The organism is Ruegeria sp. (assembly GCF_028066395.1).
In the GTDB taxonomy this organism is placed as follows: domain Bacteria; phylum Pseudomonadota; class Alphaproteobacteria; order Rhodobacterales; family Rhodobacteraceae; genus Ruegeria.
The window spans coordinates 1-55,150 of the sequence record NZ_JALCBM010000003.1; the positions used below are offsets into that span (position 1 = coordinate 1).

Annotated in this window: 58 protein-coding genes and 1 tRNA gene (1 of these 59 cut by a window edge); 40 read left to right on the plus strand and 19 right to left on the minus strand. The window is 61.2% G+C overall.

Features of this window, described 5'->3' with window-relative positions:
• Positions 1–941 (plus strand): RNA polymerase sigma factor RpoD (gene rpoD, locus MPJ51_RS01410; protein ID WP_298381199.1); only part of this gene is annotated, 941 nt, incomplete at its 5' end.
• Positions 942–1,116: 175 nt separating this feature from the next.
• Here rpoD and MPJ51_RS01415 read toward each other — a convergent pair.
• Positions 1,117–2,133, minus strand: a complete 1,017-nt coding sequence (locus MPJ51_RS01415; RefSeq protein ID WP_298381200.1) for an AraC family transcriptional regulator — start codon at positions 2,131–2,133, stop codon at positions 1,117–1,119.
• Between the two features lie 327 nt (positions 2,134–2,460).
• Here MPJ51_RS01415 and MPJ51_RS01420 point away from each other — a divergent pair, with 327 nt between their 5' ends.
• The 6 genes from MPJ51_RS01420 (at position 2,461) to ribD (ending at position 6,031) form a co-directional block, all read left to right on the plus strand.
• On the plus strand, positions 2,461–2,883 hold the full coding sequence (locus MPJ51_RS01420) for a DCC1-like thiol-disulfide oxidoreductase family protein (protein ID WP_298381201.1): 423 nt from the start codon (positions 2,461–2,463) through the stop codon (positions 2,881–2,883).
• A 4-nt stretch (positions 2,884–2,887) separates the two neighbouring features.
• Positions 2,888–3,433, plus strand: a complete 546-nt coding sequence (locus tag MPJ51_RS01425) for a DUF4166 domain-containing protein (protein ID WP_298381202.1) — start codon at positions 2,888–2,890, stop codon at positions 3,431–3,433.
• A 78-nt stretch (positions 3,434–3,511) separates the two neighbouring features.
• A complete protein-coding gene (locus MPJ51_RS01430) occupies positions 3,512–3,910 on the plus strand; it encodes a hypothetical protein (RefSeq protein WP_298381203.1) in 399 nt (132 codons plus the stop codon).
• Positions 3,911–3,931: 21 nt separating this feature from the next.
• Entirely contained in the window at positions 3,932–4,342 is a 411-nt protein-coding gene (locus MPJ51_RS01435) for a secondary thiamine-phosphate synthase enzyme YjbQ (protein WP_298381204.1), read from the plus strand.
• Between the two features lie 121 nt (positions 4,343–4,463).
• Entirely contained in the window at positions 4,464–4,934 is a 471-nt protein-coding gene (gene nrdR / locus MPJ51_RS01440) for a transcriptional regulator NrdR (RefSeq protein WP_298381205.1), read from the plus strand.
• Positions 4,931–6,031, plus strand: coding sequence for a bifunctional diaminohydroxyphosphoribosylaminopyrimidine deaminase/5-amino-6-(5-phosphoribosylamino)uracil reductase RibD (gene ribD, locus MPJ51_RS01445; RefSeq protein WP_298381206.1), 1,101 nt, complete (start codon positions 4,931–4,933; stop codon positions 6,029–6,031). Before nrdR ends, ribD begins: the two co-directional genes overlap by 4 nt.
• Here ribD and MPJ51_RS01450 read toward each other — a convergent pair.
• The 3 genes from MPJ51_RS01450 to MPJ51_RS01460 form a co-directional block, all read right to left on the minus strand.
• Positions 6,028–8,028, minus strand: coding sequence for a capsular polysaccharide biosynthesis protein (locus MPJ51_RS01450; RefSeq protein ID WP_298381207.1), 2,001 nt, complete (start codon positions 8,026–8,028; stop codon positions 6,028–6,030). The genes ribD and MPJ51_RS01450 overlap by 4 nt on opposite strands.
• Positions 8,029–8,031: 3 nt before the next feature.
• A complete protein-coding gene (locus MPJ51_RS01455) occupies positions 8,032–9,165 on the minus strand; it encodes a polysaccharide biosynthesis/export family protein (RefSeq protein ID WP_298381208.1) in 1,134 nt (377 codons plus the stop codon).
• An 81-nt stretch (positions 9,166–9,246) separates the two neighbouring features.
• Positions 9,247–10,545, minus strand: coding sequence for a capsular biosynthesis protein (locus MPJ51_RS01460; protein ID WP_298381209.1), 1,299 nt, complete (start codon positions 10,543–10,545; stop codon positions 9,247–9,249).
• A 130-nt stretch (positions 10,546–10,675) separates the two neighbouring features.
• Between MPJ51_RS01460 and MPJ51_RS01465 the strand changes: the two genes are divergently transcribed.
• Entirely contained in the window at positions 10,676–11,263 is a 588-nt protein-coding gene (locus tag MPJ51_RS01465; protein ID WP_298381210.1) for a riboflavin synthase, read from the plus strand.
• A 4-nt stretch (positions 11,264–11,267) separates the two neighbouring features.
• Here the strand turns inward: MPJ51_RS01465 and MPJ51_RS01470 are convergent, their stop codons facing one another.
• Positions 11,268–12,323, minus strand: a complete 1,056-nt coding sequence (locus MPJ51_RS01470) for a phosphatase PAP2 family protein (RefSeq protein ID WP_298381211.1) — start codon at positions 12,321–12,323, stop codon at positions 11,268–11,270.
• A 338-nt stretch (positions 12,324–12,661) separates the two neighbouring features.
• On the opposite strand from MPJ51_RS01470, the gene ribB reads away from it, so the two are divergent.
• The 4 genes from ribB to MPJ51_RS01490 are packed head-to-tail and all read left to right on the plus strand — an operon-like array spanning position 12,662 to position 15,181.
• Positions 12,662–13,783: a 3,4-dihydroxy-2-butanone-4-phosphate synthase gene (ribB, locus tag MPJ51_RS01475; protein WP_298381212.1), complete on the plus strand. Its 1,122-nt coding sequence runs from the start codon at positions 12,662–12,664 to the stop codon at positions 13,781–13,783.
• 2 nt (positions 13,784–13,785) lie between these two features.
• Positions 13,786–14,337 carry a 6,7-dimethyl-8-ribityllumazine synthase gene (locus MPJ51_RS01480; protein WP_298381213.1) on the plus strand — a complete coding sequence of 184 codons (552 nt, stop codon included), beginning with the start codon at positions 13,786–13,788 and terminating at the stop codon, positions 14,335–14,337.
• The gene (gene nusB / locus MPJ51_RS01485; RefSeq protein WP_298381214.1) at positions 14,334–14,816 is read left to right on the plus strand and encodes a transcription antitermination factor NusB; all 483 of its coding nucleotides are present in this window, start codon (positions 14,334–14,336) and stop codon (positions 14,814–14,816) included. The genes MPJ51_RS01480 and nusB overlap by 4 nt, the downstream gene beginning before the upstream one ends.
• 59 nt (positions 14,817–14,875) lie before the next feature.
• Positions 14,876–15,181, plus strand: a complete 306-nt coding sequence (locus MPJ51_RS01490) for a hypothetical protein (protein WP_298381215.1) — start codon at positions 14,876–14,878, stop codon at positions 15,179–15,181.
• 225 nt (positions 15,182–15,406) lie between these two features.
• On the opposite strand, the gene MPJ51_RS01495 is transcribed toward MPJ51_RS01490, so the two are convergent.
• Positions 15,407–15,832 carry an SRPBCC domain-containing protein gene (locus tag MPJ51_RS01495; protein WP_298381216.1) on the minus strand — a complete coding sequence of 142 codons (426 nt, stop codon included), beginning with the start codon at positions 15,830–15,832 and terminating at the stop codon, positions 15,407–15,409.
• The gene (locus MPJ51_RS01500) at positions 15,825–16,148 is read right to left on the minus strand and encodes a metalloregulator ArsR/SmtB family transcription factor (protein WP_298381217.1); all 324 of its coding nucleotides are present in this window, start codon (positions 16,146–16,148) and stop codon (positions 15,825–15,827) included. Before MPJ51_RS01500 ends, MPJ51_RS01495 begins: the two co-directional genes overlap by 8 nt.
• Before the next feature lie 105 nt (positions 16,149–16,253).
• Here MPJ51_RS01500 and MPJ51_RS01505 point away from each other — a divergent pair, with 105 nt between their 5' ends.
• Positions 16,254–16,685 (plus strand): MmcB family DNA repair protein, encoded by a 432-nt coding sequence (locus MPJ51_RS01505; RefSeq protein WP_298381218.1) that lies wholly within the window; start codon positions 16,254–16,256, stop codon positions 16,683–16,685.
• Positions 16,686–16,687: 2 nt separating this feature from the next.
• On the opposite strand, the gene MPJ51_RS01510 is transcribed toward MPJ51_RS01505, so the two are convergent.
• Positions 16,688–16,876 (minus strand): DUF6324 family protein, encoded by a 189-nt coding sequence (locus MPJ51_RS01510; protein WP_170715342.1) that lies wholly within the window; start codon positions 16,874–16,876, stop codon positions 16,688–16,690.
• A 78-nt stretch (positions 16,877–16,954) separates the two neighbouring features.
• On the opposite strand from MPJ51_RS01510, the gene MPJ51_RS01515 reads away from it, so the two are divergent.
• The 7 genes from MPJ51_RS01515 (at position 16,955) to MPJ51_RS01545 (ending at position 21,602) form a co-directional block, all read left to right on the plus strand.
• A complete protein-coding gene (locus MPJ51_RS01515) occupies positions 16,955–17,437 on the plus strand; it encodes a GNAT family N-acetyltransferase (RefSeq protein ID WP_298381219.1) in 483 nt (160 codons plus the stop codon).
• 47 nt (positions 17,438–17,484) lie between these two features.
• A tRNA-His gene (locus MPJ51_RS01520) sits at positions 17,485–17,561 on the plus strand.
• An 86-nt stretch (positions 17,562–17,647) separates the two neighbouring features.
• Entirely contained in the window at positions 17,648–18,667 is a 1,020-nt protein-coding gene (dusA, locus tag MPJ51_RS01525) for a tRNA dihydrouridine(20/20a) synthase DusA (protein WP_298381220.1), read from the plus strand.
• 28 nt (positions 18,668–18,695) lie between these two features.
• Positions 18,696–19,520 (plus strand): sulfite exporter TauE/SafE family protein, encoded by an 825-nt coding sequence (locus tag MPJ51_RS01530; protein ID WP_298381221.1) that lies wholly within the window; start codon positions 18,696–18,698, stop codon positions 19,518–19,520.
• Positions 19,514–20,299, plus strand: a complete 786-nt coding sequence (locus MPJ51_RS01535) for a hypothetical protein (RefSeq protein ID WP_298381222.1) — start codon at positions 19,514–19,516, stop codon at positions 20,297–20,299. The genes MPJ51_RS01530 and MPJ51_RS01535 overlap by 7 nt, the downstream gene beginning before the upstream one ends.
• A 36-nt stretch (positions 20,300–20,335) precedes the next feature.
• Positions 20,336–21,064 (plus strand): STAS/SEC14 domain-containing protein, encoded by a 729-nt coding sequence (locus MPJ51_RS01540; protein WP_298381223.1) that lies wholly within the window; start codon positions 20,336–20,338, stop codon positions 21,062–21,064.
• Positions 21,065–21,476: 412 nt separating this feature from the next.
• Positions 21,477–21,602, plus strand: coding sequence for a hypothetical protein (locus MPJ51_RS01545; RefSeq protein ID WP_298381224.1), 126 nt, complete (start codon positions 21,477–21,479; stop codon positions 21,600–21,602).
• 12 nt (positions 21,603–21,614) lie between these two features.
• Here MPJ51_RS01545 and MPJ51_RS01550 read toward each other — a convergent pair whose 3' ends face one another.
• From MPJ51_RS01550 to ccmI, 3 genes are read right to left on the minus strand one after another with little or no spacing between them, the layout of a single operon-like run.
• Positions 21,615–21,848, minus strand: coding sequence for a DUF1289 domain-containing protein (locus MPJ51_RS01550; RefSeq protein ID WP_298381225.1), 234 nt, complete (start codon positions 21,846–21,848; stop codon positions 21,615–21,617).
• A 17-nt stretch (positions 21,849–21,865) separates the two neighbouring features.
• A complete protein-coding gene (gene ruvX, locus MPJ51_RS01555; RefSeq protein WP_298381226.1) occupies positions 21,866–22,330 on the minus strand; it encodes a Holliday junction resolvase RuvX in 465 nt (154 codons plus the stop codon).
• Positions 22,327–23,547, minus strand: coding sequence for a c-type cytochrome biogenesis protein CcmI (gene ccmI, locus MPJ51_RS01560; RefSeq protein WP_298381227.1), 1,221 nt, complete (start codon positions 23,545–23,547; stop codon positions 22,327–22,329). The genes ruvX and ccmI overlap by 4 nt, the downstream gene beginning before the upstream one ends.
• Positions 23,548–23,726: 179 nt before the next feature.
• Here ccmI and MPJ51_RS01565 point away from each other — a divergent pair, with 179 nt between their 5' ends.
• The 5 genes from MPJ51_RS01565 (at position 23,727) to MPJ51_RS01585 (ending at position 29,612) form a co-directional block, all read left to right on the plus strand.
• Entirely contained in the window at positions 23,727–24,971 is a 1,245-nt protein-coding gene (locus MPJ51_RS01565; RefSeq protein ID WP_298381228.1) for a sarcosine oxidase subunit beta family protein, read from the plus strand.
• A gap of 115 nt (positions 24,972–25,086) precedes the next feature.
• Positions 25,087–25,416 (plus strand): sarcosine oxidase subunit delta, encoded by a 330-nt coding sequence (locus MPJ51_RS01570; protein WP_298381229.1) that lies wholly within the window; start codon positions 25,087–25,089, stop codon positions 25,414–25,416.
• 67 nt (positions 25,417–25,483) lie between these two features.
• Positions 25,484–28,498, plus strand: coding sequence for a sarcosine oxidase subunit alpha family protein (locus MPJ51_RS01575; protein ID WP_298381230.1), 3,015 nt, complete (start codon positions 25,484–25,486; stop codon positions 28,496–28,498).
• On the plus strand, positions 28,491–29,057 hold the full coding sequence (locus MPJ51_RS01580) for a sarcosine oxidase subunit gamma family protein (RefSeq protein WP_298381231.1): 567 nt from the start codon (positions 28,491–28,493) through the stop codon (positions 29,055–29,057). The genes MPJ51_RS01575 and MPJ51_RS01580 overlap by 8 nt, the downstream gene beginning before the upstream one ends.
• Before the next feature lie 135 nt (positions 29,058–29,192).
• Complete coding sequence (locus MPJ51_RS01585) at positions 29,193–29,612, plus strand: hypothetical protein (RefSeq protein ID WP_298381232.1); 420 nt, start codon at positions 29,193–29,195, stop codon at positions 29,610–29,612.
• Between the two features lie 87 nt (positions 29,613–29,699).
• On the opposite strand, the gene MPJ51_RS01590 is transcribed toward MPJ51_RS01585, so the two are convergent.
• Together MPJ51_RS01590 and MPJ51_RS01595 are read right to left on the minus strand one after the other, a co-directional pair.
• Positions 29,700–30,098, minus strand: coding sequence for a hypothetical protein (locus tag MPJ51_RS01590; RefSeq protein WP_298381233.1), 399 nt, complete (start codon positions 30,096–30,098; stop codon positions 29,700–29,702).
• Between the two features lie 105 nt (positions 30,099–30,203).
• On the minus strand, positions 30,204–30,962 hold the full coding sequence (locus tag MPJ51_RS01595) for an FkbM family methyltransferase (RefSeq protein ID WP_298381234.1): 759 nt from the start codon (positions 30,960–30,962) through the stop codon (positions 30,204–30,206).
• Between the two features lie 99 nt (positions 30,963–31,061).
• Here MPJ51_RS01595 and MPJ51_RS01600 point away from each other — a divergent pair, with 99 nt between their 5' ends.
• Complete coding sequence (locus tag MPJ51_RS01600; RefSeq protein WP_298381235.1) at positions 31,062–31,661, plus strand: superoxide dismutase; 600 nt, start codon at positions 31,062–31,064, stop codon at positions 31,659–31,661.
• A 155-nt stretch (positions 31,662–31,816) separates the two neighbouring features.
• Here the strand turns inward: MPJ51_RS01600 and MPJ51_RS01605 are convergent, their stop codons facing one another.
• Entirely contained in the window at positions 31,817–32,464 is a 648-nt protein-coding gene (locus MPJ51_RS01605; protein WP_298381236.1) for an HAD-IA family hydrolase, read from the minus strand.
• 298 nt (positions 32,465–32,762) lie between these two features.
• Between MPJ51_RS01605 and MPJ51_RS01610 the strand changes: the two genes are divergently transcribed.
• Positions 32,763–33,215, plus strand: coding sequence for a host attachment family protein (locus tag MPJ51_RS01610; RefSeq protein ID WP_298381237.1), 453 nt, complete (start codon positions 32,763–32,765; stop codon positions 33,213–33,215).
• Positions 33,216–33,246: 31 nt separating this feature from the next.
• Here the strand turns inward: MPJ51_RS01610 and MPJ51_RS01615 are convergent, their stop codons facing one another.
• Positions 33,247–33,798: a TIGR00730 family Rossman fold protein gene (locus MPJ51_RS01615; RefSeq protein WP_298381238.1), complete on the minus strand. Its 552-nt coding sequence runs from the start codon at positions 33,796–33,798 to the stop codon at positions 33,247–33,249.
• A gap of 126 nt (positions 33,799–33,924) precedes the next feature.
• Between MPJ51_RS01615 and MPJ51_RS01620 the strand changes: the two genes are divergently transcribed.
• The 4 genes from MPJ51_RS01620 to MPJ51_RS01635 all read left to right on the plus strand — a co-directional run bounded on the left by MPJ51_RS01620 (position 33,925) and on the right by MPJ51_RS01635 (position 38,173).
• Entirely contained in the window at positions 33,925–35,247 is a 1,323-nt protein-coding gene (locus MPJ51_RS01620; protein WP_298381239.1) for a LysM peptidoglycan-binding domain-containing protein, read from the plus strand.
• A gap of 80 nt (positions 35,248–35,327) precedes the next feature.
• The gene (locus MPJ51_RS01625) at positions 35,328–37,133 is read left to right on the plus strand and encodes an ABC transporter ATP-binding protein/permease (RefSeq protein WP_298381240.1); all 1,806 of its coding nucleotides are present in this window, start codon (positions 35,328–35,330) and stop codon (positions 37,131–37,133) included.
• A 40-nt stretch (positions 37,134–37,173) separates the two neighbouring features.
• Positions 37,174–37,572, plus strand: a complete 399-nt coding sequence (locus MPJ51_RS01630) for a DUF2147 domain-containing protein (protein ID WP_298381241.1) — start codon at positions 37,174–37,176, stop codon at positions 37,570–37,572.
• Between the two features lie 277 nt (positions 37,573–37,849).
• A complete protein-coding gene (locus MPJ51_RS01635) occupies positions 37,850–38,173 on the plus strand; it encodes a hypothetical protein (protein ID WP_298381242.1) in 324 nt (107 codons plus the stop codon).
• 47 nt (positions 38,174–38,220) lie between these two features.
• Here the strand turns inward: MPJ51_RS01635 and MPJ51_RS01640 are convergent, their stop codons facing one another.
• Both MPJ51_RS01640 and MPJ51_RS01645 read right to left on the minus strand, forming a co-directional pair.
• The gene (locus MPJ51_RS01640; RefSeq protein ID WP_298381243.1) at positions 38,221–41,991 is read right to left on the minus strand and encodes an efflux RND transporter permease subunit; all 3,771 of its coding nucleotides are present in this window, start codon (positions 41,989–41,991) and stop codon (positions 38,221–38,223) included.
• Positions 41,988–43,226 carry an efflux RND transporter periplasmic adaptor subunit gene (locus tag MPJ51_RS01645; protein WP_298381244.1) on the minus strand — a complete coding sequence of 413 codons (1,239 nt, stop codon included), beginning with the start codon at positions 43,224–43,226 and terminating at the stop codon, positions 41,988–41,990. Before MPJ51_RS01645 ends, MPJ51_RS01640 begins: the two co-directional genes overlap by 4 nt.
• Positions 43,227–43,451: 225 nt before the next feature.
• Here MPJ51_RS01645 and MPJ51_RS01650 point away from each other — a divergent pair, with 225 nt between their 5' ends.
• From MPJ51_RS01650 to MPJ51_RS01670, 5 genes are all read left to right on the plus strand, one after another.
• Positions 43,452–44,123: a hypothetical protein gene (locus tag MPJ51_RS01650; protein ID WP_298381245.1), complete on the plus strand. Its 672-nt coding sequence runs from the start codon at positions 43,452–43,454 to the stop codon at positions 44,121–44,123.
• 59 nt (positions 44,124–44,182) lie between these two features.
• Entirely contained in the window at positions 44,183–45,505 is a 1,323-nt protein-coding gene (locus MPJ51_RS01655) for a PQQ-like beta-propeller repeat protein (RefSeq protein ID WP_298381246.1), read from the plus strand.
• A 49-nt stretch (positions 45,506–45,554) separates the two neighbouring features.
• Entirely contained in the window at positions 45,555–47,018 is a 1,464-nt protein-coding gene (der, locus tag MPJ51_RS01660) for a ribosome biogenesis GTPase Der (RefSeq protein WP_298381247.1), read from the plus strand.
• Between the two features lie 166 nt (positions 47,019–47,184).
• Positions 47,185–48,171, plus strand: a complete 987-nt coding sequence (locus tag MPJ51_RS01665) for a fatty acid desaturase (RefSeq protein ID WP_298381248.1) — start codon at positions 47,185–47,187, stop codon at positions 48,169–48,171.
• Positions 48,172–48,235: 64 nt separating this feature from the next.
• Positions 48,236–48,775, plus strand: coding sequence for a helix-hairpin-helix domain-containing protein (locus MPJ51_RS01670; protein WP_298381249.1), 540 nt, complete (start codon positions 48,236–48,238; stop codon positions 48,773–48,775).
• Positions 48,776–48,826: 51 nt separating this feature from the next.
• Here MPJ51_RS01670 and serS read toward each other — a convergent pair whose 3' ends face one another.
• Both serS and MPJ51_RS01680 read right to left on the minus strand, forming a co-directional pair.
• Positions 48,827–50,119, minus strand: a complete 1,293-nt coding sequence (gene serS / locus MPJ51_RS01675) for a serine--tRNA ligase (RefSeq protein ID WP_298381250.1) — start codon at positions 50,117–50,119, stop codon at positions 48,827–48,829.
• A gap of 84 nt (positions 50,120–50,203) precedes the next feature.
• Positions 50,204–51,865 carry a mechanosensitive ion channel domain-containing protein gene (locus MPJ51_RS01680; protein WP_298381251.1) on the minus strand — a complete coding sequence of 554 codons (1,662 nt, stop codon included), beginning with the start codon at positions 51,863–51,865 and terminating at the stop codon, positions 50,204–50,206.
• Positions 51,866–52,066: 201 nt separating this feature from the next.
• On the opposite strand from MPJ51_RS01680, the gene yajC reads away from it, so the two are divergent.
• The 4 genes in view from yajC to MPJ51_RS01700 are tightly spaced (at most 33 nt apart) and all read left to right on the plus strand, a layout consistent with a single transcriptional unit that may run on beyond the window.
• Positions 52,067–52,351 (plus strand): preprotein translocase subunit YajC, encoded by a 285-nt coding sequence (yajC, locus tag MPJ51_RS01685; protein ID WP_298381252.1) that lies wholly within the window; start codon positions 52,067–52,069, stop codon positions 52,349–52,351.
• A gap of 33 nt (positions 52,352–52,384) precedes the next feature.
• A complete protein-coding gene (gene secD, locus MPJ51_RS01690) occupies positions 52,385–54,046 on the plus strand; it encodes a protein translocase subunit SecD (RefSeq protein WP_298381253.1) in 1,662 nt (553 codons plus the stop codon).
• A 1-nt stretch (position 54,047) separates the two neighbouring features.
• Positions 54,048–55,016, plus strand: a complete 969-nt coding sequence (secF, locus tag MPJ51_RS01695; protein ID WP_298381254.1) for a protein translocase subunit SecF — start codon at positions 54,048–54,050, stop codon at positions 55,014–55,016.
• Positions 54,997–55,150, plus strand: partial view of a sulfite exporter TauE/SafE family protein gene (locus tag MPJ51_RS01700; RefSeq protein ID WP_298381255.1) — the 5' end (the start) only. 605 nt of this gene lie beyond the right edge of the window; 154 of the gene's 759 nt are visible here — the first part of the coding sequence; the start codon lies at positions 54,997–54,999; its stop codon lies beyond the right edge, outside the window. Before secF ends, MPJ51_RS01700 begins: the two co-directional genes overlap by 20 nt.

Sequence of the window (55,150 nt, forward strand, 5' to 3'; positions counted from 1 at the left end):
TCATCGATGCCTATCGCGGGCGCGAACTGGACCCGAACTGGCTGTCCGAGATGGCTGAAAAGCCGGGCCGGGGCTGGCAGATGTTCATCGAACGCTCGTCCGACAAGGTTACGGACCTGCGCAATGACATGGCGCAGGTCGGGCAATATGTGGGTCTGGATATTCCTGAATTCCGCCGCATCGTGCAGCAGGTTCAAAAGGGTGAGAAAGAGGCACGGCAGGCCAAGAAGGAAATGGTCGAAGCCAACCTGCGTCTGGTGATCTCGATCGCCAAAAAATACACGAACCGCGGCCTGCAATTCCTTGATCTTATTCAGGAAGGTAACATCGGCCTGATGAAGGCGGTGGACAAGTTCGAATACCGCCGCGGCTATAAGTTCTCGACCTATGCAACCTGGTGGATCAGGCAGGCGATCACGCGCTCGATCGCGGATCAGGCCCGCACCATCCGTATTCCGGTGCACATGATCGAGACGATCAACAAGCTGGTCCGCACCGGTCGTCAGATGCTGCACGAAATCGGTCGCGAGCCGACGCCGGAAGAACTGGCCGAAAAGCTGCAGATGCCGCTTGAGAAGGTCCGCAAGGTGATGAAGATCGCCAAGGAGCCGATCAGCCTTGAGACGCCCATCGGCGACGAGGAAGACAGCCAGCTTGGCGATTTCATCGAGGACAAGAATGCCGTGCTGCCGCTGGACAGCGCCATTCAGGAAAACCTCAAGGAAACCACCACACGGGTTCTGGCCTCACTCACCCCGCGGGAAGAGCGGGTTCTGCGGATGCGCTTCGGCATCGGCATGAACACCGACCACACGCTGGAAGAAGTCGGCCAGCAGTTCAGCGTGACCCGCGAACGTATCCGTCAGATCGAGGCGAAAGCGTTGCGCAAGCTGAAACATCCCAGCCGGTCGCGAAAACTGCGGTCTTTCCTGGATCAGTAAATCCAAAGGCGCTTCGGACCGAGGCGCCTTTTTTCTTTGTGTTCACACTGTCCAAACCTGAAATCAAATTGGCGGGAACTCACAAGGATGGCGCGAGGGTGGGGTCTATATCGCCAATGTCCACTCATGGGACAGGCCGGGGCGAGGTGGCGACGCTGATGACCCCCGGCCACCCTCAGCCAAGGGGATGTGCGACCCGGGTGCGGAACCGGCTGGGGGCTTGCCCGGTCCAGCGTTTGAAGGCGGTGGAAAAGGCAGCCTGATCGGCATAGCCCAGCGCATAGGAAATCTCTGACAGGGCCATGCCGTTTTTCAGAAACGTCTGGGCCAGATCGCAACGCAAATCCTCGACAATTTCGCGATAGCTGGTGCCTTCATCCGCCAGCCTGCGTGCCAATGTACGAGGGCTGAGTGCCAGATGCGCGGCGGCCTCATCTGCCTGCAACACCCGCCCGGGCAGCGACCGGGTGATCAGCCCTTCGACCCTGGCGCGGGTTTTCTGGCGGGGCAGGTGGCGTTCGGCCAGCAGCCGTTCACCATATTCCAGCAGATGCGCGCGCAGGCTGGGGTCATAGGTCGGCACAGGCAGGTCCAACGTTGACAGCGGCAGAATGATCTCCATCCGTTCTGCCCCGAAGCTGACGGGAAACCCGCCGATGGCCTCAAAATCCGCCGCATGATGGCCGATTTCGTGCTGAAAGCGCATCTCAAGCGGGTAGAGTTTCACCTGTGTCAGGGTACGCATTCTGGCGATGGCGGCAAACATCAGGAACTCGGTCCGTCGGTGATAGCGCGCGTAACCGGGGTCGCTCCAGTCGATCTCGAAAGATGCGGCATTGCCGGTGTCGCGCAGTTGGAAGGTCAGCGCCGGGTCGATGATCCGGTGGAATCTGATGGTGTTGTCGATCACTTGCCGCAGATCGCGCGAGTATTTGCTGATATAGGCGGTCACGCTGGTCGTGCTGTGAAACGCCAGCCCAGCCCGGGCGCCAAAGGTGATATCGTCCAGCGCGTCGCAGGCGTGACGCACGATCTGTGCTTCGTGATGCGCGCCGTAGCTTTGGGCGGGCGGGGCCGCATCGGCGCGGCAGAGGCCGCCCGCCTTCAGAACCCGATCAGTGACTGCGGGGTCGTCTGAATGGTGATCCAGCATTTGGATCAGCAATTGCAATCTTGAAATATCTACATCCATCGCCCCGCCCGGCAGGCCAAATCAATGGTTCAAACCTAACGCCAACCGGGTGGTTTGGGCCAGCCTTTGTCGCGGGGGCGGCAGATGACAGAACCTCACAAGGATTTGTCAGATCCGCGCATGATCTGCGTCACGCTAAGCCCTACATATAAGATGTTGCCGGGTCGACGCCCTTCTGGGGATGAGGGCAGAGCCTGCTGGAGACGGCCCACCAACCCGTTTCGAAACGGTTCCCCGGCACGCATGCACAGCCTTTGTGTCGCATTGCCGTGTCCGCTGCGCCATGCGAGGATTCCGTCATAAGGCGCAGTAATCACGTGTGATTTCATGAACCAACCTGAGGCAATGCAGAACCTGATCGTCTTTGATGGCGAATGCGTTCTGTGTTCGGGGTTCTTCCATTTCATGCTGCGCCACGATCGGGCGCAACGGTTTGATTTCGCCACAGCGCAATCGCCGCTGGGTCAACGTCTTTACACGCAACTGGGTCTGCCGACGCGCGATTTTGAGACCAATCTGGTGATCGTCGATGGTATCGTGCATCAAAGGCTGGATGCCTTTGCCGCCGCGATGCGTGCCTTGCCGGGGGCCTGGAAAGCGCTGTCATGGTGTCGGTTTCTGCCCGGTATGGTGAAAGATCCGCTTTATCACCTGATCGCACGCAACCGGTATCGCCTGTTCGGACGGTCCGACACCTGCCTGATCCCGGATCAGGCCCTGCGGTCACGGTTTCTGCCCGATGGGTTCTGAGCAAATGCCCGATCCTTTCCTGTGCGCCCTGTCGCAGACGGATACGTTGCCCGAGGTGGTCCGGGACCTGCACAGCCAACCGGGTCGCTTTACCGGGCGCTGCTCGGTCGAGCGCGGGCAGGGGGTGCTGGTGGCTTTGGCGCTGAGGCTGGGTGGCTTCCCGCCCTCAGCACAGGACATTCCCGTCACCGTGATCACGCAAGCCATGGGCGCGGAATGGACATGGTGCCGCGATTTCAACGGTCATCACACCCGATCCCGCCTGACCCATGATCCCCGGCGCGGACTGGTGCGCGAACGTATCGGTGGTCTGACCATCTGGATGCGGACCGATCTGTCGTCGGGTCGATTATCGCTTGAGATCAAGGCTTTGTCCTTGTTCGGCTGCCCCTGTCCACGTGTCTTGCTGCCGCGATCCTCGACGGTGGAATGGCAGGACGATCAGGGCAGGTTCCGGTTCGATGTTTCGGCGCAGGTGCCGGGGTTGGGACGTCTGATCCGCTATCAGGGCTGGCTGACGCGCGATCACGGAAACCGGGGAGCGGACTGAATTGATCGTGAAGCTCTCTGTTGGCCGGGCCGTGCTAACCTATTTTTCAGGCAGACAGACATTAGGAAGGTTGTACCAATGAAACAGGTTATCTCTTGCACTCTGGCCGCCATGGTCGCGCTGAGCGTTCCGGTCACGGCAGACGCTGGTGGCCGCTACGGATACCAGACCGTCGCGATCAACAACACCGAGTTCGAAGTCATCCCAAGGTCGCGACGCGATGTCGACGGCTATTGGTGTGCCGCCTCTGATTTCGCGCGCCGGACCCTGGGCGCGGGCTGGCAGCAGCGGATTTATGTTCAGCGCGGCTATGGCCCCAGCGTGACCACGGGGCGCAAGACCGCCGTTCAGTTTTCCCTGACAGAACCCACCAATGTCGCGCAGCAGCGCAGCATTTCAGCCGGGTTCCGCCCGGGCTACAGCATGTCGGTGCAAGGGGCGAATGGCCGCTGCAGTCGGCGTCAAATTTTTGACTGAGTTGCGGTATACTCGGTCCGGATGCAGACCGAATTCAACATTCAGACACGTGGGGCGGGGCTTTATGAGTTCACCGCCCCCGTGCGATCCTGGCTGCAGCCCGCGTCGGATGGGTTGCTGACCCTGTTCGTGCGCCACACTTCGTGCTCATTGCTGATCCAGGAAAATGCCGACCCCGAGGTTCAGACCGACCTGCACGCCTTTTTCGAACGGCTTGTTCCCCCGTCCGATCACCCCTCCATGTCCTATCTGCGCCACACCTATGAAGGGCCGGATGACATGCCCGCTCATATCAAGGCAGCGATGATGCCGGTGTCCCTGTCGGTCCCGGTTGTTGACGGGCAGCCGGTGCTGGGGACGTGGCAGGGGATTTACCTGTTTGAACACCGCGCTGCGCCCCACACCCGCAAGGTTGCGGCGCATTTCGCCTGACCCCTTTATCTTGCGTTGCAAAATTCCGACTACCCAAATCCTAGCGGCTGCCCTATAGTTGTGGATAAGTAGGCCGAAGCGCTTACAACAAGAGGCGGAACTAGGGACGAGGAGACGGCGGATGCGCTGCCCGTTTTGCGGAAATATCGACACTCAGGTCAAGGATTCACGCCCGGCAGAGGATCACGTCGCGATCCGCAGGCGGCGGTTCTGCCCGGCCTGTGGTGGCCGTTTTACAACATATGAACGGGTGCAACTGCGCGATCTGGTGGTGATCAAGACCAACGGTAAGCGCGAGGATTTCGACCGGGACAAGCTGGAACGCTCGATCCGGATCTCGATGCAGAAACGCCCCATCGATCCAGAGCGCATCGATCAGATGATCTCGGGCATTGTGCGGCGGCTGGAAAGCATGGGGGAAACCGATATCCCGTCGAACAAAATCGGTGAGATTGTCATGGAAGCGCTGGCCCGGATCGACACCGTGGCCTATGTTCGGTTCGCGAGTGTCTACAAGAATTTCCAGGCGGCCGATGATTTCGAGGAGTTCGTCCACGAGTTGCGCCCGCCGCAACCCACCACGGATGAGTGAGCGAAACAGATAAGCGATATATGGCGCTGGCCCTGTCTCTGGGGCGGCGCGGTCAGGGGACATGCTGGCCCAACCCTGCGGTCGGCTGCGTCATCGTGCGTGACGGGCGTATCGTCGGGCGCGGCTGGACGCAACCGGGCGGACGGCCCCATGCGGAGCCGCAGGCGCTGGCCCAAGCGGGGGAGGCGGCACGGGGTGCGACGGCCTATGTCTCGCTGGAACCCTGTTCCCATCACGGCCAAACCCCGCCCTGTTCGCAGGCGCTAATCGATGCGGGCGTGGCACGGGTTGTTTCGGCCATCGAGGACAGCGATCCGCGCGTGGCCGGGCAGGGCTTTGCCATGTTGCGCGACGCGGGTATTGAAGTGACGACCGGCGTGCTGGCCGATCAGGCGGCCCGCGATCACACCGGGTTCTTTTTGAAAACCGAACAGGGGCGTCCCTTCGTGACGCTGAAACTGGCCAGCAGTTTTGATGGTCGCATCGCCACCGAAACCGGCCATAGCCAATGGATCACCGGCCCCAAGGCCCGCCGCGCGGTGCATGCCATGCGCGCGCGTCACGATGCGGTGATGGTCGGGGCGGGCACGGCGCGGGCTGATGACCCGTCACTGACCGTGCGCGATATGGGCGTGGCCCAGCAGCCGGTGCGGGTTGTCGTCTCACGCCATCTGGAGCTGCCCTTGCTGGGACAGTTGGCCCGCACGGCCTCGGACATTCCGGTCTGGCTGTGCCATGGTCCGCACCCGGACCCAGACCGCGCCCGCGCATGGGAAGGGTTGGGCGCTCGCCTGCTGCCCTGCGCGCTAGAGGGCCATCACATCGACCCGGTCGATCTGCTGCAACAACTGGGACAGGCCGGGCTGACGCGGGTGTTCTGCGAAGGCGGCTCGGCTCTGGCCGCGTCCCTTCTGGCGGCGGATCAGGTGGATGAGCTTGTGGGCTTTACCGCCGGACTGACCATCGGGGCCGAAGGGTTGCCCGCCGTGGGCGCGCTGGGTCTGGAGACGCTGGACACCGCGCCGCGGTTTGATCTGGTTGAAACGCAAGTGATCGGCGGCGACATCCTGCATCGCTGGGCGCGCGTCACGCGCTAACGCCACCAATGCGCGCGGCTGGCCAGCAGGCCCTGCAGTTTGGACAGCACGCGGTTTGTCGCTCCGGTCGGGGCGGCGTGTCCCTGTGCCAGCCGGTCGATAATGACCTCAACCGGGCAGGGCTGGCCGGTGACCGGATCCAGATAGCGTGGATAGTCGATCAGGGCGGCATGGACCAACCCCAACAGTGATGGCCGCGCCCCGCGTCGCGCAGGCACCGCGCCCAGATCGGTGGTCAGGTTCCAGCCCGCATAAAACGGCGCGCCCAGCGTGGTGACCGGAACCCCGCGCAACAGCGCCTCAAACCCCAGAAGCGAGGTCATGGTCCAGGCCTCATTCACTTGCGAGAGCAGAGCGGCGGGATCGGTGTCGTGGGCAATGACATCGGCCAGATCGGCGGCGTCGACGCCGCCTTCGCGCAGCCCGGCCTCGACATCCGGGTGGGGTTTGTAGATCAGCACCGCATCCGGGTTCGCCGCGCGGGCGGCGCGCAGCAGGTCCAGATTGGTGCGGACGTCACTGGTGCCTTTCAGGATCGAGGCGTCGTCTTCCACCTGCCCAGGCACCAGAATGCGGTGCCCTTCAGGCAGCGTGGGCGCTGCGCCGCCGGTATTGTACTTGCTCAGCCCCTGTGCCAGCAGGCTGGCCACCAACCGCTCGGCCCGGCGTTGCTGGTCAGGGCGCAGGGTCTCGCGGGCGGCGATCAGTTCTTCCAACCGGCTGGGACGGGTGGGGTCGTAATAGATGCCCAGATCATCGGTCACCAGCGACAGCGGCGGCACCAGTTGCGCGCCCAACCCGCGAGAGCGCAGAAAGCCGTCCTCGACCCGCACCGCGTCCTGTGTATCGCTGGCGCGGCTGGCCCAGATCATATGAGGCTGTGTTGCGGGCTCGGGCGGTGCAGCAGTGAACCGGACCCTTCGATGCTGGCCGAACATCTTTTGCAGATGCGGACGTTTCCATAGCCGCATGCCCGAGGCGGTCCAGCCCTTGTGATCGGCGCGCCAGGCGCGGGTCTGGGCCTCGAAATTGTCCAGGGCGGTTTCGAACGTACACAGCTGGTCGCGATAGGGATCGTACCATGTGGGGAAGAGGATCATCGCGGCGGCAAACAGTTGCGCCCGGGTCAGGTTGCGCTGGCGGCGGGGTAGAGGTGTTTCCTCCTGCGTCAGGCCCCAGCCCGCATAGAAGGGCTGTCCGAAAACGCGGGGCTTATGCCCGGCCAGAATGGCCTCGAACCCCAGTTGCGAGGACAGGGTGTAGACGGCAATTGCCCCGTCCAGTAAGGCCCACGGGCTGATCGGGTCGTGCAGGAACGACACCCGGTCGCTGAGGTCCTGATCCGTATAGTATCCGGCCCGATGCCCGGACTGGGTTTCCGGGTGCGTCTTGATCAGGATGCGCGCGCCGGGGTTTTCCTCTTGCGCGATGAACAGCATCTCAAGGAACCGGGCGCGGTTGCCGCCGCTGGCCGTGACAGCGGCATCGTCACGAGTCTGATCGACCACCAGAACATAGCCGGGGTCGGGGGGCGGCAGATTCGGATCAAAGGCGGAATACTTGCTCAGATGCATCTCGCGCAGCCGTGCAATTCCACCCCGTGCGCGGTCCAGCAGGGCAGTGTCGTCCAGCGGATGCGTGGTCAGCAGATGGTCCAGATCGGACGGGGTGGAGGGGTCGAAATGCACCCCTGCGCGGTCCAAAAGCAGACCCATCGGTGGCGTGCCACTGCGCCCGGGATGGAGAGAGCGCAAGAAGGCGTCCTCGACCCGCAGCGCCGGGGCCTCCCGTTTTGCCGCGACGGCCAGCCCACGATGGGCGGTGGGGCTGTTGCCCCAGACGCCGACCACGTCATCGGGCCCCGGCAACCCCAGCCGGATGTCATATCCGGCCAGCGACAGGATGCGCCGCAGCCGTCGTTGGGTCAGAAACCCGTCATTATAGACAAAAAGCCGGGAACGCGCGTCCCCGGCCTTGGGTTCCGGTTCAGGAAACACCGGTCAGTTGCCCGTCAGGGTCGCCACATTCGCAACCGGGGTCAGGCCACCCGCGATCAGAGAGATCGACTTGGTCCACTGCGCATAGGGTGCCTCGGTCACATAGATCGTGTCATCGTCGCGGATCACGAAATCGCGGGCGACGAAAAGGCCGTTGGGCGCGGTCAGGTTCAGCACGTAGATCATGCGCTGTTCCCCTTGCAGATCGGCCCGGCCCATGACCTTGCGCGCGATGTCCTGCCGCTCATTACGCAGGATGAAGATGCCGGTCGGGTCCGAGGATAGCGGCTGCAGGCCGCCGACCTGCGCCAGCGCCTCAAGCGCCGAAAGGTCCTGCGTGTCGAAAGTCACCCGGGATTGCCCGCCGGTTGCCCCCAGCGCGATGTAGGAGCGGCTGTCCTGTTCGACCAGAATGCGGTCACCACCACGCAGGGCGATATCGGTTGACGGGTAGCGGAACAGATCGTCATACCAGATCGTGCCCTTGTGCCCATTGCGGATCACGGTGACCAGCGCGATGTCCGAGGCAACCGCCACGCCACCGGCATTGGCAAGCATTCCCGACAGGGTGCGGGTGGGCTGTTCGATCGGGTACAGTCCCGGTGCGCCAATGGTGCCGGTCAGCGACACGGCCGAGCCATTGCCCGCCTCGCGCCGCACCTGAACCTGCGGGTCCGGTGTCTGTTCCTGCAGCTTTTCGGCGATCTGAGAGCGCAATTGCTCGGTCGTCTGCCCGGCGGCGCGCAGGCGACCGGCATAGGGGACAAAGATATACCCCTCGCCATCAACCTCCATCTGATCCAGGGATGTGGCCCCTCCGGCCTCGCTGGTCAGCAGCCCGTCATCGACGTTTTCCCAGACGGTCAGGCTGAGGATGTCGCCCGGGCGCACCGTGTCAGCGGCCACGTTCTGCGCGTTGCGGAAGGCTTGCGAGAACCCGAATTGCGGCACTGCCGCAGTTTCCCGGGCCACGCGGTCATCGACCTCGATCACAAAGGCATTGCCACCTTCGGTCACCGATCCGGCCAGAATTTCGGATTTACTCGGGCCGGCTTTGGGCAATTGGCAGGCAGAAAACAGGCCGCACACGGCCAAAAGGGCCGTCGCCCGTACCCATGGGTTTCGAGATCGCTGCACTGCCGATGTTCCTCAAGTCTTCTTTATTTTGAGGAATCCTATCGGTTTCCGGGTGCAACTTCTACCCACAGTTGCCCTGCGTTACCGAACGATTTTCAACTGTGGCGTCATGGCCGCGCTGGTGGTTTGCAGCGCCTGATAGGGGTCCTGGTCGCGCAGCATCATGTCCACCACCTGCCGCAGCAATTGCCGCCGCCCACGTCGGGAATAGAACCCGCCGGTGATCTGGCTGGTCTCCAGCAGAAACCGGCGATAGCGCTGATAGGCTGCATTGTCCGGCGGGGTGGGGTCGGCAAAGAACGCCTCAACCGGTTGTTTCGAGACAAGTTCGGGCTTGTCATAGACCGACCGGCCAAAACTGCGCAGCGGGATGCCGCGCCACAGAACCTGCTGACCGGCGGTGGAATTGATCGTCACGGCCGAGCTGGCATCATCCAGCAACCCCGCCAGCTTGCCGCCCGGCACGTAATGGACACGGTCCGCGATCCCGTGGGCGCGGGCGGCGTCCAATACCCGTTTGCGCAGGGGCTCACGATGGTTTTCCAGCGGATGTTCCTTGAAAACCAGCCGATGATGGGCTGGCGCCCCGGCCGCAAACCCGGCCACCATCTGTTCGGCAAACGCGGTCATGGTGGCATATTCGGAATGCGCCTGGACCGAGCTGTCATGCCCCAGCTGCAACAAAACCAGATGATAGGGAAACCCATCCCGGCGCACCCGCCCCGTGGCCCAGCGCCGTTGCAAGCGATGCAATGGCATCCGTGCCAGACGTTTGAAATACAGCTTGAATTCCTGCGAGACAGGTAATTCCCGATGGCGGCGAAAATTGCGATAGCGGGCGTTTCTGAACAGCACAAACCAGTGATAAAACGCGCCATAAAAGATGTGCTGACGCATGTCACCCCAATGAGAGGCAACCGCTGGCGTCGGCGCGTCGGACCGGGCCAGTGCCTGATCCATCTGATCAACGCTCAGCCCCATCAGGCGAGAGTTCCCGTTTGACCCGTTGCGTTCATAAGTGACCCACCAGGGGCGCAGGTATCCTTCCTCGAACACATGGACGGTGACGCCGCGCTGCCGGGCGATTGCCACGGCCTGAGCATGAATGGGCCGGGTGTCGCCATACAGCACGATATCCGTAACGCGCTTTTCATCCATCAGGGCGGTCAGGGTCTCAGGCCAGTCCTCGGGGCGGTCGCGAAACGGGATATAGCTGGCCCGGTCCCGCCAGAAGAACTGATCGCCCGCGTTGAACCCAACCCGCCAGACCTGCGCGCCCGAGGCCCGCAACATACGCCCCAGAGCGTTGAAAAACGGTCCATGCGGCCCCTGCAGAAACAGGAACACGCGGTGGTCTGGTTCGGTTGTGGTCGGACGCATGAGGGCTGCTCGGTTCCTTTTTCGTCAAAACTATGCCTGTTTGCCGCATTCCGGGCAAGGCAGGGCTTGCCCGATCCGGCGCTTGGGCTTACCTCGGCTCTGCAAGCCTAGATACAAGAGGGTTAATTCTATGTTTACTGGGATCGTCACCGATGTCGGCACCGTGACCGAGCTGGACCAGCAGGGCGACCTGCGCGCGCGGATCGCCACCGGGTATGACACGAACGGCATCGATATCGGCGCATCCATTGCCAGCGACGGGGTCTGCCTGACCGTGATCGCGCTGGGCGATGACTGGTATGACGTGCAGATCAGCGCCGAGACGGTCTCGAAAACCAACCTCGATACCTGGGCAGTGGGCAAACGGGTCAATCTGGAACGCGCGCTCAAGGTCGGGGACGAGCTGGGCGGTCACATCGTCTCGGGCCATGTGGATGGCGTGGCCGAGGTGGTTGCCATCAAGGACGAAGGCGACAGCACCCGCGTGACCCTGCGCGCGCCGCAGGATCTGGCGCGGTTCATCGCCCCCAAGGGCTCGGTGGCACTGAACGGCACTTCGTTGACGGTCAATGATGTCGAGGGGCGCGATTTCGGCATCAATTTCATCCCGCACACCAAAGAGGTCACGACCTGGGGCGATGTCACGGTCGGGGACCGGGTGAATCTGGAAATCGATACGCTGGCCCGCTACGTGGCGCGCCTGGCCGAGGCGTCCTGAACCCTCAGGTGGCCGGGCCAAACCGCGCGGTCAGCTTTTTGGCCAGCCACCAGAACCCCAAGGACAACCCGACCGAGGCATAGCCATCGACGGCATAATGCCAGGCCAGATGCACCGACCCCAGCATGATCACGGCGGTAAAGGCGGTCAGCGCCCAACCCAGCCAGCGCGAATAGCTGAACCCATACAGGGTCACCACAACGGTGGAGGCCACATGCATGCTGGGCATGGCCGAGATACCCCGGATGGCGCCATTGTTCAGGTAGCCGTCCAACAGCCCCTGCTGCACGTTCAGTGCCCAGACCGGGCTGATCTCGTGCGAGCTGCGCAGCAGTTCCATCTGCGGCAGATACGTATCGCCAAGCCCGAAGGGCTCGTAATAAACCGGGCCGACCGAGGCGAAAATCGTTGCCACGATGTTGCCGCCGACAAACCAGCACAAAACGAAGGCGACAAGGAAGACCATGTTCCGGCTTGGGTTCCTGCGATCCAGACAGGCGACGCAAACGGCCAGATAGATCAGCGGAAACCAGGCGTGATAGGCAAAATTGATTGCTGTCGTCACAAGGGGATGACCCAAGACGGGCCACAGCAGTTGCCAGACGTCATAACCGCCATGAAGCATCCTATCCCACTGTGCGAACTGGGTATCCCAAAGGGATGGGTTCAGGGAATGGATGACATCTTTCAGGAAGGTGTAGGTGACGATCAGACCGACCATGCTGAGATAGGTCATGACCACATCCGGAACCCGAACACCGTCTGTCAGGATCGAACGCAGGTCTGCCAGCATCCAGTGGATCGGTTTTTTGGGTTTGACGACGAAGATCGCATATCCCAGCCGAAACAGCAGGAAATTCGCGACCATGAAATAGAACAGCTTGAAGGCAACCGCCAAAATGATCGGCGCGGTTGAGCCCCAAAATGACAATTGAAGGTAAAACCCGACCGCGATTGCGCAGAGAATTTGCAGCCCCACCAGCGCAATCAGCAACCTGTTGCGCCTTAGGGTTCCCAAGGTGTACGAGCCGGAAGCCGGAACATAAGCAGACTTGAACACTCTTGTTTATCCCTATTGGCTGTTGGAATCCTGCAGAAACAATTGGTTCTGATGTCAGGCGATCCGAGGGCTGGAATGAGGCAATTTGTGGGCAATGCGGATGAAATGGGGTGAAAGTACATAATCCGTCAACAATATAAGAGGCACAGATCGACCTGTTCGGCGTTGCGGAAGTCACCTTTGTCATGCCTCTGGCCGGGGACATGAGCAATCGATTCTGAGGGCTCGGGGGACCGTTCTGTTTGGACTGCGATTGCCTTGGCATTGTTTGAACACTGGTCAATGCGCCCGGACTAAGCTATCCCGCCCGTCAAACATGCCATGCGAAAGGCTGCCCCATGAGCTTTGAAACCCCCGGACCGGTCGAGGCCCAGCTGCGCGACGCGATCAGCCCGATCGAAGACATCATCGAAGAGGCGCGCAAGGGCCGGATGTATATTCTGGTCGATCACGAGGATCGCGAGAACGAAGGCGATCTGGTGATCGCCGCCGAATTCGCCGATGCCGATGCGATCAATTTCATGGCCACCCATGGGCGCGGGCTGATCTGCCTGCCGATGACTGCTGAGCGGATTGATAATCTGGGTCTGCCTATGATGGCGGTGAACAACTCATCGCGGCATGAGACGGCGTTTACCGTGTCCATCGAGGCGCGTGAGGGCGTATCGACGGGCATTTCCGCCGCCGACCGCGCGCTGACCGTGGCAACCGCGATCAACGAACAGAACACGATGGCGCAGATCGCCACGCCCGGCCATGTCTTCCCCCTGCGCGCCAAGCGGGGCGGGGTGCTGGTGCGCGCGGGCCATACTGAGGCGGCTGTGGATATCTCGCGTCTGGCGGGGCTGAACCCCTCGGGCGTGATCTGTGAGATCATGAAGCCCGACGGCACCATGGCGCGTCTGCCCGATCTGGTGGAGTTCGCCAAAGCCCATGACATGAAGATCGGCACGATCAGCGATCTGATCAGCTACCGGTCGCGCAACGACAACCTCGTGGTCGAAACCTCGCGCCAGACGGTGACGTCGGAATATGGCGGCGACTGGGAGATGCGGATTTTCACCGATCAGACCCATGGCATCGAACATGTGGTCATGATCAAGGGCGACATCACCACGCCCGAGCCGGTCCTGACCCGCACTCACGCCCTGCACGAAGCGCCCGATATTCTGGGCCTCGGCCCGAAATCCTCGCGCGAATTGCCCCGCGCGATGGAAAAGATCGCCGAGGAAGGGCGCGGCGTGGTCTGCCTGTTCCGCCAGCCGCGTAATTCGCTCTATGCGGCGGATGACGAAGGTCCCCGGACGATCAAGCAAACCGGTCTGGGCGCGCAGATCCTGTCCAAGATGGGCGTGCAGGAACTGGTGCTGCTGACCGATTCACCGGAAACCGTATATCTGGGGCTCGACGCGTTTGGCCTGTCCATCGTCGGCACCCGCTCGATCCTGAAGGAAGACTGATCATGGCTGCTCAAGACGAACATGGCGTTCTGCCGACCCCCAAATTCGACAAGCCGGTCAAGCTGCTGATCGTGGCGGCCCCGTTCTACCGCGCCATTGCCGATAACCTGATCGCCGGTGCCAAGGCCGAGATCAAGGCCGCTGGCGGCACCTGCGAGGTTGTCGAAGTGCCCGGCGCGCTGGAGATTCCCACCGCCATCGCCATGGCCGACCGTCAGTGCAATTTCGACGGCTATGTGGCGCTGGGTTGCGTCATTCGCGGCGAGACCACGCATTACGAGACCGTGTGCAACGATTCCAGCCGCGCGATCCAGTTGATGGGCCTGCAGGGGCTGTGCATTGGCAATGGCATCCTGACGGTTGAAAACGATGATCAGGCCGAAGTCCGCGCCAATCCTGAAAAGATGAATAAAGGCGGCGGCGCTGCTGCTGCGGCCTTGCATCTGATCGCGCTCAGCCGTAAGTGGGGCTCTTCGCAGAAGGGCGTTGGTTTCAAGCCGCCGTCCGAGTCCATCCTTGTGGCGGGCGACAGCAACGGACCCTCGACAGCATGACCAAGACAGACGCGCCGAAACCGGCCAACCAGAAACGCCTGATGAAATCCGCCGCACGCCTCTATGCCGTGCAGGCGCTGTTCCAGATGGAGCAGTCGGGCCAGACGACCGAGCAGGTTGTGACCGAGTTTCTGGATCATCGGTTTGGCGCCGTCTATGAGGGCGAGGAAATGCTGGACGGCGATATCAGCGTCTTCCGCAAGCTGGTCGATAATGCGGTGAACTATCAGGCCCCCATCGACCAGATGACTGATCGGGCGCTGGTGGCCAAATGGCCCATCGCCCGCATCGACCCGACCCTGCGCGCCGTATTCCGCGCCGCCGGGGCCGAACTGACCCAAAGCGACACGCCGCCCAAGGTCGTCATTACCGAATTCGTCGACGTCGCGCGCGCCTTCTTCCCCGAAGGCAAAGAGCCGAAATTCGTCAACGCCGTCCTCGACCACATGGCGCGCGAAGCCCAGCCCGAGGCATTCTGACACCTTTACCCGGACCTGACATGCGCTAGCCTGAATGTCATAGCGCAATGAGGTTCGCCATGCCCAAACTGATCCGCCTTTACATCACCCAAGTGGCCATGGGGTTTGTCATCTCGGCCGTGTTCGTTGGGGTGTTGCTGGGGGTGAATGTTGGCAATCTGCGGCACCTGATTCTGGGCTCTGAGATTGGCTTGATCGCGCTGTTCATGATCTGGTTCATGAACGGCATCGTCTTTGCCGGTGTCCAGTTCGCCTATAAGATCATGAGCATGGCCGAAAAGCCCGGCGGCCCGCGCCGTGGCTTGCCCGTGGTGCACAGCTTTGAACCGGCTCTGGTCAAGCAGGACGCCCGCGCCGAACGCTGATTGTCGTGGAAAATGTGGCGGGACCACCAGTCAACCGTGCGGTTTGATTCCCGAGGACCTGTATGTACAGGTGGGCGCCAGGTAATCAGGCCAGGACCTGAACAGAGCCAGCCCCCTCGGAATTGCTTAAGGCCACCAGAATGCTACCAGTCACAAGAAGGGCAGAACCCGCCACGGGCCTAAGTAGGGCGTGAAACGGGTTCGTACAAGGGGTTTCGTTATGGGTCAGGCCTCAACAGTTTCGTGTAAAGCCGCGCGCATCTTGCCGAAATGTTCGTCCCAGCCATTGTCCAGCGCAAGGATCAGGCCAAAGGCGTCGGCCCCCTGCGGCAGACCTTCGTGCAGCAGGCCAAGGCGGGTGCCACCCGCGACCGGCTCCAGCGTCCATTTGACCACGCTGACGGCTTCTCCCATCGGTTTCACGGTGAAGGTGTATTCCAGATATTCCGGCCGCCGCGCCGCGCGCACCTCGCCCCAGATCAGAAGATCACCGCTGGTGGTGCCGAACATCTCCAGCTTTTGGCCCGCGGCCAAGGGGCGTTCGGGCTTGTGAAACCATTCGCCCAGACGGTCGGGTTCGGTCAGGTAATCCCAGACGGTTTCCGGGTCCGCGCGCAGGAAGATGGTCTTTTGCAATACGGCGTCAGTCATGTCTTTTCCTTTCAATAGCGTCTTTCAGATGGGCAAGGCGGTCATCCCAGAACCGGTCGAAATAGCTGAGCCAGTCCAGAACAGGGGTCATCCCCGCAGGTTCCAGTCGGTTGATGCGTTCCCGTCCCCGGGCCTCGACCGAGATCAGCCCGCCATCGGACAGCACCGTCAGGTGTTTCTTGACCGCAGCGCGGGTCATGTCGAACCGGTCGGTCAGCTGCGCGATGGTCATGTCCTGACCCGCCAGAATGCGAACGATGTCGCGGCGGGTCGGGTCGGCAAGGGCGCGAAACGCGTTTTGGGTTTGATGGTCCATGAGTTTTCTCACTTGCGATACCTTTCGGTATCATGTTATTAAGATACCATTTGGTATCATGTCAAGGCGCTTGATTTTTGTTCATGAATTGTTCACATTTTCCGGATGACATTGGATTTGCAACCCGGACAGAGACTGGCGCGCGGGGTGTCCCGGCACCTTGCATCCCATGGCTATGTTTCTATTGAAGAATTCGTGCCCGCGCGCGGATTGCGCGTGGATGTGATGGGCCTTGGCCCAAAGGGTGAGATCTGGGTGATCGAATGCAAATCCAGCCGCGCCGATTATCAGTCGGATGCGAAATGGCAGGGCTATCTGGAATGGTGTGACCGGTTCTTCTGGGCGGTCGATACAGAGTTTCCCACCGACCTGCTGCCGCCCGAAACCGGGTTGATCATCGCCGACGCTTATGATGCCGAGATTTTGCGGATGGGTCCTGAAACCAAACTGGCCCCGGCGCGGCGCAAGAAGATGATCCAGAAATTCGCCGTGGATGCCGCCCGCCGGTTGCAGGCGCTGCGGGACCCGAGGGTCTGACCTTAGCCTTTGACTGCTCGTGCGGCTTGGGCGGCGGCGCGAATCTCTTCGGCGATTTCCTCGGCCTCTTCGGGGTCGAAATCCATCGGGATTTCAATGCCGGAGCCTTCGATGAACAGGCGCACCATGCCCTGATCGGTAGGGCCGATCTGCAGGTTTGCTTCGATATCGCGTTCGGTGTTGATGCCCATTTGCGCCTCCGGGGACTGAGCGTTTGTGCTAGCGCGCAGCGGGTTGAGAATCAAGCGGCCTTCGCGCTCAAATAGGGTATGGATGAGATAGTGATCAGACCGTTTCGTGCCGAAGACGCCCCGTGGCTGGTGGACCAACACGGGATGCTTTACGACCGCGACGAAGGGTTCGACGACAGTTTCGGTCCGTTGGTGGCGCGGATTCTGGATGAGTTTGTCGCGGACCACGACCCGACCCGGGAACGGGGCTGGATCGCCGAACGCGCAGGGGCTCGGCTGGGCAGTATCTTTTGCGTCACGCAGGACGACCAGACCGCCAAACTGCGCCTGTTTCTATTGATGCCCGAGGCGCGCGGGCAGGGGCTGGGCAAACGCCTGCTGACCACCTGCATGGGGTTCGCGCGCGACAGCGGATATCGCGAAATGGCGCTGTGGACCCATGAAAGCCATACGGCGGCTTGCGCGCTGTATCGGGCGTTTGGCTGGCAGTTGACGGACAGCAAGCCGGTGCATTCTTTCGGCATCGATCTGGTCGAACAAAGCTGGAGAATTCAGCTTTAATCCCCTTGCAATCCCCGCACGCCTTCGCTACATCGCCCCTCACGAGTGCCGCCTTAGCTCAGTTGGTTAGAGCGCTGGATTGTGGATCCAGAGGTCCCCTGTTCAAGCCAGGGAGGCGGTACCATCTTCCCGGTCTGACATCTGATTTTCCAAGGCCCGGAGGGTGATCCGGTGATGGCAACAAACTGCATCCTGAAGGCGCACTAAGACATGCCGGAAGATAAATTCACAAGCATCCACAACAGCGCCCGCCTGTCGGTGGCCCCGATGATGGACTGGACCGATCGGCACTGCCGCTATTTCCATCGGCTGCTCAGCTCTGAGACGTTGCTTTATACCGAAATGGTCACCGCGCCTGCGCTGGTGCGCGGTGGGGCGCTGCATTTGCTGGATCATGATCCGGCTGAACATCCGGTGGCCTTGCAATTGGGCGGGTCCGACCCGCAGGAACTGGCGCAAGCAGCAAAGCTGGGCGCGGATGCGGGGTATGATGAGATCAACCTGAATTGCGGTTGCCCCTCGGACCGGGTGCAATCCGGGACATTCGGCGCGGTGCTGATGAAAGACCCTGCGCGCGTGGCCAACTGCGTGGCCGCGATGCGCGAGGCGGTGGATGTCGAGGTGACCGTCAAATGCCGCATCGGCGTGGACGCGCAAGAGCCCGAGGAGGTGTTGCCCGCCTTCCTTGACCATATCCGTGCCGCCGGGTGCCAGCGCGTCACCATCCATGCGCGCAAGGCGTGGTTGCAGGGGCTCAGCCCCAAGGAAAACCGGGATATTCCGCCGCTGGATTATGATCTGGTGCATCGGATGAAGACGGCGTTTCCCGATCTTCATATCTCGATCAACGGCGGTGTCACCTCGTTGGATCAGGCCCGCGCGCATCTGGAGGCCGGGCTCGACGGTGTGATGATCGGACGTGCGGCCTATCACCAGCCTGCGGATATTCTGGCCGCCGCCGATCCGCAGATTTTTGGCACCGGGCAGGCGGTTGATCCCGTGGAAATCGTTCATAAAATGCTGCCCTATATCGAAAATCACCTTGCCGAGGGTGGGCGTTTGCACCAGATCACCCGGCATATGCTGGGCCTGTTCGCGGGTCGCCCCGGCGCGCGCGGCTGGCGCAGAACGCTGTCCGAGGGCGCGGTGCGCGATCACGCAGGCCCCGAGGTGCTGTTGCAGGCGCTGGCCTGTATCGAGCCACTGGCACAGGTGGATCGCGCGGTTTGATACGGCCTTTGGCCAATTTGGGGGAATGATGCCCGAGACGATGTTGCTGGCCCAGATGCTGGGCCTTTTGCTTGTGATCGGTGCCCTGGCCGGGGTTCTGGCCGGGCTATTGGGTGTCGGAGGGGGGATCGTTCTGGTGCCCGCCTTCTTTTATGCCTTTCATACGCTGGGATATGGCGGGCCGCAGTTGATGCAGCTGTGCCTTGCGACCTCGCTGGCGACGATCATGGTAACCTCGACCCGTTCGGTGCTGAGCCATAACAAGAAAGGCGCGGTGGATTGGGCGATCCTGCGGGGTTGGGGGCCGGGCATTGCGGTGGGTGCGCTGATCGGCGTGCTGGTCGCCTCGGCCTTGCGAACCGAGTTTTTGCAGGCGCTGTTCGGCATTCTGGGCATGGTGATCGGCGCGTATCTGGGTTTTGGCCGGTCCGAATGGCGGCTGGGAGAGATGATGCCCAAGGGCGTGAAACGCGCGGCAATGTCCCCGTTTGTGGGATTCCTGTCGGTGCTGATGGGGATCGGTGGCGGCAGCTTTGGTGTGCCGCTGATGAGCCTTTACAACACGCCCATCCACCGGGCCGTGGCGACGGCGGCCGGGTTTGGTGTGATCATCGCCGTGCCCTCGGTTCTGGGTTTTCTGTTCCTTGATATCGCGCCCGAACATCGCCCGCCGCTGACCATCGGTGCAGTCAATCTGGTGGCTTTTGGCATCGTCATCACGATGACCATGATCACCGCGCCCTGGGGGGTGAGGCTGGCCCATGCGATGGACCCGAAACCGCTGCGCCGGGTGTTTGCGCTGTTCCTGACGCTGGTGGCGCTGAATATGCTGCGAAAGGCTTTGGGATGGTAGCGGCGTTCTTCGACAAGGGTTGGGTGCGTTTCCCGCATGATCCTGCGCTGGCCGAATGGGTCGCGCAGGCACTGCCTGCCGCGCGCGCCTCGGTCACCGATCCGGCCCATGCCCAGTGGCACGATTGCGAAGGCACATGGTTCATCGGCGTCGATGCTTTGGACAATGATGCGCAGGGCAGGGTGGCCGGTTCGGACCCGCTGCCGGGTGAGGCGATTGGTTTTGCCACCGCGCAATATGGATGGGTCGATTTGCACAAAGGTCAGGTCTCGGTCATCTATCCCGGTTATCCGCGTCCCCGGCGCGGCGAATCCGAGGCGGCAGAGCGCTATCGACGCAACCGGGACGCGGCCCATGTGGATGGGCTGAGGCCGTCGGGCACTGACCGTCGCCGCCATGTGGATGAACCGCACGCCTGGATTCTGGGCATCCCCCTGACCGAGGCCAGCGCCGGTGCTGCCCCCATGGTTCTTTGGGAGGGCAGCCATAAGATCATGGGCGCGGCCTTCCGCAAAGCGCTGGCAGATGTGCCGCCACAGGATCAGGGGCAAACGGATGTCACCGATATCTATCAGGCCGCCCGGCGTGAGGTGTTCGACACCTGCCCCCGCATCGAACTGCCCGCCCGCCCGGGCGAGGCTTATCTGCTGCATCGTCATTGCCTGCACGGTGTTGCGCCCTGGGCTGACGGTGCCTCGGCCGGGCCCGACGGACGGATGATCGCCTATTTCCGGCCCGAGTGTCCGGGCGGTGTAGCCGAATGGATCGAATCCCCGTAACCTCCTGTCATTCTTATGGCTTTGGAGTATTTTACGATGATTACGGTCCACACGAATTCCGACGGTGCGCTGATCGAGGTCGAATTGTCCGGCGAGGTGACCAGCGCGGATTACGCTGCGACTCTGGTCCCCGCGATTGAGGATGCGCTGAAGGAACATGATGCGGTGCGGCTGCTGGCGATCGTGATGCCGGAATTCAAGGGCTATGATCTGGGGGCGGCCTGGTCGGATACCAAGCTGGGGCTCAGCCATTGGCGCGGGTTCGACCGGATCGGGGTGGTGGCCGATCAGGGGTGGGTTCAGACCAGCATCCGGCTGGCGGCGCCGATTCTGCCCTGTCCGGTGCAGGTCTTCGGGATGAATGATGTGGAAGAGGCCCGGCGTTGGATTCGCGAATCGCTGGGTGCGATTCACGTGACTGATCTGGGCGGGCCCTGTGTGCAGATCAGCCTGATGGGCAAGCTCGATTCCGAGGAATATGCGCAGGCGCAATCCGATCTTGATGCGCTGCTGCGTGAGCGTGACGGGTTTCGTCTGCTAATTGATCTGCGGGAATTCGATGGCTGGCAAGGGCTTACGGCAATGGCCGCGCATTTCCGGCTGGCGGCGGGCCATATCGGCATGCTGGATCGTGCCGCGATTGTCGGGGACAAGAACTGGCAGAAGATGGCGCAACGCATGGCCAGCCATGTCCTTGGTACACGAACGCAGTATTTCCCGGCGGAAGAGTTCGAAAACGCCAAGTCATGGCTTGCGGCGGGCTGACCCCAAGGGAATGTTGTTTTTCAACAGGTTGGGGTAACAAATTTCATTCGAAATTTGTTTGGCTCTTGGCCTGAAGGGGCATGTGCGGTTGAGCTGTTGGAAAGTTGACGTGAGGGAATGCATCCTAACAGGGGATTTCGTCTTGAAGATTTGATCAAAAGACGACAAAAGCGCGGTCGCTCGCTGCATGGAATTTTATGCGTCAGGCGGGCGTTGTGAACGTACCGTGTCGCTGTGGGTTGCCACTCAACTACCAAGTGTTCCGGATTTCCCCCCCTCAAAACTTCGGAACTGACCCACAGCGACAGCGGTCTCAAAGATTTTTGGCTGCTGAATGAATTATCTCTCTATGTGGAAGCGCGTTTTCCGAAAAAAGACGCTGGTTGTTTCGATACCAGCGGAGCTGAAACCCGTGCGAAAAGGACTGGCGCAACCAACCAGCCAGGAAGAGCTTGTTGAGCTGTTTGCGATCGATCTGCGCGCGCATGAGGAATTGCGGGCCGAGACGGCGCGAAAAACGGATGATCCGGTGCGTTGATCGAACCGGGGTTCAGGACCCGTTCAGGCGTCCTGCGCGACCGCCACGGCGTTTGGCCAGGCGGGGTTTTCGGTCCGGCAGGTCCTGCATGATTTCAGCCCGTTCCGAGCTGTCCATTTTGGACCAGCGCGCAATCTCGTCAATGGTGCGATAGCAGCCGGTGCAGATCCGTTCGGTCGGGTGAACGACACAGATCTGGACGCAAGGGCTTTCGACCTCGTTCCGTTTCCAAACCATATTTGTCATCCGCGTGTTCCGATCCGTTACAAAAAGCGCAACCTGTCCAGCGCTCCTTGCAGGATATAGCCTGCCGCGACATGATCGATAACCTGTCCGCGACGTTTTCGTGTCGTATCCGCCTCGAGCAGTGCCTTTTCTGCCGCAACGGTGCTGAGCCGTTCGTCCCAGAACCCGATAGGCAAATCGGTCAAACGCGACAGATTCCGGGCAAAAGCGCGGGTGGATTGGCAGCGCGGGCCTTCGGTTCCGTCCATATTTTTGGGCAGGCCCAGAAGGATGCCGCCGATCTCACGATCCGTCACAATCTCGATCAGGCGGGCGGAATCGAGGGTGAATTTCTTGCGCCGCACCGTTTCCAGCGGGCTGGCCACGCCGCGCATCCGATCCGAGACCGCAACGCCGATGGTCTTTTCCCCCAAATCCAGACCCATCAGCGCGGTCATCGGGGGCAGGGCGGTGGCGAACTCTTCGAATACGTCGTGGATCATTGCGCGATACCGGCCTGAAGCGCTGCGGCGTCGATGATTTGCAGGGCGGCGGTATTGTCGGCGAAAACTGTCATCGCCTCATCCCGGATGGCAATGGCGCGTTCGGCCTGTCCCAGCACGCCCAGGGCTGCGATCAGGCGGGCCCATTCCTCAGGCGCGCCGCCTTCGGTGGCCAGACGGTCCGACAGTTGGTCCACCATGCCCTGGATCATCTCCTGCCGTTCCTCGGGCGTGAGGTCGGCGGCGGCCTGCATATCCTCGTCGGACGGGCCGGGGGCGGTGCTTAGGCTTGGGGCATTGAAGACGCCTGCACGGAAAGCCAGATCGTCGATCTGCCCCCGGATCGCCTGCACCCAGGGCGCCCCGGGCGGGGAATCGCGCAGGGTGTCCGCCCACATCCGATAGGCCAGATCAGGCCGCCCGATCTGCGCCAGCATCTGACCCCAGTAATACCGCGCCGGACCCAGGCTCGGGTCCTGTTCCAGCGCCTGCCGCAGCGCCGCCTCGGCCTCGGGTGAGATATAGCCGCCCGCCGCAAGGATCATCATCTCACCCAGATCCGCATAGGCGGCGGCCGGCGCCGCATCACCGGACAGGTCAATCACGCGCTGCTGCGCCGTGTATCCGGCCTTGAAATTCCCCGCATTGGTTTCGTGCTGCGCCAACAAGCTGTGCCCCTGCAGATCGTCGGGGCGTTCGGCCACCGTATCGCGCAACTGTGTCAGCAGGGCGGCATAGTTGTCTTCCAGTTCCGGCGTCTGAACCGGGGGGGCAAGCGCCTCGGCCTCGGCCTGGCTGGGGCGGCTTTCCCGCAGCTCTTCGGCCAGTTCCAGACGTGCCGAGAGCGGCATGTCGGGAAACCCGGCGGCCCCCATCTGGCGATACATCCACAGCGCCCCACCGATCAGCAGCACGGCCATTCCCAGCAGCGCAATCCCGGTGACCACGCGTGACGGACCAGCGGCTGCAGCCTCACCACGCATCTGGGCGTCAGCCGCCAGAATACGGCGCGAGATTTCGGTGCGCACCCGTTCCGCATCGCCTTCGCCAATCACCCCGCGCGCCAGATCGCGATCGACGCTGGCCAGTTGCTCGCGATAGACCTCAAGGTCATAGGCGGCTGCCGGCTGACCGCCTCGACGGCCGCGCAGCATGGAAAATCCCAGAAACCCTGTGATCAGCAAAGCGATCAGAAAGATGAGAACCGAGAACGTCATGGTCCCTCCGCAATGGTTGCCTTGACTTAGACCTGTCGGGGCAATGAAAAAAGGGACAAATGGCCGCGAGGGGCGCACATGTCGCAATAGCGCATTATTGCGGCGTTGTGTGGCACAGGTAAACTGTCGCCACGCGGCATATCTGCGGCCAATCACCCGAAGACCGGACGGATTCGCACATGAGACATTATTCAGCTTTTGCCGTGGCGCGTGAGGCGCTGCGCTATCACACCGGATGGGAGCGCGCCTGGCGGTCGCCCGAGCCGAAAAAGCGTTATGACGCGGTGATCGTCGGCGCCGGGGGGCACGGTCTGGCAACGGCTTATTATCTGGGCAAGAATTACGGCATCCAGAATGTTGCCGTGATTGAAAAGGGCTGGCTGGGCGGTGGCAATACCGGGCGGAACACGACAATCATCCGGTCGAACTATCTGCAGGACCCGTCCGCCGCGATCTACGAAAAGGCGCGCAGCCTGTACGAGGATCTGAGTCAGGATCTGAACTACAACATCATGTTCAGCCCGCGCGGCGTGATGATGCTGGCCCAGACCCAACACGAGATTCGCGGCTATCAGCGCACGGCGCATGCGAACGCCTTGCAAGGGGTGAAGACCGAGTGGATCACGCCCGAACGTGTCAAGGAACTGGTGCCGATCATCAATCTTGACGGCCCGCGTTATCCGGTTCTGGGCGCGCTGTGGCAGGAACGCGGCGGCACCGCGCGCCACGATGCGGTGGCCTGGGGCTATGCCCGGGCCTGTTCGGCCATGGGGATGGATATCATCCAGCAATGTGAGGTCACCGGCGTCCGGTCGGAAAATGGCCGGGTTGTGGGGGTCGAAACCTCCAAAGGTGCCATCGAATGCGACAAGCTGGGTATTGTGGTCGCGGGCCATTCCGGTCAGTTGGCCGAGATGGCGGGCTTCCGTCTGCCGCTTGAGGCGATTGCGCTGCAGGCGCTGGTCTCCGAGCCGATCAAGCCCTGCATGGACGTGGTGGTGATGGCCAACACCGTGCACGGCTACATGTCGCAATCCGACAAGGGTGAGATGGTGATCGGCGGCGGCACCGACGGGTTCAACAACTTCACCCAGCGCGGGTCCTTCCATCATATCGAGGAAACCGTCCGCGCGCTGGTCGAAACCTTCCCGATGATTTCGCGCCTGAAAATGCTGCGCCAGTGGGGTGGGATCGTGGACATGACCGGCGACCGGTCTCCGATCCTGTCGAAAACGCCTTTGGGCGGATGCTTCATCAACTGCGGCTGGGGCACAGGCGGCTTCAAGGCCATTCCGGGCTCAGGCTGGGGGATGGCGCAACTGATGGCCACGGGCCATTCACCGCTGACCGAGGCGTTCTCGCTGGACCGTTTCAAAGAGGGCCGCTTCATCGACGAAAGCGTCGCCGCCGGGGTTGCGCACTAATGGAGATTTTTCGTCGAAAAATCTCAGCCAGAGTTTTCGTCGAAAACTCTGTGCCCCTGAAGAACCAAATTTCGGCTGACCTCAACCATCAGCCAGCCGCCAAAAGGATGACCTCATGCTGATCCTGAATTGCCCCTATTGCGGCGTGGACGCCGAAGAAACCGAACTGGCCGCCGGTGGCGAAGCGCATCTGAAACGCTTCGGTCCGGGCTCGTCGGATGACGAATTCCACGACTATCTGTTCATGCGCGAAAACCCCAAGGGCGTGCATTTCGAACGCTGGCGCCACGCCAATGGCTGCGGCAAGTGGTTCCACGCCGCGCGCTGCACCCAGACGCTCGAAGTGTTCGGCACCTATTCGGCCCAGACCACCGAGCCGCCGCAAGAGATCAAGGATGCCATTACCGCCAAGCGCCCGGGATGGGTGTGGAGAGACTTCTCCTGATGCTTCATCTTTTCAAAAATACTCCCGCCGGAGGCCCAGACGCCTCCACCCGCGAAAGGTCCGCACCATGAGCACCCGCCTCGCAAAACAAGGCCGTCTGATCGACCGGTCGAAACAGGTTACCTTTACCTTCAACGGCACCTCGATGCAGGGGTACGAGGGCGACACGCTTGCTTCGGCCCTGCTGGCCAATGACCAGATGATGATGGGTCGGTCGTTCAAGTATCACCGCCCACGCGGCGTGGTCGCCAGCGGTGCCGAGGAACCGAACGCCCTGGTCGGTCTGGGGCAGGGCAGCCGGTTCGAGCCGAACCAGCGCGCCACCACGACCGAGTTGTTCAACGGCCTGACCGCAATCTCGCAGAACCACTGGCCGAATCTGGAGTTCGACATCGGTGCTGTGAACACGGCGCTGGCGCGGTTCCTGCCTGCTGGGTTCTATTACAAGACGTTCATCCATCCGAAACCGTTCTGGAAACACGTCTACGAGCCGTTCATCCGTCAGTCCGCCGGTCTGGGCAAAGCCCCGGATAAGGAAACCAAGGATGCCGACACCTATGAACATTTCTACGCGTTCGCCGATGTTCTGGTGATCGGCGGCGGTGTTGCGGGGCTGCAGGCGGCCAAGGCCGCAGCGGCATCCGGTGCCAAGGTCATGCTGATCGAACAGACCGCCCATTGGGGGGGACGCGCTCCGGTCGATGGCGGCACCATTAACGATGAGCCTGTGGATAAGTTCGTGGAACAATTGGTTTCTGAACTCGAAACAATGGATAACGTCACCCTACGCACCCGTTGCATGGGCGCGGGTGTCTATGACCACGGTTATGTGCTGGGATACGAGCGTCTGACTGACCACAAACCGGGCACTCAAGGCCCACGCCACCGCCTGTGGCGCATTCGCGCGAAACAGGTCGTCACCGCCACCGGTGCCATCGAACGTCCGCTGTCCTTCGCGGGCAATGATGTGCCGGGCGTGATGCTGGCCTCAGCCATGCGCGACTATGTGGTCAACTGGGGCGTGACCCCGGGCCAGCGCGTCATCGTCGCCACCAATAATGACGACGCCTATCGCACCGCGATCACCCTGAAACAGGCCGGAGTGGATGTGCTGCGCGTTGTAGACGCACGAGCTGCCGCCGGGCCGCTGGCCGAAGAGGCACGTCAGCTGGGCATCCGCGTCGATCCCGGCAAGGCTATTGCCAAGGTCAAGGGCGGCAAGCGCGTCAAGAAGGTTGCGATCTGCAACCAGGACGGCATCGGCGGCGCCCGCGAAGAGGTTGAGGCCGATGCGGTCGCCATGTCAGGCGGCTGGTCTCCGGTTGTGCATATGTGGTCCCATTGCGGTGGCAAGCTGATCTGGGATGAGGCACAGGCCCATTTTCGCCCCGACCCGTCGCGCCCGCCTCTGGGGGCCGATGGCGAAGGCTTTGTTCTGGCTGCCGGGTCCTCGAACGGGCCGCTGGCGCTGGGCGAGGTGCTGAGCGATGCGCATGCCGCAGGCAAGGCCGCAGCCAAGGCTGCCGGGTTCAAGCCGAAGAACATCAAGGCTCCGACAGGCGAGGCCACGACCGAGGCCGCAATGGAACCTGTCTGGCTGATGCCCGCCAACGCTGATATCCAGCTGCGCATGAAATCCTGGCTGGATTTCCAGAACGACGTCAAAGTATCCGACGTTCAACTGGCCGCGCGCGAAGGCTATGAAAGCGTTGAACATACCAAGCGCTACACCACGCTGGGTATGGCGACTGATCAGGGTAAACTGAGCAACATCAATGGCTTGGCGATCCTTGCTGATGCATTGGACGCTGAAATCCCCAAGGTCGGCACCACCACGTTCCGTCCGCCCTATACCCCCATCTCGATGGGTGCGATTGGCGGCGAAGCGCGCGGGGATACCTTCCAGCCGATCCGCCAGACACCCATGCACAACTGGCACGACAAGAACGGCGCCGATTGGGAGCCGGTCGGCCACTGGCGTCGGACATACGCCTATGTGCGCCCCGGCGAATCGGTGCATGATGCGGTCAATCGCGAGGTGAAGAACACCCGCGAAAACCTCGGCCTGCTGGATGCCTCGACGCTGGGCAAGCTGATCGTCAAGGGCCCGGATGCGGGCAAATTCCTCGACATGATGTACACCAACATGATGTCCACGCTGAAGGTTCGCAAATGCCGCTATGGCCTGATGTGTTCCGAGAATGGCTTCCTGATCGACGACGGTGTTGTTGCGCGGATCGACGAGGACACATGGCTGTGCCACACCACCACCGGCGGGGCCGAGCGTATCCATGGCCACATGGAAGAGTGGCTGCAAACCGAATGGTGGGACTGGAAAGTCTACGTCGCCAACGTGACCGAGCAATACGCGCAGGTCGCCGTGGTCGGCCCCAACGCCCGCAAGGTTCTCGAAAAGCTGGGTGGCATGGATGTCAGCCGCGAAGCGCTGCCCTTCATGGAATGGCGCGACGGCAAGATAGGTGACTTTGACTGCCGCGCCTATCGTATCTCGTTCTCGGGTGAATTGTCCTACGAGATCGCTGTGCCCGCGTCGCAGGGTCAGGCGTTCTGGGATGCCCTGATGGAGGCAGGCAAAGAGTTCGGCGTGATGCCCTACGGTACCGAATGTCTGCACATCCTGCGGGCCGAGAAGGGCTTTATCATGATTGGGGATGAGACCGACGGTACGGTCATTCCGCAGGATCTTGGGTTGCACTGGGCACTGTCCAAGAAGAAAGAGGACTACCTTGGTAAACGCGCGCAGGAACGCAGCCATATGGCCGATCCTGAACGCTGGAAACTGGTGGGTCTTGAGACTGTGGATGGTTCGGTTCTGCCCGACGGTGCCTATGCGGTGGGCGAGGGGATCAATGCCAACGGTCAGCGCAACATGATCGGGCGGGTGACCTCGACCTATTACTCGGCCAATCTGGGCAAGGGCATCGCCATGGGGCTGATCAAACATGGCCCCGACCGGATGGGCGAGATTGTCGAATTCCCCGGAACCGATGGCAAATCCTACAAGGCAAAGATCGTGGACCCGATCTTCTTTGATAAAGACGGGGAGAAGCAGAATGTCTGAACCCATCAGCGCACTGAACCACGCCAGCTATGACGGCATCGCCAGGGTCGAGGAATGCGGCCTGCAGGGCATGATCACCCTGCGGGGCGATCTGTCCGACAAGGTGCTGGCCAAGGCCGTCAAGGACGCAACTGGCCAGAAAATGCCCGCTCAGCGTGAGGCTCTGGTCGATGGCGATACCGGCGTTTGCTGGATGTCCACCGACGAATTGCTGGTGCTTGTGCCTTATGCCGAGGTTGAGGCCAAACTGGCGGCGATGGCAAACGCACTCAGCGGCACCCACGCGCTGGCGGTGAACGTCTCGGACGCCCGCGCGGTGTTCCGTATCTCGGGGGCAACTGCGCGAGAGGTGTTGGGCAAACTGTCCCCGGTCGATCTGTCGGCCGAGGCCTTTCAACCCGGCCAAATCCGCCGCTCGCGCCTTGCACAGGTGGCGGGCGCGTTCTGGATGGATGACGCGGAAACTTTCCGTGTTGTCTGTTTCCGTTCGGCTGCGGATTATGCGTTCAACCTGCTCAAGATCGCGGCGCAGCCGGGCAGTGAGGTTGGGGTCTACTGAGTTGCCATGATTAACTGAACTTCTCACGCATCACGTGTGGCGCTCAGCCGCACGAATTTACACGATTTAAAAAGCGTTCCATGTTGATCCGTGGAGCGTTTTTTTGTTTGTTGATATACAAACAGGAGTTGATTCATGATTAAAAAGCTTTCCTTCGCAACCGGACTGTTCTTCGCGTTGACCAACACAGCTATGGCTGACCTGACGATCTATGATTGTACGCCATACAACATCGAAAAACAGTATGGTTGGATATCCGAACGCATCATCGTAATTGTCGACGAAGAAACAAAGTCCGCCTCTGTGCTGGATGGGTACATCCAATATGTGCACAAAGAACCGATTGCCGTGTCCTATTCCGAACTCAAAAATGGAAAGTTCCGCGTGCAATGGAGCGTTTCCGGAATCCCGGTGCGGGGGAATGCAAAGGGCAGCGCGTCTTGGAGCGCTACAGTCAGCCCAAGCAAAGCTGAAATGCAGGTAAGGGCGACAGTTGCCGGTTTTGACAATCGCCCCAGAGGGCATGGTAAATGCGAGGTTAGCCGAGAGCAGTGAGCGCTCTTTCGAAAATCTAAATTCTCTCTGAGAAAAGCGCCGAGACCCCAAAAGCGGGATTTCAGCGCTCTTTCTCAGGTGGCTATCCTAGCTTGATTTCAAGACGCAACTTCCAGTCCCGAAGGGTTTGTTCGATGCGCTTGTGTTTGCAAAACTGGCTCGAATTCTGACAGTGTTCTGTTTTGTATCAAGGTTGGCCTGATACTTCATCCGCAGATTCTGACCGTCGCTCGCACGCAATGTGACATTCCAAAGAATTCGGTATTCGCCGTCATTGCGCAGTTTGTACTTGGCGTCGGTCCAGTCGTGATAGTTGCTATGAACTTTCGCATCGCGCCCGGCAGTATTTATCTGAAAGCTGTAATCAGGCGGGACCCATCCAAGCCCTGACTCTTTGGTGATTTTGCATTCATATGTGGCCGTCGATGCAGCCGCTGCCTGAATGCCAATGATGCCTGCTATCAAAGTTGCAATCGAAATCTTCATTTATCGCTAACCTTACTCGTTTTCCGTCCCGACAGTTCAACAACTGTGGCGTGAGCCGCGCAAGTCAAAAAACACGTTTTGGTGATCACATTTTTCGGGACCGTGTCAGCTGATCAAAAGGCTTTGGTATTTCAGCAATTCAGGTTTCTGGAGAAGCTTTTGAAGATCTATTGGTTGCCCCGAGGCAGACTTGAAGCTTGTATAAAAAGACAGGCTTTCAAGTAACTCGCGCGTCTGGTCGAGCCTTTTTTCGTCAGGCAGAAGCGGCGAGTGCAATGACAAATACAGCGCAGGCCGCACTGTTTCGAGCCATTCCAAAAGCGTCGGCAACACAAAGAATTCCGCCCCCTCGATATCCATCTTGACCAAAGACACCTCTGACAGATCATTCGCCGCCACGAACTGATCCCAGGCGATGGTCAATGCGTCGCTGCCGTGGTCTCCATCATGCAGAAGCGAGCTTGTGGAATCGCCGCGTTCACCCCGGACCGAGGCCATTCGGGCGGTGCCGAACCTGTCCGAAAGCGCCACGCCAAAGGCTGACACGTTTTGAATATCGTTCAGATCGAGGTTCCAGGCCAGATGGCGGAACGCGGTTGGGTCGGGTTCAAAGCACCACACATGGCGTGCCTTGCGGGCACCATAGAGGACGGTGGGCCCGATCCACGCGCCGATATCCAGATAATCGCGTTCCGGCGACAGGTGCTTGTCCAGAACCGCAAATGTCTCGGGCTCCCACGCGCCGGCGGATGCCTTGCGCCAGAATTTCGAATGGTAGGGGTCCAGGCGGAAAGGTTCTCCGTTCAGGTTGCCCGCATAGTATCCACGGGCGCGGTAGAACATCTTGCGCGCTTTGGTCAGCATCGCCTGCCTCCGGGTTTTCTTGTCTCGGCCCTTGACCTCGTGGCGATGCCAAAGCATTAAAACTTGGGAACGCAACTTATATTTAAACAGGGGGCCGAGATGGCTTTTGAACTTCCTGATCTTCCTTATGCACATGACGCGCTGGCAGCCAAGGGCATGTCCGCCGAAACACTGGAATATCACCACGACCTGCACCACAAGGCCTATGTCGACAACGGCAACAAGCTGATTGCGGGCACCGAATGGGACGGCAAGTCGCTGGAAGAGATCATCGTTGGCACCTACGACGCGAATGCGGTGGCGCAGAACGGTATCTTCAACAACATCAGCCAGCTGTGGAACCACAACCAGTTCTGGGAGATGATGGGCCCCGGCGCGGGCGCCATGCCCGGTGAGCTGGAAAAGGCGCTGACCGAAAGCTTTGGTTCGGTTGACGAATTCAAATCGCAGTTCAGCGCCGCTGGTGCCGGTCAGTTCGGTTCGGGCTGGGCATGGCTGGTCAAGAACGCCGACGGCTCGCTGGCCGTGACCAAGACCGAGAACGGCGTGAACCCGCTGTGCTTTGGTCAGACCGCGCTGCTGGGGTGCGACGTGTGGGAGCATTCCTACTACATCGACTTCCGCAACAAGCGCCCGGCCTATCTGTCGAACTTCCTCGACAATCTGGTGAACTGGGAAAACGTTGCTTCGCGCATGTGATCCGACACAGGAATGTATTTCTGGGGCCTGTCAGCGTCATGCTGGCAGGCCCTTTTTTGTCTGCACAGGACGTCCAATGGGCAAACTGCCTGTAACAGCCACCAAGAGGCTGCGTTTAGGAAAATGAGCTTAGAACACCCCGTCGCGAAGCGAGCCTAATCTTGGTCGAGCTGCTTGGATGGTTCAATTCCCAGCACGCCACGCAAATCTTTTCGTGTGCTGTCAACAAAATGAAACGCACGCCATCCGCACTCGATTGCAGCGGGGACGTTCTTAGGGCAGTCGTCGATCAGAAGCATCCGTTCCGGTTCAACCCCCAATGTATCTGTGACGTGCCTAAAGAAGGCCGGGTCCGGTTTGCGTACACCCATGCGACCTGAGGCGAACAGGTGTTCCACCCGGGCCGAATACCCCATCTCATTTTCGATGTAACTCGCGCCGCGCGCCTCATTATTGGTGACGATGATCTGCCGTATGTTCTGGCCGTGGAGTATATCCATTACCGCTTCGACTTCGGTATCTGGAAGCGCGTCATTCTCAAACCAATAGGTGAGCACTGTGTCGGCTCCGCCGGTGTAGCCGACCTGTTGCGCCCAATCTTCGATGCGGTCGCGCAGGTCCACTTTGCCAGTGATCACATCATCAAACCCGTTGCGAAAAATTTGGGTTGTGAAGTCATCAAGGGAAAAGCCGATGTCAATTTCAAACCGGTCGGCCCAAACGAAGCGCCCATCCACAATGTTTCGGTTCAAAACGCCGTCGAAATCCCATGCGACAATTGTTTTTGGGTCAAGTGTTGCCATGCCGTTGAGCCTAGGGGAGCGTCACAGCAAAGGCCATAGGCGGGTAATTGGATGGGGAGAGAGGGTTGGCGATCAAGCTGTCCCGGTGTTCCGGTGGAAACCTGCCGATACGTCAAGTTTCGATCTGAAACCTCTTGTGAGCCCCCCGGCAGTACCTAGCTATACTATGCGGAAGGAGAGAGCCGCCAACCAATAAAAGACCTGCCGAACCCGCGTGCGGAAAACTCGTCCGCGCGCAGCGGTTGGTTTGTGTCTGACACAACGAGGGAAGCCAGTTCAGCCTTTACAGGAGATCACAATGGCAGCACTTGAACAGGGAACATGGGTCATCATCGCGGATGGTGAAAAGGCTTTGGTGATGGAGAATGTCACCGACGCGCAGGACCCCAATCTGGTGGTTGTATCGGTCGAAGAACCGGACACCCGTCAGACAAAGCCCAGCGACCGGGCCGGGCGTCGCTATGATGGCGGGCCAAGGCAGAAATCGGCGGTCGAGGAAGATACATGGAAATCCCATGCCAAGTCGCTGTTCGTGCAGGACGTGGCCAATCTGTTGAACCGAAAGGGGCTGAAAGGGGCCTATAAGCGGCTGGTTCTGGTCGCCAGCCCGCATGTTTTGGGCCTGCTGCGCCGCCGCCTGCATACCGAGGTGCTGGCCAAGGTTGTGGCCGAGGTCGACAAGACCCTGACCAATCATCCCCTGCACAAGGTCGAACGGATACTCAGCGCCAAACTGGCCAGACCTGCCTGATCTTCTGAACGAGCGGCGTAGGTCGCCCGTTTCACCCCAGCATGTCACGCAGTGTGGACATGGCAGCCTCGGGGCTATCGACCCAGGTGATGAAACCGGCCAGTGAGTCGTCGGCAAAGCCCTGATCAATCACCTGCTCCAACAATCCGCGCAGCGCGTCCCAGTAACCATCGACATTCATCACCAGAATGGGTTTGTCATGCAGGCCCAACTGGCGCCAGGTCAGCGCCTCGAACAGCTCGTCCAGTGAACCGGGGCCGCCGGGCAGCACCATCACCGCGTCGGCGTTCATGATCATGACCTTCTTGCGCTCATGCATGGTTTCCGTGATCACGAAACTGGTCAGGTCGGTCTTGCCGACCTCGCGCTGTAGCAGGTGCACCGGGATCACGCCGAATGTGTCGCCACCTGCGGATTGGGCGGCACGCGCGACTTCGCCCATCAGGCCCACATCGCCAGCGCCATAGACCAGCCGCCAGCCCTCTGCGGCCAGCATCGTGCCGAAGTGCCGGGCCGCCTGCGCATAGGCCGGGTTCGCCCCGTTACGTGACCCGCAATACACACAGACGGATTTCTGGGACATGGAAGGGTGACTCCGGGCTTGTATTACAGGTTTTGACCCCTGATAGCGGGATTGATAGGTTGGCTCAACCGTCACGCAGAATGTGTGGAAGTCAAAGCATTTGCGCTGCGGAGTGAAAGGGAAAGAATGGACGCGAAGTCTGGAAGCGGAAGCTTCGGCAGATTCATCTGGGGGGTGATTGCCGGTATCGTCGCATTGGTCGCTGCAGGCGCGCTGTACCTTGGCGGCTTTTTCGAAGCTGAAGAGGTGGCCGAGGCCCCGACCACCGAACTGACCCCGCCCGAAGAGGTGGTGACCGAGACCGTCGAGGTGGCGGAAGACGCCCCACAGGACACCGAACAGACCGAAGCGGTGGACATCCCTGCGGAGGCCCCGACCGAAGACACGGCTGAGGAGCAGACCGCCGAGGTCCAACCCGCCCCTGAGGCTCCGGTTCTGGATCAGATCTTTGTCGAGCGCGACGGCAACACCTTGTTGTCCGGCACCGCCCATCCGGGGGCTGATATCGCTGTGTTGCTGGACGGCGTGCCGGTGCATGAGTTCACCGTCGATGATACCGGCGAATTTGCCGTGTTCCTGACGCTGCCTTTTGCGGACGCGGCCCGGGGGCTGGCGATGGTGATGCAGGGCGATCAGCCGATCCGCTCGGACGACTATCTGATCGCGGCCTTGCCCGCACCTGAACCGGAAGATACTCCGATCGAGGTGGCGGAAGCCCCCGAAAGCGCGGAGGCCGAACCCGAAGTGCCGGTTTCTGATGTGCCTGCGACTGAGGAGACAGGGCCAACCGAAGATGAGCCCGCCGAGCCCGAGGTCGCAAGCGTCGCACCCGCAGACGCCACCGAACAGGCCCCAACGGATACCACGCCAACGCCTGCTGAAGACGTCTCGGACGTCGAACCGGACCAGCAGGTCGCCATTCTGCGGTCGGGCGAAGATGGTGTTGAGCTGGTTCAACCTCCCGCAGCGCCCTCGACGCCCGAACAGGTGGCGCTGGACACGATCGGGTACTCTGCTGAGGGCGAGGTGCAACTGACCGGGCGCGCAGCCGAAGGATCAGCGGTGCGGCTCTATCTTGACAACCAACTGGTCGCGGACCTGCCCGCCGGGGACGGCACATGGCGGGGTGAGCTGGATGGCATTGACCCGGGCGTCTACACCCTGCGCGTGGATGAGGTCGATACGGACGGGACCGTCGTCAGCCGCCTTGAGACGCCGTTCAAACGCGAACCGGTCGAGGTTCTGCAAGTGGCAGGGGCGGATGACGAGACCGAAGAAACACCGCCGATCCGGTCGGTCACGGTGCAGAAGGGCGATACGCTCTGGGCCATTTCGCGGGAACGGTTCGGCGACGGCATTCTGTATGTCAGGCTGTTCGATGCCAACCGGGATGCGATCCGCGACCCGGATCTGATCTATCCCGGGCAGATCTTCACGATCCCCGAATAAACGCATGCACCCGGTCCCGGTTCGGGGCCGGGGCCAATCTCTGACCGCAGTTCAGGTACGTGAAGAGGTGACCATCGCCGATGTCTTCTGACGACACATCCCTGCCGGACGAGCGCCGCTCGGGCTGGCGGACGATCCGCAAGGTGGCGCCCTATATGTGGCCCGAGGATCAGCCATGGGTGAAGCGCCGCGTGGTGCTGGCGATGGTGATGCTGGTGCTGGCCAAGCTGATCGCGGTCTATACGCCGATCCTGTACAAAGGCGCGGTGGACGCGCTGGCGGGCGAAGGCGTGCCGCCGGTGGCGCTGGGCGCGGTGGGGCTGACGGTGGCCTATGGTGTGGCCCGGATGATGACGGTGGGCTTTCAGCAGCTGAGGGATGCGTTCTTTGCGCCGGTGGGCCAACGCGCGCTGCGGGCACTGGCGCTGGAGACGTTTCAGCATATTCACCAGCTTTCGATGCGCTATCATGTGACCCGCCGCACCGGCGGCCTGTCCCGCATCATCGAGCGCGGGGTGAAAGGCGTCGAATTCCTGCTGCGTTTTCTGCTGTTCTCCATCGGCCCGCTGATCCTTGAACTGCTGCTGGTGGCGATCATCCTGATGTGGCTGTTCGATGTCTGGTATCTGGTCGTCGTCGCCGTCACCATCGCTCTGTATATCTGGTTCACCTTTGCGGTGACCGAATGGCGCGTGAAGCTGCGGCGCGAGATGAATGATCAGGATACCGAGGCCAACCAACGCGCCATCGACAGCCTGCTGAACTTCGAAACCGTCAAGTATTTCAACGCGGAACAGCGCGAAGCTGAGCGCTATGACGTGTCGATGAAGGCCTATGCGGGCGCGGCGTTGAAAACTGCCTATTCGCTGGCCTTCCTGAATTTTGGGCAATCCTTCCTGATCACCTGCGGGCTGATCGGCGTCATGGTTCTGGCGGCGCTGGGCGTGCAGAACGGGTCGCTGACCGTGGGCGATTTCGTCATGGTCAACGCCTATATGATTCAGATCACCGTGCCGCTGAACTTTCTGGGCACGGTCTACCGCGAAATCCGCCAGTCGCTGGTCGATATGGGGCAGATGTTCGATCTGCTGGAACAACCCGCCGAGGTCTCTGACAAACTCAAAGCACCCGACCTGAACGTGACGGGCGGAGAGGTCACGCTGGAGGGCGTGCATTTCGGCTATGAGGCGGGTCGCGAAATCCTCAAGGGTGTGTCCCTGACCGTTCCGGCGGGGCAGACCGTGGCCATCGTGGGGGCCACCGGATCGGGCAAATCCACCATCGGGCGGCTGCTGTTCCGGTTCTATGACGTGACCGGTGGTGCGCTGAAGATCGACGGGCAGGATGTACGCGACGTGACCCAGACCAGCCTGCACGCCGCCATCGGCGTGGTGCCGCAGGACACAGTGCTGTTCAACGACACGATCCGTTACAACATCGCCTATGGTCGCGAGGGTTCGACCCAGACCGATGTGGAAGCCGCCGCAAAGGCTGCGCAGATTCATGACTTCATCGTCTCGCTGCCCGAAGGCTATGACACCAAGGTAGGCGAACGGGGCCTGAAACTGTCAGGGGGTGAGAAACAGCGGGTCGGCATTGCGCGCACCCTGCTGAAGAACCCGCCGATCCTGTTGCTGGACGAGGCGACCTCGGCCCTCGATACCGATACCGAACAGGACATCAAGGATGCGCTGGCCCGCGCGGGTGAGGGGCGCACGGTGATCACCATCGCGCATCGCCTCTCTACCATTGCCGAGGCTGATCAGATCGTGGTGCTGGAAAGCGGCGAGATCATCGAGCAGGGCACCCATGACGATCTACTGCAGCGCGAAGGGCGCTATGCCCAGCTATGGAGCCGCCAACAGGCAGATACTCAGGCCGCGTGATCCGTGCTATGCTGGGGCATTGGTTGTCGGAGGGTTTCTGATGCGTGGATTTCTGCGAATTGCATTTGGTCTGGCTGTACTGATTGCCCCGGTCGGGGTGGCGGCTGATCCCATCGTCGGCATCTGGAAGACCGAACCCGACCGCAAGAACCTGACCTCTCACATCCAGATCACGGCCTGCGGGGACAAGTTCTGCGGGCAGGTGCTTTCCGCCTATGACGCGGCGGGCAAGGAAGTGCAGACGCCCAATATCGGCAAGAAACTGTTCTGGGATGTCGCCAGCGAGGGTGGGGGTAAATATGGCGGTGGTGAGTTCTGGGTGCCGGTGATTGATGTCGATGTCACGCCGCAGATGAACCTGTCGGGGAACACGCTGTCGGTGCGGGGCTGCGAACATGTCGTCTGCGGGCATCAGACATGGACGCGGCTCAAGCCCTGATCCGCGCGGGGCCACGCAGCGACATTTCGACACTGGTTCCGCGATGTTAACAGGCATTTCAGGCGGGCACGGTGGTGCTGGGCTGCATGAAATCGCCCGCGCCTGTTGGCTATTTGGATTGGGCAGGTTTTGCCGCGCAGATCGGCCTTCAACCATCTGTGAATTGGCACCCGGTGACGTAACGTAAATTCTAATTGACCGGATGCGCGGATTGCATAACACCAAGTCACAGCACGCAACCCGCGTGAGTTGAGCACCACAAAGAGAAAGAAACCTTATGAAGAAGTTTTTTGCGGCACCGATCCTTGGTGCCCTGCTGTGCGCATCCGCAGCGCAGGCCGATGATCTGACATTTCTGCTGGTCAATGAAAGCACCGCCAACCTGATCGAGTTCAACGTCTCTCCGGCCTCGTCAGCCCGGTGGCAAGGCAACCTGCTGCGCGGCGGTGTGCTGGCCGCGGGGTATGAGGTCGACGTTCTGGTCGCCGACGGGCTGACCACCTGCATCTACGACATCCGTGGGCAGTTTGGTGATGGCTCGGTCGCCGAAGATTACAACGTCAATCTTTGTGATTTGGGCGAATACGCCTTTTCGGACTGATCCCCGGACCGGAACTGAAAATGGCGAGCCCTGCGGCTCGCCATTTTTTATTCTGCCGCTTTCAGCGGAGAGGAGGGGGGATCGCCCCGATCCTTTTCCGACCCGCTGGCCTCATCCCCGTCCCAGACAATCTCGGTCGTCTGCACGTTGCGAGCGGATTTGCCGATGGCCATGTCTTGCGCGATCTGGCTGGACCGGCCCGCAGTGGCGCGCGCCAGAAGTTTGCCCAGCCAGATGATATAAGTGGTTACCCAGACGCGCAGCGCCAGCAACGAGGGCGTCACGATCAGGGTCAGCACGGTTGCAATGCCCAGCCCGAACACCACCGCCGTGGCCAGCTGTTTCCACCACAGCGCGGTCGGGCTGTCGATGGAATAGCCGCCGCCGATGAAATCCAGCGACAGACCGAACATCATCGGGGTCAGGCCCGCCATCGTGGTCAGCGTGGTCAGCAGAACCGGGCGGATACGGGCCTCGGCGGTGCGGATGATCGCCTCGATCCGGGGCATGTACTGGCTGTATTCCTGATAGGTGTCGATGAGAACAATGTTGTTGTTCACCACGATCCCCGCCAGCGCCACGATGCCGGTGCCGGTCATGATGATCGAGAACGGCTGTTGCATCACCATCATCCCGATCAGCACGCCCGTGGTGGACAGAACCACCGCCAGCAGCACCAGAACCGAGTTGTAGAACGAGTTGAACTGCGCAAGCAGGATCACGAACATCAGCCCCAGCGCGCCCATGAAGGCGTTGACAAGGAAGGCACCGGATTCCTCCTGCTCTTCCTGATCACCGGTCCATTCCCAGGCGACCGCGCTGCCAAAGGGATCGGTGTTCAGCCATTCGGTCAGCACCGCGATCCGTTCGTTCGGATTGATCAGAGCAAACCGCGCGTCACCACCATCGATGACCGTCTGCAGCGCGCCGGTATTCTCGGCGCCGGTCAGTTGCACCAGCTCATATTCGGTGCCATCGGAGCTGGTGATCACAGTGTTGGTCGGGGTGATCCCGTCGGTCACCGCGCGCACGACTGCCAGCCGTTCCTCACCCCCGTCAGGGCCATCGATGACGACCTTGCTCAGCCCTGCTTCGACATCGGCTTTGACGTCATAATAACGCTGCTGGTTCACGCGGTCGATCTGTGCCAGCTTGGCGACCGGCTGACGGGTGACGAAGTTCGACAGCGGCACCAGCCCGTCCGGGGTTCGGACCTTGAGCGTGTCCAGCGTGGACAGCACCCGGTCATCCTCGGGCAGGCGGACGCGGATCTCGATTTCTTCATCGTTGTTTTCGGGGCGCATCTCGCCCAGCAGGATGCCACGCGTCACCAGTTGCACCATCGCGCCCACGGTGGCCACATCGGCACCAAAGCGGCCCGCCTTTGCAACATCCACGTCGATCTGCCAGTCGATGCCGGGCAAGGGCAGGGTGTCGTCGATCTTGATCAGGCCGGGGGTGGCATCAAATGCCGCGCGGGCGGCGGCGGTGGATGCGGTCAGTTCCTCCCACCCATCGCCCTTGATGCGCAGATGCACCGGCTTGGACGAGGCGGGACCCTGTTCCAGCGCCTGCAAATCCACGACAAAGCCGGGCAGGGTGGCCAATTCGGTCGACAGTTCCTCAAGCACATAATTGCCGTCATATTCCGGTGCGATCACCTGCCGTTCGAACCGGCCACCCGCGACGGGTTCCGAGACGGTCGGACGGTCTTCCCAAGGGATGATCTCGAACTGGACGCGACCCACCGTGTCAGCGGGGGCGTCGGCACCGCCATCGTTCTGGTTCAGCCCGCCTTCACCGGCGAAAGAGAAGACGTTGATCACTGCCGGATGCGCGCCGATGATCTGTTCGGCGGCCAGCACCATTGCATCCTTTTCCGCCAGCGACAGGTTGCCCCGCGCCCGGACATAGGCCGTGGCCTGTTCCGGTTCGCTTTCGACAAAGAACTCGACCCCGCGCGAGTTTTGCGGGAACAGGATGAAGGCGACCCAGAAGACGGCTGCAAACACAACAGCCAGTGACACAACCGGCATTACCGGATTGCCGACCAGGAATTTGACGACATAGCCAAAGAGCGTGTGTTCCTTGGCGGTGTGCACCTGTTCCTCGACCTGACGTTCGATCTTGGCCGCGCTCAGGGTGACCGATCCGGCGAAGGCACCGAACAGGAACAGCAGCGCACCGGCAATTGATCCGCCGGGCAGCAGGTAGTTCGGGTTCAACATCTGCATCGCACCGAGGAAGATCATATACAGTGCCGGGGGCACCATGACTGCGCGCGCCCACCACGGTGTACGGGCCCGCAACCAGTCCGAGGTGCGGTCGAACACGCGGCTCAGCCGCCCCGAGACACCGCCCATCACCGGCAGGTAGATCAGTGCCACTACCAGCGAGGCCGACAGCACGAAGATCAGTGTGACCGGCAGCATCCCCATGAACTCACCCGGGACACCGGGCCAGAACAGCATGGGCAGGAAGGCGCAGAGCGTCGTCGCCGTCGAGGAAACGATGGGCCAGAACATGCGCTGTGCCGCCTCGACATAGGCGTGCATCGGGCCGACGCCCTCTTTGATGCGCTTGTCGGCATATTCCACCACCACGATGGCCCCATCGACTAGCATCCCCACGGCCAGAATCAGGCCGAACATCACGATGTTGGAAATGCTGATGCCCATCACGGCGAGGAAGGCGAAACACAGCAGGAACGAGGTCGGGATCGCAAAGCCCACCAGCAGCGCGGCGCGGGTACCCAGCGAAGCCAGAACCACGATCATCACCAGCGCAATGGCGGTCAGGACCGAACCTTCAAGCTGGCTGACCATCGAATCCACGATACGGCTCTGGTCGTTCGAGGTGCCGACATCGATGGCGGTCTGCAATTCGGGCGGCCATTTGGCCTGTTCCGCCGCGATGGTTTCCTTGACCAGCGCCACGGTGTCGATCAGGTTGAAACCCTTGCGCTTGACCACCTGCAACGCCACGGTGGGCTCGCCATCGAACCGCGCCGTGCCTGCGCGGTCTTCGAACGTGTAGTTGATCTGGGCCAGCTCACCCAGCGTCACAACCCGGTCGCCATTGGTCTTGATCGGCAGGCCGTAAACATCCTGCGCAGTCTTGAACGAGGACGGAATCTTGACCGAGAATGTACCCTGGGCCGAGTCGACCTCACCCGCCGCGATCAGCTGGTTGTTGTTCCGAACCACGTTGATCAGTTCATCGGCGGTGACGTTATAGGCCTCAAGCCGCAGCGGGTCGATCACGACCTCAAGCATCTCATCTCGGTTGCCCGCGATCCCGGCCTCAAGCACCGCATCCAGCGATTCAAGCCGTGTCTGAAGGTCCTTGGCGATCCGCGCCATGGTCCGTTCGGGCACCGCACCGGTCAGGTTCACGATGACGATGGGGAATTGGGAAAAGTTGACCTCGTTCAGGGTATATTGTTCGGCCCCGGCGGGGAAATCGCCTTGGGCGGTGTTCATCGCATCGCGCACATCGGCGGTGATTGCGGTCTTGTCCCAGCCAAAGTCGAATTCCAGCGCGATCCCGGCATAACCTTCGGCGGCGGTGGCGCTCATCTCTTTCAGGCCATCCAGATCGGCCAGCTCGGTTTCCATCGGTTTGACCAGCAGGTTTTCCGAATCTTCCGCCGAGATGCCTGGGAAACTGACCGAAACAAAGAGAATGGGGATTTCGATATCCGGCTCACCCTCTTTCGGCAGGTTGACATAGGCAAAGCTGCCCACAACCAGCGAGATCGCGATAAAGGCCAGAACCATGCGGGCCCGGTCGGCGGCCCAGCTGACGATACCTGTCATTGCGACGCTTCCCGATATGTCGGCGCGACGGTCACGCCTTTGGTGACGAATTCCTGCCCGACCACGATGATGTCAGTGGTTTCCGGCAGACCGCCGACCCAGACGCCCTCGGCGGTGTCGCGCAGCAGCTGGATCGGTCTGAAATCAACCATGTCCCCGGCACCGACCGTGCGCACGCCCAGACGGCCTTCATTGTTCAAGGTCAGGGCGGATTGCGGTAGCAGATGCGCTTTGACGCCTTCAGCGGCGATCTGGATATTGGCGGTCTGGCCGTCGCGGATCAGCAGTTCGGGGTTGGGCACGGTGATCTCGACCTCGAACGTGCGAGTGGTTTCATCGGCCGAGCGGCTCAGGAAGGTAACACGTCCTTCGACCTGCAGGCCGGTCACCAATTGCGCCGACGCCATCGAGCCGACGGTGACGCGGTTCACCTCGGTTTCCGGGACAAAGCCCACCAGCTTGATCGGGTCCAGTTGGATTACGGTCGCACACAGCGATCCGGGCTGCATCAGGCTGCCCAGCTCTGCCGTGTCGCTTTCCAGCAGGCCCCGGAACGGGGCTGTGATGGACAGGCGGTCCATCTCGCGATGGGCGGCGGCGACCTCGGCGCTGGCGGCTTCGATACCGGCCTGCGTGGCCTCCAACCCGGCTTCGGCGGATTTGATACCCGCCTGCGCGCTGCTCATCGCGGCCTCACGCGAGATGCGGGTGGTTTCCGAGCCGAACCCGGTTTCCGACAGCTTGCGGGCAGCTTTTAGGTTGATCTCGGCCTCGGCGACCAGAGCGTGGGCCTCTTCCAGACGGGCTTCGGCCTCGGGGACGCGGCTTTTGGCTTCAAGCTCGGCGGCTGTGGCTTCGGCCAGACTGGCGGGGCGGGTGCCCGGGTCCAACTCGCACAGCAGATCGCCTGCTTCGACAAAGGTGCCGCGGCGTTTGGGTTCGGAAATCACGGTCGATGTGGTCTCGGCCAGCACCTCAACCTGGCGGTTTGCCTTGGTTTGCCCACGCAGTTGCACGGCGCTGCCGATCTCGCGCGCGGTCGAGCGCAGGGCGACAACGCCAATCGCATCACCCTGGGCCTGGGCGACATCCTCGGCTCCGGCCTCGGCTTCAGCGGCGGTTTCGGTCTGGTCCTCGCCCCGACCGGCAAACGCAAATAATGCATCACGTTCGAACACGAGATAATACAATGCGGTTACAACCAAAATGGCGTTGACGATTGAAATCAAACGCATGTGGAGCCTTTCCAGATATTACGGCCAGCCTGACAGCAGCATATGCGCTTTGAAATGGGGTCAGGTGCCCGGCTTTTCCATACTGAACTGAATAGTTCGGTTTGTTTTTTTAAGCAAGCCCTGGGGACCTGCCTTACAAATGTGTAAAATCCGGCCCTTGGCTTGCCCGTGGTGGCGGGGTATGACATGGCGCTAGAAAGCCAGACAGTCAGCCTGGGGACAGGGATGAGCGATACCGACAGTTTCATTGAAGAAGTCACCGAAGAGGTGCGCCGCGACCGTATGTATATGCTGTTGCGCCGTTGGGGCTGGGTCGGGGTTGTTGCCGTTGTCGCCATCGTGGGCGGGGCGGCGTTCAACGAATATCGCAAGGCGCAGGACACCGCGCAGGCCGAGGCGCTGGGGGATGCGATTCTGTCCTCGCTGGCGCAGAACGGCTCGTCCGAGCGTGCCGACAGCCTGCAGACGGTTGCGGCACAATCGCCGGGGGGCGAGGCGGTTCTGAACATGTTGCTGTCCGCCGCCCAGACCGAGGCCGGGTCGCAGCAGGATGCGGTTGCCAGCCTGAACGCCATCGCAACCCAAGGCGATCTGCCCGAGATTTACCGCGCCATCGCCAGTTTCAAGGCGCTGCTGTTGCAGTCCGAGACGATGCCCGCCACGGACCGACGTCAGCAATTCGAGGCGCTGGCCATCCCCGGCGCGCCCCTGCGGTTGCTGGCCGAGGAACAACTGGCCTTGATCGATGTGGCCGAGGGCGAAACACTGGCTGCGGTCGAGCGGTTGCAGGCCCTGCGGCAGGATGCCGAGGCCGGGGTTGATCTGCAGCAGCGGGCGGCGCAATTGATCGTTGCGTTGGGCGCCGTGCCCGAACCGCTGGCCGGGCAGCAAGGCTGATCCGGCAGTGGCAATCGGGATGGGGCAACAGGGATAAAGACAGGCGAGTTCGAACAATTATGGTAACACGAATTTTCTCACGCTTCGGGATGCCCGCTGCCGCGATGGCCCTGACCGCCTTGGCCGCCTGTCAGGAACCCGAGGTGATCCTGCCCGGCGCCCGCGAGGATATCCGCCCGGTTCAGGACAATGAAACGGTGGAAACCCGGGGCTCTCAGCCGATCAGCGTGCCGGCGCAAAGCCGCAATGCCAGTTGGCCGCAAAGCCCGGGCACCCCGGCGCTGCGCACCACAAATGCCGCGCTCAGCGCTGCCCCCAATCGCATCTGGTCCAACTCGATCGGGGCAGGGGACGGGCGCAAGCAACGGATCACCGCCGATCCGGTGGTCGCCGGAGGTCTGGTCTATACGCTGGATTCCGGCGCGACGGTCACCGCGACCTCGGCCCAGGGGCAAACAGTATGGAGCACGAACCTGATCCCCGCATCGGAAAAGGACGATCAGGCCACGGGCGGCGGTCTCGCCTATGACAATGGCGTGCTGTACGTGTCATCGGGCTTTGGCCGCCTGACCGCACTGGACGCCAAGACCGGCGCGCAGCGTTGGCAGAAACGGCTGAATGCCACGGGCAGCGGCGCGCCTCTGGTCCGCGACGGGCTGCTTTATCTGGTGGCCGGGGATGAAACCGGCTGGACGGTCAACACCAAGGACGGGCGCATCGCCTGGCAGATCGAGGGCACACCCAGTGTCGGCAACGTGCTGGGCGCTCCGGCTCCGGTTCTGGCCTCGGATCTGGCGGTGTTTGCCTTTGGCTCAGGCGATATCGCCGCAGCCTTCCGCAAGGGCGGCATCCGGCGTTGGAACGCCTCGGTGGCCGGTGGTCGTCGGGGCCGCGCGGTGGCGCAGATCGTCGACGTGACCGGCGGGCCGATGGTGGTTGGCAACACGATCTATATCGGTAACCACTCGGGCCGGACGGTCGCTTTTGATGCAGGCTCGGGTGAACGAAACTGGACCGCATCCGAGGGGGCCGTGGATACGGTCTGGGTTGCGGGCAACAGTGTTTTCCTTGTCAGCGACCGCAACCAGCTGGTGCGGCTGAATGCAGCCGATGGCTCGGTCATCTGGGCGCAGGACCTGCCGGGCTTTGTCAAGGACAAGCCGGGCCGTCGCGGAGCGGTCTTTGCCCACTACGGCCCGATTCTGGCGGGTGGGCGCATCGTTGTGGCCTCGAACGATGGCTATCTGCGGTTCTTCAACCCGGTCGATGGCACGCAGATCTATCAGGTCGAAGTGCCCGGCGGCGCGACCACCGCCCCCGTTGTGGCGGGGCAAACGCTGTATGTGGTGTCGGCCAAGGGTGATTTGCACGCTTTCCGTTAACGGCAAGATGCGCTAAAGGGCGCATCTTGAGTCGTGAAAGTTGAGAACCATGTCGCTGACCCTCGCCATCGTGGGGCGCCCGAATGTGGGCAAATCCACCCTGTTCAACCGCCTTGTGGGCAAACGTCTGGCTCTGGTCGATGACCAGCCGGGCGTGACGCGCGACCTGCGTGAAGGCGAAGGGCGTCTGGGTGATCTGCGCTTTACCGTGATCGACACGGCGGGGCTTGAGGACGCGACCGATGACAGCCTGCAAGGCCGTATGCGTCGGCTGACAGAACGCGCGGTGGACATGGCCGATGTCTGCCTGTTCATGATCGACGCCCGCGTGGGCCTGACTCCCACGGACGAGATGTTCGCGGAAATTCTTCGCAAACGCTCCAAACATGTGATTCTGGCGGCGAATAAGGCTGAAGGTAACGCCGCCGACGCCGGTGTGCTTGAGGCCTATAATCTGGGCCTCGGCGAGCCTGTCCGCCTGTCCGGCGAACATGGCGAGGGGATGACCGATCTTTACACCCAGTTGATGCCTCTGGCTGATGCCGCCGAAGAAGCGCGGGTGGATGAGGCCCCCGCAACCGATATCGAACTGGATGAGGACGACGAGGGCGAGGCGCCCCTGATCACCGATGCCAAGCCGCTGCAGGTGGCCGTGGTCGGGCGTCCGAATGCGGGCAAATCCACCCTGATCAACAAGATCATGGGCGAGGACCGCCTGCTGACCGGTCCCGAAGCCGGGATCACCCGCGACGCGATCAGCCTGCGCATCGACTGGGCCGACCCCGATGGCAGCAGCACGCCAATGCGCATTTTCGACACGGCCGGGATGCGCAAAAAGGCCAAGGTGCAGGAGAAGCTGGAAAAGCTTTCCGTCTCGGACGGTTTGCGCGCGGTGAAATTCGCCGAGGTCGTGGTGGTTTTGCTGGACGCGGCGATTCCCTTCGAACAGCAGGACCTGCGCATCGCCGATCTGGCCGAACGTGAGGGCCGTGCCGTTGTCGTTGCCGTCAACAAATGGGATGTCGAGGACAACAAGCAGGAAAAGCTGCGCGATCTGAAAGAGTCCTTTGAACGTCTGCTGCCACAACTGCGCGGCGCACCGCTGATCACCGTATCCGCCAAAACCGGCCGGGGATTGGAGCGTCTGCGCGCCGCGATCCTGCGCGCCCATGATGTCTGGAACCGCCGGGTGCCGACGGCGGCGCTGAACCGCTGGCTGACCGCGATGCTGGAACAGCACCCGCCACCAGCGCCACAGGGTCGCCGGATCAAGCTGCGCTATATGACACAGGCCAAGACCCGCCCGCCGGGCTTTGTGGTCATGTGCTCGCACCCCGACAAGATGCCCGAAAGCTATTCGCGTTATCTGGTCAATGGCCTGCGTGAGGATTTCGACATGCCCGGCACGCCGATCCGTCTGACCCTGCGCGGGCAAGGCGACAAGAATCCGTACAAAGGACGGCGCAAGAAAAACGCCGGCGCATTGGCCAAACATCTCAAGGGTCGCGCGTAACTGCGCCAATTTTCAGCATTTTAATCGCGGGGGCGTGACAGCCCCTTGCCATCACGCTAGCATTCACTGGCGTGCATTTGTTTTCGCGCGCGCTGCTTGTTTGCGGGATTTCCGCGCTTAATTCTGAAATGACTTTCGTGTCTGTGCGTCGTGGGGAGCGGGCTGGATGGACCTTAGAGAATATACAAGACAATACGCGGTGCAGGACAACAAGCTTGCCGCGCTCAGCTATTTTGGCACATTCGCGGTGTATTTCGCCTCGCTTGCCTTGGCGATTACATATGTCGATCGCTGGTACGTTATGGTTCCTGCGGGCATTGTGTTCGCCTTTTCCGCCGTGCGGCTTTACGTCTTGCAACATGATTGCGGGCATCATTCCCTGTTCGAGACGCGGCAACAGAACGAATGGGCCGGGCATGGCCTGTCGCCCTTCACCTTCGCGCCGTTTGAGGTGATGAAGCAGAACCACAACCTGCACCACGCGGGCATCGGCAATCTGGAACATCGCGAGACCGGGGAAATCCACACGATGACCCTGCGGGAATGGAACGCGGCGGACTGGAAAACCCGTTTGTTCTATCGCCTTTACCGCAACCCCTTCATCCTGGTGCCGGTGGGGGCGCTGTTTACCTACTTCATCCGCTATCGCTGGCCCAAGAACACCGTTCGGTTCGGGGTGAAGGGCGTTGTACTGCACAACCTGTCGATCATCGTGTTTCTGGGTCTGCTCTATCTGATCGCCGGGGCCACGGGCATCTTGGTCTGGCTGGTGTTTTCACTGCTGGGCGGAATGCTGGGCGTGTTCCTCGTCTATCTTCAGCATAATTTCGAGGACACCTATTGGGACCGTCGCCCGGATTTGGACCCGCAACTGGCGGCGTTGCAGGGCTCATCCGCGCTGGATTTCGGCTGGTGGTTCGATAATGCGGTGGCCTGCATCACGTTGCATGACATCCACCATTTCAACGCGCGCATTCCGTCTTACCGGCTGCGGGCCTGCCACTATAACCTGCCGCCCGAATACACCCCGCGCCGGATCAAGTTCCCCGAGGCACTGGCGGCGCTGAACCTCAAACTGTGGGACGAGGATGCAAAACGCCTTGTCCCCTTCCCGAAAACCGCACCCGACCGGCAACTGGCCACTCACGGCTAAGGTCCGGGGACCCAAAACGCTGCGCTGAGATGCGTCACCGCAGCGAGACAGGAAAGGATTGGAAATGACCGCAACGACTGCCCTGCGTGGCGTAGGTAAGGCGCTGGCCCAGGCTCTTGCCGCGCAAGGTTATAAAACGGCTGAGGATGTGGCCCGGGCCAAGCCCGAAGACCTGATCAAGGTGCCGCGCATCGGTTCGGCCCGTGCGCCGGTTCTGATTGCAGCGGCGCAAGCGGTGCTGAACGGCAAGCCCGCAGCCAAAGCCCCGGCCCGCCGCAAGCCCGCCGCGCGGGTAACTGCCGCGGCCAGGAAGGCCGAAGCCGAACGCAAGGCGGCCGAGGCGCGCGCGGCAGCGGAAAAAGCCGCCGACGAAGCAAAGGCCAAGAAGAAGGCGAAAGCCAAGGCCAAGGCCGAAAAAGCGGCCAAAAAGAAGCTGGAGATGGAGGCCGCTTTCAAGAAGGCCAAAGAGAAGGTCAAGGAAAAGTCCAAGAAGGGTAAAAAGGACAAGACCTCTGACAAGGACAAGAAATCCAAGAAGGACGTCAAGAAGAAGTCTGATAAAAAGAAGGGCAAAAAGAAGGATAAGAAAAAGGCGAAGAAGTAAGCCCTTCTTCGCCTTTCGATGTCAAAAACCGGCGCCTTGCGCCGGTTTTCTTTATGCCAGTGTGCCGTTTGTTTGCAGCGTCAGCTTGCCGCCCAGATAGGGGGCCAGCACCTGCGGCAGGGTCACGGTGCCATCCGAGTTCTGGCCGTTTTCCAGCACCGCAATCAGGCACCGTCCAACGGCAAGGCCCGAGCCGTTCAGCGTGTGGACATATTCCGGCTTGCCGCCGCCCTCGGGGCGGAACCGTGCGTTCATGCGGCGGGCCTGAAAAGCACCGGTGGTCGAGACCGAGCTGATCTCGCGGTAAGTGTCCTGCCCGGGCAGCCATGCCTCGATATCGAAGGTGCGGCGCGCGCCAAAGCCCATGTCACCGGTACACAGGACGACGGTGCGATAGGGGATGCCCAACTGCTCCAGCAGGTCCTCGGCGCAGCGCAGCATGCGCTTTTGTTCCTCATCCGAGTTGTCGGGATGGGTGACCGAGACCATCTCGACCTTTTCGAACTGGTGCTGGCGCAGCATTCCGGCAGTGTCCTTGCCCGCGCTTCCCGCTTCCGACCGAAAACAGACGGTGTGGGCAGTCATGCGGATGGGCAGGGCGGATTCGTCCAGAATGTCGCCCGACACCGAATAGGTCAGCGTCACCTCGGAGGTCGGGATCAGCCACCAGCCATTGGTGGTCTGATAGCTCTCCTCACCGAATTTCGGCAGCTTATCCGTGCCATACATCGCCTCATCCCGCACCAGAACGGGGGTCTGGGTTTCGGTCAGCCCGTTCTTGTCGATATGCGTGTCCAGCATGAACTGCGCCAGCGCGCGGTGAATGCGGGCGACGCCTTTGGACAGGTTCACGAACCGGCTGCCGCTGGTCTTGGCGGCGGTTTCGAAATCCATGGCGGCGGCGACGGCGGGGATATCATAATGCTCTTTCGGAGCAAAATCGAAATCGCGCGGCGTGCCCCAGCGGTTGACCTCGACATTGTCATCCTCATCCGCGCCCTGCGGCACGTCATCGGCGGGCAGATTGGCAATGCGGGCCAGTTGATCGGTCAGCAGCGCGTCCAGGTCCTTGGCCTCGGTTTGCATCCGGGCGATCTCGGCCTTTTTCTCGGCCACCAGCGCGCGCAGGCGTTCGAATTCGGCCTCATCTCCACGGCCTTTGGCAGCGCCAACCTCTTTCGAGGCCTTGTTCTGTTCGGCCTGCGCGGTTTCCGCCGCCAGGATCTTGGCCCGGCGGCTTTCGTCCAGCCGCAGCAGGTCTGACGACACCGGCGCGTCCCCACGGCGCGCAAGGGCGGCGTCGAAGGCGGCAGGGTTTTCGCGAATGGCGCGGATGTCGTGCATGTCTCAGATCCTTATGCGTGAATCACTAGGATCGCTTATGCACCATCTGAAAGGCAGGGTGTAGCACCGCGTGTGAAAATGCGCCTACTTGTCCGCATCCTCGGCCCCTTCATGCGCCAGATGACCATCCCAATCCCCGGCGGGGATTTTCGGTTCGGGCGGGTCGGCGATGTAGGATGGCGTCATGATCTGCACGTTATTTTCGTTGAACACGGCCACGATATTGCGATGCAGGTCCGAGCGGATTTTGGGGATGATACTGCCCCGCGTGGTGTAGCCGTTGATCTGATAGTTAATCGCGTAATCGGCCAGCGCGGTCCACAAAACAAAGGGTTCGGGCTTGGCCTTGATCCCTTTGGTACGGTGGGCAGCCTCGATCAACATCGCCTCGACCTTCTCGGGGGGTTCCTCATAACCGATGCCCACGGTGGTGTGCAGCAACAGCCCGCTGCCATCGGTTTTCTTCGAGAAATTCACCACATCGGAATTCATCAACTGCGCATTGGGGATCGAGATCAACTCGTTCTTGATGGATTTCAGATGCGTTTCCATCAGTTTGATCTGCACCACATCGCCGATATGGTCGCCGATCTGAATGCGGTCCCCGATCGAGGTCGAGCGGCGGTAGATCACGAACAGCCCCGCCAGCATGTTGCTGACGACCGAATTGGCCCCCAGCGACAGCATCGCGCCCACCAGAATGGTCAGCCCCTGAAACGCCGCCGAATCCGAGCCCGGAATGTAAGGCACCGCAAAGACCAGCGCGATCAGTATGATGACGACGCGGGCGATGTTGAAGGTGGGGTTCACCCAGTGTTTCTCGAAATCACCCAGATCGAACGTGCCCGCCTCGACCGCGTCAAAGAACACACGCATGCCCTTGATAATATACAGGGTCACCCATGTGATCAGCGCCAGCATGATCAGGTTGGGCAGATAGCTGATGACGCCCTTGACGATCTGCAGGACCGGCTCGGTCAGATAGGTCAGCAGCAGTTGCGCGAAGTATCGCGTCTCGGCAAAGGCCAGCAGGATGAAGGACAGGTAGTAGTAAAAGCCCAGGAAAAAGATCGCCAGGAGGATGAAATTCAGCCCGTATCGGATCAGCGCGGCCATCGCCTCGGCCTGCACATGTTCGGCGGTGGCGGTTTCGACATCTTTCAGATAGCGCCGCACAAAACGCAGCGTGCGCCGCTTGATCCGGCGGTGCAGCCACAGGATCAGCACGATGAACAGGATAAAGCCAAGCGTCCAGCCGCCAGCCTCGATCGCGCCCGAGACGCGGGCCTGTTCGGTGCGGTTGGCGCGATACGCCTCGATGGATTGCTTGATCGCGTTGCCGTGCAACAGGCTGAGCACATCCAGCCCCATCTGGTCCAACTCGGCATCCGCTGTCGTCACGATCGAGATTCGCTCGCCATCCGCCAGTATCCAGGTGCCCAACTCGGTTTCCTCAAAGGTGATCTCAACCGTTTGTGCGTCCGAGCTTTCGGCGACCTCGATGATCTTGGCCTGTATGTTCTCGGCCCGCTCGGGCGCGGGCAGGGCGCTGGAGCCGCGCACCTGAAACAGCGTGTCCCCATCGACGATGACCGGGGCGACGAATGCCTCAGAGCCTTGGGTCTCGGCCTCGGGGGCTGCGGGGGGTGTTTCCTGCGCGCTGGACGGGGTCGTCAGCCACAGGCCCAGCGTCAGGGTTGTCAGAAAATAGCGTAACAAAACGAAGGGCTTGAAAGGCAATGTCATCGGTCCCCCTTTTACCGAACTATACCGCAGTTGGGTGACATGCCTAGGACATATCTGCAACGCTTTGCCTGATCCTGCGGTTCGCCGGGTACGCAATGGCGCTTTGAGGTGCCGCCATTGCTTGCAAAGGGCGGGTTCAAGGCATAGGTTCCCGGCAAATTTGCGGAACGGTGCCGCAAGATCTGAACAAAGGAATATCCCATGGAAGGCGGCGCAATTGCCCAGTTTCTCCCACTGATCCTGATTTTCGGGATCATGTATTTTCTGCTGATCCGTCCGCAGCAGAAAAAGATGAAAGAACACAAGGCGATGGTCGAGGCGCTGCGCCGTGGGGATCAGGTCGTCACCCAAGGCGGGCTGATCGGCAAGGTGGCCAAGGTCAAGGATGATGGCGAGGTCGAGGTCGAGATCGCCGAAGGCGTCAAGGTGCGTGTGGTTCAGGCGACCATCGCTCAGGTCCTGAACAAGACCGAACCGGCGAAATAACTTCGCGCCACAATTCCTTGAAAAGGCAGGGTAATGCTGCAAATTGATACCTGGAAGCGGGTTCTGATCTGGTCGGTCTGCGTGATTGGCCTGTTCCTGGCCCTGCCGAATGCATTTTACACGCGCGTCGAACAATCCAACGACGCCAAGGCGGCGATTGAGCTTGGCGCGGACACCCCCGAAAATCAGGCTTTGGCGGGGCAATGGCCCAACTGGCTGCCATCTTCGCTGGTCAATCTGGGTCTCGATCTGCGCGGCGGTGCCCATCTGCTGGCCGAGGTGAAGGTCGAGGATGTCTATGAGGCGCGGATGGAGGCGATGTGGCCCGAAATCCGCGACGCGCTGCGGGACGAACGCGCCACGGTAGGAACTGTGCGCAAACAACCCTCGGCCCCCGATGAGATTCGCGTCCGCATCAGCCAGCCCGAGGGCATGTCGCGCGCGTTGGAGGTTGTCCGTGGTCTGGCCCGCCCGGTGCAGACTCTCTCTGGTGTTGGCGCAACTGATATTGACGTCCGCGCCGAGGGTGACACGATCATCGTACAACTCTCCGAGGCTGAAAAGCTGGCCTCGGATGACCGCACCGTGCGTCAGGCGCTGGAAATCATCCGCCGCCGGATCGACGAGGTCGGCACACGCGAGCCCACCATTCAGCGTCAAGGCGCGGATCGCATCCTGATTCAGGTGCCCGGCATCGGCAGCGCCGGAGAGCTTAAAGACATCATTGGCACCACGGCGCAGTTGACCTTCAACCCCGTGGTTGGACGCGGCACGGACCCGGACGTCGTGCCGGGTATTGGCGAGAAGGTTGTGCCGTCCATTGATGAAAGCGGCGTCTTCTACATCATCGAATCCGCCCCTGTCGTCACTGGCGAAGAACTGGTCGACGCCCAGCCCTCGTTCGATCAGAACGGTCGCCCGGCGGTCAGCTTCCGGTTCAACACATCCGGCGCACGGAAATTCGGCGACTACACGCTGGAAAACATCGGCGCGCCCTTCGCAATTGTGCTGGATGATGAGGTGATCTCGGCCCCTGTGATCCAAAGCCACATCCCGGGCGGGTCCGGCATCATCACCGGCAATTTCACCGTCGAGGAAAGCACCAACCTGGCCGTACTGCTGCGGGCAGGCGCTTTGCCCGCCGGTCTGGAATTCCTCGAAGAACGCACCATTGGCCCCGAACTGGGGCAGGACAGCATCGACGCAGGCAAGGTGGCGACCATCGTGGCCTTTGTTGCGGTGCTGACCTTCATGGCGCTCAGCTATGGCCTGTTCGGCGTCTTCGCCAACATCGCGCTGATCATCAACGTAGGTCTTCTGTTTGGCCTGTTGTCGCTGATCGGTGCCACGCTGACCCTGCCGGGTATCGCGGGTATCGTGCTGACGGTCGGCATGGCGGTGGACGCCAACGTGCTGATTTTCGAGCGTATCCGCGAAGAACTGAAATCCGCCAAAGGCCCGGCCCGCGCCATCGAGTTGGGCTATGAAAAGGCCCTGTCGGCGATTCTGGACGCGAACGTGACCACCTTCATCACCGCCGTGATCCTGTTTGCCATGGGCAGCGGCCCGGTGCGCGGTTTCGCCATCACGCTGGGTCTTGGTATTCTGACCTCGGTCTTCACCGCGATCTTCGTGACGCGTCTGATGATCGTCATATGGTTCGAACGCCGCCGTCCGAAAATGATCGAGGTTTGACATGAGACTGAAACTCGTACCCCAGAACACCTCGTTCGATTTCTTCAGCCGCTGGAAGGTCTGGCTGGGCCTCTCGGCCCTGATGATGGTGCTGGCCTTCGGGTCGTTCCTGCTGCAGGGGCTGAACTTCGGCATCGACTTCCGCGGCGGCACCACGATCCGCACCCAAAGCACGCAAGAGATCGACGTGGGCGCCTATCGCGACGCCATCGCACCACTGGAACTGGGTGATGTCACGATCACCGAGATCTTTGACCCCACCTTCGGCCCCGATGAAAACGTCGCCATGATCCGTATTCAGGCGCAGGCCGATTCCGAATCCGTATCAGCCGCGACTGTCACTGCGGTGGAAGAGGCGTTGAAACTGACCGTCCCCGACATTCAGTTCGTCTCCGTCGAATCCGTCGGGCCCAAGGTCTCGGGCGAGTTGATCCAGACCGCCGTCATCGCCGTGGCCCTGGCGATCGGGGCGGTGCTTGTCTACATCTGGCTGCGCTTCGAATGGCAATTCGCGCTGGGGGCGGTGGCCGCGCTGGTGCATGACGTGATCCTGACCATCGGTATCTTCTCGGAACTGCAAATCCGCTTTGATCTGGCCATCATCGCAGCACTGCTGACCATCGTGGGCTATTCACTGAACGACACCGTGGTCGTCTTCGACCGGGTGCGTGAGAACCTTAGGAAGTACAAGAAGAAAGACCTCAAGGACGTCCTGAACATCTCGATCAACGAAACCCTCAGCCGGACGGTGATGACCTCGGTCACCACGCTGCTGGCGCTGATCTCGCTATACGTGCTGGGCGGGGATGTGATCCGGGGCTTTGTCTTCGCGATGATCTGGGGTGTGATTGTGGGGACTTATTCGTCGGTCTTCGTGGCCTCGACCATCCTGCTGTGGCTGGGGGTCAAGCGCGATTGGTCAAAGCCGTCGAACACGGCGGGCAACCAGTTTGCCAACATTGACGCCTGAGGTTCTGGGCCAGTCCCCAGCGGGGCTGGCCATCATCGCACTCGCTGCCTTTATGGGCGGGTTGGTGCGCGGGTTTTCGGGCTTCGGCACCGCGCTGGTCTTCCTGCCGATTGCAGGGCAGTTCCTGACCCCGT

Excerpts from the sequence above, each read along its gene's own strand:
- MPJ51_RS01415 (WP_298381200.1), bottom strand. The coding sequence starts at position 2,133 with ATGGATGTAGATATTTCAAGATTGCAATTGCTGATCCAAATGCTGGAT.
- MPJ51_RS01420 (WP_298381201.1), top strand. The coding sequence starts at position 2,461 with ATGAACCAACCTGAGGCAATGCAGAACCTGATCGTCTTTGATGGCGAA.
- MPJ51_RS01425 (WP_298381202.1), top strand. The coding sequence starts at position 2,888 with ATGCCCGATCCTTTCCTGTGCGCCCTGTCGCAGACGGATACGTTGCCC.
- MPJ51_RS01430 (WP_298381203.1), top strand. The coding sequence starts at position 3,512 with ATGAAACAGGTTATCTCTTGCACTCTGGCCGCCATGGTCGCGCTGAGC.
- MPJ51_RS01435 (WP_298381204.1), top strand. The coding sequence starts at position 3,932 with ATGCAGACCGAATTCAACATTCAGACACGTGGGGCGGGGCTTTATGAG.
- nrdR (WP_298381205.1), top strand. The coding sequence starts at position 4,464 with ATGCGCTGCCCGTTTTGCGGAAATATCGACACTCAGGTCAAGGATTCA.
- MPJ51_RS01460 (WP_298381209.1), bottom strand. The coding sequence starts at position 10,545 with ATGCGTCCGACCACAACCGAACCAGACCACCGCGTGTTCCTGTTTCTG.
- MPJ51_RS01465 (WP_298381210.1), top strand. The coding sequence starts at position 10,676 with ATGTTTACTGGGATCGTCACCGATGTCGGCACCGTGACCGAGCTGGAC.
- ribB (WP_298381212.1), top strand. The coding sequence starts at position 12,662 with ATGAGCTTTGAAACCCCCGGACCGGTCGAGGCCCAGCTGCGCGACGCG.
- MPJ51_RS01480 (WP_298381213.1), top strand. The coding sequence starts at position 13,786 with ATGGCTGCTCAAGACGAACATGGCGTTCTGCCGACCCCCAAATTCGAC.
- nusB (WP_298381214.1), top strand. The coding sequence starts at position 14,334 with ATGACCAAGACAGACGCGCCGAAACCGGCCAACCAGAAACGCCTGATG.
- MPJ51_RS01490 (WP_298381215.1), top strand. The coding sequence starts at position 14,876 with ATGCCCAAACTGATCCGCCTTTACATCACCCAAGTGGCCATGGGGTTT.
- MPJ51_RS01495 (WP_298381216.1), bottom strand. The coding sequence starts at position 15,832 with ATGACTGACGCCGTATTGCAAAAGACCATCTTCCTGCGCGCGGACCCG.
- MPJ51_RS01500 (WP_298381217.1), bottom strand. The coding sequence starts at position 16,148 with ATGGACCATCAAACCCAAAACGCGTTTCGCGCCCTTGCCGACCCGACC.
- MPJ51_RS01505 (WP_298381218.1), top strand. The coding sequence starts at position 16,254 with ATGACATTGGATTTGCAACCCGGACAGAGACTGGCGCGCGGGGTGTCC.
- MPJ51_RS01510 (WP_170715342.1), bottom strand. The coding sequence starts at position 16,876 with ATGGGCATCAACACCGAACGCGATATCGAAGCAAACCTGCAGATCGGC.
- MPJ51_RS01515 (WP_298381219.1), top strand. The coding sequence starts at position 16,955 with ATGGATGAGATAGTGATCAGACCGTTTCGTGCCGAAGACGCCCCGTGG.
- dusA (WP_298381220.1), top strand. The coding sequence starts at position 17,648 with ATGCCGGAAGATAAATTCACAAGCATCCACAACAGCGCCCGCCTGTCG.
- MPJ51_RS01530 (WP_298381221.1), top strand. The coding sequence starts at position 18,696 with ATGCCCGAGACGATGTTGCTGGCCCAGATGCTGGGCCTTTTGCTTGTG.
- MPJ51_RS01535 (WP_298381222.1), top strand. The coding sequence starts at position 19,514 with ATGGTAGCGGCGTTCTTCGACAAGGGTTGGGTGCGTTTCCCGCATGAT.
- MPJ51_RS01540 (WP_298381223.1), top strand. The coding sequence starts at position 20,336 with ATGATTACGGTCCACACGAATTCCGACGGTGCGCTGATCGAGGTCGAA.
- MPJ51_RS01550 (WP_298381225.1), bottom strand. The coding sequence starts at position 21,848 with ATGACAAATATGGTTTGGAAACGGAACGAGGTCGAAAGCCCTTGCGTC.
- ruvX (WP_298381226.1), bottom strand. The coding sequence starts at position 22,330 with ATGATCCACGACGTATTCGAAGAGTTCGCCACCGCCCTGCCCCCGATG.
- ccmI (WP_298381227.1), bottom strand. The coding sequence starts at position 23,547 with ATGACGTTCTCGGTTCTCATCTTTCTGATCGCTTTGCTGATCACAGGG.
- MPJ51_RS01565 (WP_298381228.1), top strand. The coding sequence starts at position 23,727 with ATGAGACATTATTCAGCTTTTGCCGTGGCGCGTGAGGCGCTGCGCTAT.
- MPJ51_RS01570 (WP_298381229.1), top strand. The coding sequence starts at position 25,087 with ATGCTGATCCTGAATTGCCCCTATTGCGGCGTGGACGCCGAAGAAACC.
- MPJ51_RS01575 (WP_298381230.1), top strand. The coding sequence starts at position 25,484 with ATGAGCACCCGCCTCGCAAAACAAGGCCGTCTGATCGACCGGTCGAAA.
- MPJ51_RS01580 (WP_298381231.1), top strand. The coding sequence starts at position 28,491 with ATGTCTGAACCCATCAGCGCACTGAACCACGCCAGCTATGACGGCATC.
- MPJ51_RS01585 (WP_298381232.1), top strand. The coding sequence starts at position 29,193 with ATGATTAAAAAGCTTTCCTTCGCAACCGGACTGTTCTTCGCGTTGACC.
- MPJ51_RS01590 (WP_298381233.1), bottom strand. The coding sequence starts at position 30,098 with ATGAAGATTTCGATTGCAACTTTGATAGCAGGCATCATTGGCATTCAG.
- MPJ51_RS01595 (WP_298381234.1), bottom strand. The coding sequence starts at position 30,962 with ATGCTGACCAAAGCGCGCAAGATGTTCTACCGCGCCCGTGGATACTAT.
- MPJ51_RS01600 (WP_298381235.1), top strand. The coding sequence starts at position 31,062 with ATGGCTTTTGAACTTCCTGATCTTCCTTATGCACATGACGCGCTGGCA.
- MPJ51_RS01605 (WP_298381236.1), bottom strand. The coding sequence starts at position 32,464 with ATGGCAACACTTGACCCAAAAACAATTGTCGCATGGGATTTCGACGGC.
- MPJ51_RS01610 (WP_298381237.1), top strand. The coding sequence starts at position 32,763 with ATGGCAGCACTTGAACAGGGAACATGGGTCATCATCGCGGATGGTGAA.
- MPJ51_RS01615 (WP_298381238.1), bottom strand. The coding sequence starts at position 33,798 with ATGTCCCAGAAATCCGTCTGTGTGTATTGCGGGTCACGTAACGGGGCG.
- MPJ51_RS01620 (WP_298381239.1), top strand. The coding sequence starts at position 33,925 with ATGGACGCGAAGTCTGGAAGCGGAAGCTTCGGCAGATTCATCTGGGGG.
- MPJ51_RS01625 (WP_298381240.1), top strand. The coding sequence starts at position 35,328 with ATGTCTTCTGACGACACATCCCTGCCGGACGAGCGCCGCTCGGGCTGG.
- MPJ51_RS01630 (WP_298381241.1), top strand. The coding sequence starts at position 37,174 with ATGCGTGGATTTCTGCGAATTGCATTTGGTCTGGCTGTACTGATTGCC.
- MPJ51_RS01635 (WP_298381242.1), top strand. The coding sequence starts at position 37,850 with ATGAAGAAGTTTTTTGCGGCACCGATCCTTGGTGCCCTGCTGTGCGCA.
- MPJ51_RS01640 (WP_298381243.1), bottom strand. The coding sequence starts at position 41,991 with ATGACAGGTATCGTCAGCTGGGCCGCCGACCGGGCCCGCATGGTTCTG.
- MPJ51_RS01645 (WP_298381244.1), bottom strand. The coding sequence starts at position 43,226 with ATGCGTTTGATTTCAATCGTCAACGCCATTTTGGTTGTAACCGCATTG.
- MPJ51_RS01650 (WP_298381245.1), top strand. The coding sequence starts at position 43,452 with ATGAGCGATACCGACAGTTTCATTGAAGAAGTCACCGAAGAGGTGCGC.
- MPJ51_RS01655 (WP_298381246.1), top strand. The coding sequence starts at position 44,183 with ATGGTAACACGAATTTTCTCACGCTTCGGGATGCCCGCTGCCGCGATG.
- der (WP_298381247.1), top strand. The coding sequence starts at position 45,555 with ATGTCGCTGACCCTCGCCATCGTGGGGCGCCCGAATGTGGGCAAATCC.
- MPJ51_RS01665 (WP_298381248.1), top strand. The coding sequence starts at position 47,185 with ATGGACCTTAGAGAATATACAAGACAATACGCGGTGCAGGACAACAAG.
- MPJ51_RS01670 (WP_298381249.1), top strand. The coding sequence starts at position 48,236 with ATGACCGCAACGACTGCCCTGCGTGGCGTAGGTAAGGCGCTGGCCCAG.
- serS (WP_298381250.1), bottom strand. The coding sequence starts at position 50,119 with ATGCACGACATCCGCGCCATTCGCGAAAACCCTGCCGCCTTCGACGCC.
- MPJ51_RS01680 (WP_298381251.1), bottom strand. The coding sequence starts at position 51,865 with ATGACATTGCCTTTCAAGCCCTTCGTTTTGTTACGCTATTTTCTGACA.
- yajC (WP_298381252.1), top strand. The coding sequence starts at position 52,067 with ATGGAAGGCGGCGCAATTGCCCAGTTTCTCCCACTGATCCTGATTTTC.
- secD (WP_298381253.1), top strand. The coding sequence starts at position 52,385 with ATGCTGCAAATTGATACCTGGAAGCGGGTTCTGATCTGGTCGGTCTGC.
- secF (WP_298381254.1), top strand. The coding sequence starts at position 54,048 with ATGAGACTGAAACTCGTACCCCAGAACACCTCGTTCGATTTCTTCAGC.